This window comes from Ruegeria sp. THAF57 (genome assembly GCF_903914075.1).
GTDB lineage: Bacteria > Pseudomonadota > Alphaproteobacteria > Rhodobacterales > Rhodobacteraceae > Ruegeria.
On sequence record NZ_CAIWNQ010000002.1, the window covers coordinates 504,933 to 560,705 of the forward strand.

Here is a 55,773-nt window from a genome sequence, read left to right on the forward strand (position 1 = left end):
CTTTCTGTTTGGAGCGCGGGATGTGTGGTTCGTGGTCGGTATCCCGATCTATTTCTACGCGGTCCTGTCCGACGGGACCGAAGAAGGAAATCGCGCGGCCTTTTTCATGATCGGCACGTTCATGGCCGTCTGGGTTATCCTGTACGGAGCGGTTCAGGCCAGCGCACCCAAAATCCTGCACGCATCCGAGCGGACCGAGGGCGACCTGATCCGGGCCGCCCGCAATTGGGCTTTGGCCCTGTTCTGTGTCCCAGCTGCATTAACGGTCGCTGTTCTGATGTCGTCGGGGCCTGAGGCATGGTTGACCGTGACACTGGTTCTTGGATTGCTCGTGTTCGGGGCGATTTTCGCAATCAATTCCTCATTACATTCCTACCTGATCCTTGCCTTTACCAAGTCCGAGCGGGTCACGATGGATGTCGGTTTTTATTACATGGCTAATGCGACGGGCCGTCTGCTGGGCACCGTCCTATCCGGCCTGACCTATCAGATCGGCGGCCTTCCACTGGTGCTGGGAACTGCTGCTATTATGGTAGCCTTGGCGGCACTGACCGCAAGCAAGCTCACCGATCAGACGAACGAGGCGTACTCATGAGCATTTTCGAACGCTACCTAACCATATGGGTCGCCCTTGCAATGATCGCAGGCGTTTTGATCGGATTGGTGGCCCCCGGGCTGGTGACGTTGGTCGCATCGGCCGAGGTGGCCAGTGTCAATCTTGTGGTGGCCGTACTGATTTGGGCCATGGTTTATCCGATGATGGTCAGCGTCGATTTCGGCGCTGTCGCAGGGGTCGCCCGTCAGCCGAAGGGCCTTATTGTCACGCTAGTGGTCAACTGGCTGATCAAGCCGTTCACAATGGCTTTTCTGGCTGTCTTGTTCTTTGACCACGTATTCGCGCCGTGGATCAAACCGGAAGACGCCGCGCAATACACCGCTGGTCTGATCCTGCTAGGCGCGGCCCCCTGTACGGCGATGGTATTTGTCTGGTCTCAGCTTACCAAAGGGGACGCAACCTATACACTTGTGCAGGTCTCGGTGAACGACCTGATTATGGTCGTGGCCTTTGCCCCGATCGTCGCGTTCCTGTTGGGGGTCACCGATATCTCAGTCCCGTGGCAGACCTTGGTTCTGGCAACGGTTCTCTACGTGGTGCTGCCCCTGATTGCTGGTCTGCTCACACGGCGCAAACTGGGCTCGCAGGAGGCTATTGATGCGTTCTCGGCGCGGGTAAAGCCGTGGTCCGTGCTGGGCCTGATCACCACGGTGGTCATCCTGTTCGGTCTGCAGGGGCAAACCATTCTGGCCAAGCCGCTGGTGATTGTGCTGATCGCCGTGCCCATTCTGATCCAAAGCTACGGCATATTCGCACTGGCCTATGGTGCAGCCTATGCGTTGAAGGTGCCCCATCGCATCGCCGCACCCTGCGCCATGATCGGCACATCCAACTTCTTTGAACTGGCCGTCGCCGTCGCGATTAGCCTGTTCGGGCTGAACTCGGGCGCGGCGCTTGCAACCGTTGTGGGTGTTCTGGTTGAGGTACCGGTGATGCTGTCACTCGTGGCTTTTGCAAACCGCACGCGCAACCGGTTTTCTGATCCGGCGGCCCCGCACAAGGCATGACCGTGCTTAGAGCACCGAAACGAAAAACGGTTTGAGGTCGTCACCCGCTTCCAACGACGCAAGAACAGCCGCAGCCGTATCCAAAGACTCGCGGATCGTGACGTCCATATCCAGATAGCGATAGGTTCCCAACCGCCCAACAAAGGTCACGTTCGCGGTCTTATTAGCCAGTTCGACATATTCGCCAAGCAGCGCTTTTTCCTTCACCTGCCGGATCGGGTAATAAGGAATGTCGCCCGGCTGGGCCGCGCGCGAATACTCACGATAACAGACCGACCTGTCATGTGTTTCCCAGGGGGCAAAGTGCTTGTGCTCGGTGATCCGCGTATAGGGGACGTCTTCTTCGCCGTAATTCATAACGGCACAGCCTTGATAATCCCCGTCATAGGTAAAGCGTTCGAAATCCAGGGTCCTGTATCCAAGGCGTCCAAGTTCGTAATCGAAATAGCCATCCAGCGGCCCCGAATAGAAGACGTGGTTAAACCCTTCGGCCATGTTGCGGTCAAAGGTCGTGTTCAGTTTGACGGTGATCGAGGGGTGATCAAGGATACCCGAAATCATGTCGGTATAGCCGTTTTCCGGCATTCCCTGAAACTGATGGAAAAAGTAATTGTCGTCGTAGTTGAACCGCACCGGCAGGCGTTTAAGGATCGACGCAGGCAGCTCGGACGGGTGACACCCCCACTGTTTGATCGTGTATCCTTTGAAGAACGCCTCATAGAGTTCACGCCCGACGAACCGCATGGCCTGCTCCTCAAAGCTCTGCGGATCAGTGATCGAGGTGTCGGCCTGCTCTTCGGTGATAAAGCTATGCGCTTCGTCCGGGCGCATCGTCTTGGCAAAGAACTGGTTGATTGTGTGCAGGTTGACCGGCAGCGAAAAGACCTGCCCCCGAGAGGTCGTCTTTACACGGTTCTTGTAGGGCAGGAAATTTGCGTACCGATTGACGTAGGACCAGACCTCTTCGTCGTCGGTGTGAAAGATATGGGGGCCGTAGACATGGACCATGACGCCGGTATCAGCGTCGCGCTGGGTATGACAGTTGCCGCCGATATGGTCGCGGCTGTCGACAACTGTGATTTCGTGCCCTGCTTCGGCCAGTGCTCGGCCTATCACGGCACCGGACAGCCCAGCACCAACCATCAGGAAACGACTTGCTTTCATTTCAATGCCTTCGTCTTCAAGTTTATCGTCGTCATATCCAGCGGCTTGATCAACTGCCGCCGTGCGATCTTGAGGACACCAGACCGCGCCTCGCCCGCATTGCGGAAACTCGATAGTTTTGACAACCACGCCCGGCACATGAGCCATCCCAGTTGAAGCCGACCTGAAACAGGCTGTCCGCCTGTCAGTATCCCGGCAAAAATAACAGGTACGGTACGACGGGACAGATCGAACATTTCTTTCAGGACGGCTTCTTCTTCTTCCGAACTGAGATTGCCGGTCTCGGCCATGGCAGCTTTCAGGTTCTTGCCGACCGGACGGGTATGGTGCATCGCGATTTCATCCAGAATCGCGGTTCGGAAGGCCCCGGCTTCGGCCCAGCGGCACCAGATGTAATCCAGCCCGTAGCCGCTCATGGTGTTTTCGAACAGCGGCAACGCCTTTTTCAGAATGTCCCGATGCATACATGGGGCCATGATCTCAATGTAATTGGTGTAACGCAGAACAAAGCCGGGGCACTGGCTAAACACAAAATGGGAAAAATAGCTGTCCGGGCTGAGAGATGGCTGTGCGATACGCAGTCCATAGCCGCCCATAGCGTCGAACAGCGCGTTCACCATTGACGCGCTTATGTCCAGATCATCATCCGGCAGCCAGTAATAGTCGTATTGGTCCAGATTGCGGTTCGAAAGCGTCTTGAACAGCCCGTCCCATTTACCGCCTTTGACCAAAACCGCTTCGACGCCGGGTTCGGGCGTAAATTCCGCATATGCCTCGTCCGAAAAGTAGCTGATCAATAGATCGTAGTTTCGGTCCTCATAGGGGATGTCCAGCCACCGGTGGTGAAGTGAGTTGCTGCCCGCACGGACAACCACAAGGCTATTCTTCATACGTGGGACCGGACCTGCTGTTCGGGGCGAAGCAAAGGACCCAGCCCGTCAATCATGTCCGGGTTCAGTGGGTGGCTCAACCGGCCATGCGTAAACTTGGCCTGATAGACAAGATTGCGGACAAATCTTTCGACCGCCGAACCCGGCTTGGTCTTGCGACGGGCAGTTTCGATATTGCTGTCATGGGAATCTCGCTCGGCAATCATCTGCTTGCCCAAGGTCAGTATCGGGACTTTATGTTCCCAATAGAATTTCAAGTCGATATCGACAGGTCGCGCGATCGGAGCATCAACCTGTAGCAATCTGGCAGCCGCGCGCCGCCCAAGGATATAACCGGTGGTTCTGGGCGGCAGAATGTCAGACAGAACTAGGTTCTGATCGGCAAATTCCTTGATGATCTGCGCGTTCTTGCCCGGAACGCCGTCCAGTTTGATCATGACGTCCTCAAAGCACTCGGGACATTCGGCAAGCGCGTTCAAAAAGGATCGTGGGTCACGGATGAAAGTGGCATCGTCTTCCAGAACAAGGCCCACACAATCGCTGGATTCAGCGATGTGCTGCCAGATCTGGCGGTGCCCAAGCGTACAGGCCACCTCATTTCGACTAAGGGGGCGCTTGAACTTGGCGCGGTTCATTTCTTCATCATAAATGAGTTTCAGGTCTGACCGGCCCAGCTGTTCGCCCGCGATCGCATCCGAAAACTCATGACTCAATCCAAAGCGGGCCAGTTCTGCTTCGCAGAAACGTCGCCGCTCTACATCTTTTGGCAGGCTAAGGATAACGGCAGTGATCGACACGACTTTAATACCATCTTAATATTCCGCGTTCCTAATACTAACATTTAAGCAGTAGAAAAGCGAAAGAACGAGCGTTTTTTTCGAAAGCTACGCTAAAAACCCACAGCGGCAAAAAACCGCGCAACTACAAGTACCTATCCAGAACGCCAGAAATTCAAATTTGCGCCCGCAAACCTTGCGACCAGGCATGGGTACAGGCAAGCGACGAAAAACAAAGGGAAAATGGGCAGTTCGCGGCAAAAACACACGCGCGAGGAATTATAAATTATCATTTTTTTTCAAATACTTAAAATTTGCCGCGAATCACTCAAAACACCCCATCTTTCAAACGCCCTTGCACTGCTTTATCGGATGCTGACAACAAAAACGTCTTTTCTTTTCATCAATGACTCTTGCCGACAACTTTCCTGACACCTATCTGGCTGGGGCTATCGCCAAACAGTCAGACCAAACCGTTGGGTCAATTCATTTCATCTGCCCTTTAGAGAAGAACGGTTATAGGTTATCTGAGCGAGCGCACAGTTTCACGATCTGGAGAACGCAATGATTAAGCGCGCCTGGGACAAATGGCGGTCAGGCTATATGGGCCGCCTCATCAGCGAGAGCTTCTTTGCGCAAGGTAGACTATACGCCGTCGCGATTGTTGCGATGATTGCCGTGGCGGTGACGACCGCCGGATCCGCCTACATGATGGAATACATCGTTGATGCGATGACCAGCCCCGAGATGCGCGGCTGGGCGCACTTGATCGCGCTGGGCGTCATTGGCCTGTTCCTGGTCAAAGCCGTCGCTTCTTACATTCAGGCGGTCTATCTGGCCCGCGCCGGGAACCGGATCGTGGCCGTTCAGCAGGAAAAGGTATATCGCAAACTGCTCAGGCACGGCGTTTCCTTCTTTTCCAAAAATGAATCGTCAAACCTGTTGATGCGGACAACCCAAGGGGCGCAGGCCGCGCGAAAGCTGATCGACGTCCTTGTCACGGGCTTTGTCCGCGACACCCTGACGCTGGTCGGGCTTGTCATCGTAATGGTGTATCAGCAGCCGGTTTTGTCGGTGATGTTCTTTATCGTCGGCCCCATCGCGTTGATGGGCGTTCGCTACCTGTTGAAAAGCGTCCGGTCGATCATGCAGGCTGAGTTCAAGTCCCTGGCCGAGATCATCCGCGTTCTGCAGGAGACATCCGCCGGGATCAAAGTGATCAAGGTGTTTTCGCTTGAGGACAAGATGATCAACCGGATGGATACCGCCATCCACAAGGTTGAGCAGCGTTCCAACGACATTGCGCGGCTTCAGTCCATCGCCAGCCCGTTGATGGAGTTTCTTGCGGGTTTGGCCGTCGCTGGTGTTCTGATCGTCAGCACAATCGGACTTGCCGGAACCGAGCAGCCAACCGCCGGTCAGCTCATGTCGTTTATCACCGCTTTGCTTATGGCCTATGAGCCCGCAAAACGGCTGTCCAAAATGCGTGTCCAGATCGAAACTGCAATGGTCGGTGTCGGCTTGTTGTTCAGCCTGTTGGATCAGGAAGACACGATGCAGGAAAGCCCTGATGCCAAAGACCTTCTTGACGGCCCGGGTGAGATCGCGTTGCGCAACGTGACCTTTGGGTATCAGGGGTCGATGCCGGTGATCGACGACTTGAGCCTGACGTTCGAGGCACGCAAGACCACCGCGCTGGTGGGCCAGTCCGGCGGCGGCAAGTCAACGCTGTTTGGCCTGATCATGCGCTTCTATGACCCTGACGAAGGCAGTGTGGAAATCGACGGGCAGGACTTGCGAAATGTCAGCTTCTCATCGTTGCGACGCAAGATTTCCTATGTTGGTCAGGACACCTTCCTGTTTTCCACCTCGATCATGGAGAACCTTCGCTGCTCGGCGCCGGATGCAACTGATGAAGAGGTCATCGCGGCAGCGAAAGCCGCCCATGCGCATGACTTTATCAGCGAGTTGCCCAAAGGCTACGATACTCCCGTCGGTGAAAACGGCACCTTCCTATCAGGTGGCCAGAAGCAACGGGTCGCGATCGCTCGTGCGATCCTGCGCAAAGCCGAGATTCTGCTGCTGGACGAGGCGACAAGCGCGCTGGATGCAAAATCCGAGTCGTTGGTCAAAGAAGCACTGGATGCATTGACCAAGGACGTCACGGTGATCGTGATCGCACACCGGCTGTCGACGATTCTGGAGGCCGACAAGATCATGGTTGTTCAGGACGGCGCTGTCGTCGAACAAGGCAACCTTGATGAGCTGCTGCACAAAAACGGCAGTTTCCGCAGCTTGTTTGATGAGCAATTCAAGAAACGGGAACCAAAAGCCGAAGTGGCGGAATAAACCCGTTTGGCGCTGTGGATGCGATGGACCGTCCGCTAAGGTAAGCTGCGCGACCGGTTTGGCCACGTCCCAATCAGACCACTGTCAAAGGTCGAGTCCTGCCGGGGCCACCTGTTGGCCCCGGAATTTCGTGATGCCGCCGGATAAGGTCACGCGGCGACGTTGATTACCATCTTTCCGAAATTGCCCCCCTGCAGCAATTGGTTCAGAGCTTGGGGCGCGTTTTCGAGACCGTCGACCATGTGTTCCTTGTATTTGATTGACCCGTCTTCGATCCAACCTGTCATGTCGCGGGTGAATTCCTGATAAACTGACGGCGGGAAACTATCGAAGATGATAAAACCCTGCATTTTGACCTTTAGCCGTAGCAGAGTTCCCATGATCGCAGGACCCATATCCGGGCCTTCGGGCAGGCCGGTCAGGTTGTACCAGGCAACGATGCCGCACACCGGAATGCGCGCAAACGGGTTCAGCAGGGGCAACACGGCGTACAGGACTTTGCCGGCCACGTTCTCAAAATACACGTCGATTCCGTCTGGACACGCCGCGGCGAGCTGGGCTGCAAAATCATCGGCGTTATGATCAATGCAGGCGTCAAAACCAAGGTTTTCGACCACATGAGCGCATTTCTCAGCCCCGCCAGCAACACCGACAACCCGACACCCCTTAAGCTTGGCGATCTGCCCAACCGTTGCACCCACTGGCCCCGCAGCAGCGGCAACAACAACGGTTTCACCCGGTTTCGGCTCACCTATTTTCAGAAGACCTGCATAGGCCGTGTATCCGGGCATACCCAGAATGCCCAAGGCCCAGGACGGGTTCTGCGGCGTCTTGCCCAGATTGATGACCTGGGTTCCGTCAGAAATCGCGTAGTCCTGCCAACCGCTGCCGGACAGAACGTAATCCCCCGCTTCATACCCCGCCAGATTGGACGCAACCACCTGCCCCACAACCTGCGCTGTCATGACGCCGCCAATGGCAACCGGTTCCGCGTATGATTTGGCATCGTTCATCCGGCCGCGCATGTAGGGATCAAGCGACAGATAGACCGTGCGGATTAGCATTTCGTTTTCACCGGGCGTTGGCACCTCCGTGGTTTCCATCCGCAGCGTGTTTTCGTCCGGCAAACCTACGGGACGTTCGTTCAGAACGATCCGGCGATTGGTATCTGCTGATTGTGGCATCTTTTTCTCCCTTTGATATTGGTTATTGGGTCAAGCGGCATAAGCGTTGTCTGATTTTGACAGCAAAGTCAGATCAAGCGGCCTTTTTGGGCTGGCTCCGGCAAGGATGAGTGTTCCAGCCAGAATCCCAAGGTTTTTGACAAAATTCTGAACCTCATGCTGGCCTTTGACACCTTCAAAATTCCAAAAGTCATGCAGGCAAAAGTTCACCAAAAGGATATAGGCAACAAGGCCAAAACTGGCCGCGCGAACAAAACGATTGAACAGTAGAAAAAGCGCACCTGCAATGTTGGCAACTCCGGCCACCACCAGCAGCGGCACTGGCGCGGGGACGTTATGCTGCTGCATCAGCGCAACATGCATATCAAATGCAGCGAACTTCATCAGCCCGGGGATGAGGAAATAGACGGCCAGAAGGCATCGACCAAGTGATATGCTCATGATGTAGCGGCTTCCTAAATTACGTAATTGCAATTTTTGCTAAGGTTTCCTGCCTGAATCGAAAAGACGGGGCTGCTGATCGCCGCCCCATCCTTTGATCACGAATTCACGGCTGCGATCAGTTTTTCAGCAGCGCCTTCAGAAGAGGCCGGGTTCTGACCAGTGATCAGCAAGCCGTCCTGTAGAACATAGGGCGCCCAATCATCACCACAGGAATACTCGCCCCCATTGCCTTTGAGCATGTCCTCAACCAGGAATGGGACGATCTCGGTCAGTTCAACTGCTTCCTCTTCCGTGTTGGTGAAACCCGTAACCTTTTTACCGGCAACCAGCGGATTGCCGTCACCGTCCTTCACGTGTTTCAGAACACCCGGCGCATGGCAGACCAGCGACACCGGTTTTCCAGCCGCATGGAATGCTTCGATCAAGGCAATCGACTGTGCGTCTTCGGCCAAATCCCACAACGGACCGTGCCCACCCGGATAAAATACCGCATCAAATGTGTCATGTGCGACAGCAGCCAATTTAACGGTGTCTGCCAGTTGCGCCGTGGCATCGGCATCAGCTTCGAACCTACGGGTCGCATCTGTCTGGAAACCTTCTTCGGCGCTTTTGGGATCAAGCGGAGGTTGACCACCCAGCGGAGATGCCAAGGTGATTTCCGCGCCCGCATCTTTGAAGACGTAGTAAGGCGCAGCCAGCTCTTCGAGCCAGAAACCGGTTTTCAGTCCGGTTTCACCGAGTTTGTCATGCGAGGTCAGTACCATCAGGATTTTCATGTTCTGCTTTCCAAGTTGGGTCAATTCAGTTGGATCGTGCATTCCACCTGCACCGCGAGCGGGGGTACGCCCATGCGATCATCGCGGTACAGAGGACTTGGGCGACTCATCTACGCCAAACTAGACCGGTCGTCTAGTAATTAATTTATTAACTACTTGGCCAAAAATACTAGACTTTTGCCAAGAATCTCAATTCTTGGTCGACCTATTGTACGTTCACGGCTGGAGTATTAGACTATACGTCTATCACGGAAACAGACCTGAACCGGGTAAGAAGGCGGGGCAGATGAATACGCGATCTAACATTGTAACCGCTGGCCAATCCCTGATCGGTCAAAAGGGTTTCAGCGCCGTTGGCCTTGCAGAAATCCTAAAAGCTGCAGGTGTACCGAAAGGCTCGTTCTATCATTTCTTCGAATCCAAGGATGCGTTTGGCGTGGTATTGCTGAACGAGTATTTTGAATCCTACCATGCAAATCTGGATCATCTCTTTGCGAAACAAGGACTTACAGCGGCTGAGATGTTGATGCTGTATTTCTCGAACTGGCGCGAAAATCAGGGCCTTGAGGATTGCGAAAGCCGGTGCCTGGCTGTGAAGCTTGGCGCGGAGGTATCGGATTTCTCTGAACCGATGCGACGCGCATTAAAAAATGGAACAGACGGTATCATCTCCCGCCTGGCAACTGTCGTCCAAGCGGGCGTGTCAGATGGGTCCCTTCGCGTGTCTCAGACCCCAACTGCTGTGGCAGCCAGTCTGTATTACTTGTGGTTGGGGGCCAGCATCATGGTCAAGATATCCAAATCGCATGACCCATTTGAAATTGTGCTGACGAACACACGGCAAACTCTGGGTATAGGTGTGTCTAACTAGGGGTCTGCGCACAGTTTTGGGTCTGAGGGCGGCTTTCCTTTCTGCGGACGAACCTGACCTAAGGGTGCTTGCCAAGAGCGGCTAAGCACAACGCTGCAAGCCCACAAGCCATTGCAAAACTGGCGACCCCGGCAGGATTCGAACCTGCAACCTGCCCCTTAGGAGGGGGCTGCTCTATCCAGTTGAGCCACGGGGCCGCGCAAGGCTCTCTCTACCTGTGTTTTTTCTGGTTGTCATGGCCTTTGCACAACAGTTGTAAATTGCGCGCTGTTCACGCTACCATTCCAAAAAACAACAACGCAGGTACCCCAGTGACGACAGATACAAAACGCCCGCTTACCCTTCGTGATGTCTCTGAGGCGTCCGGTGTATCCGAGATGACGGTCAGTCGGGTATTGCGAAACCGGGGGGATGTGTCTGACGCCACCCGAACCCGGGTCTTGGCCGCTGCAAAAGAACTGGGCTATGTGCCGAACAAAATCGCGGGGGCATTGGCATCAAGCCGGGTCAATCTGGTGGCTGTCATAATTCCATCGCTGTCCAACATGGTCTTCCCGGAAGTTCTGACAGGGATCAATCAGGTGTTGGAAGATACCGAGTTGCAACCCGTGGTCGGCGTCACCGATTACCTACCGGAAAAAGAAGAAAAGGTTTTGTACGAGATGCTCTCTTGGCGGCCCTCAGGCGTGATCATCGCCGGGTTGGAGCACACGGACGCGGCCCGCGCCATGCTGGATTCTGCGGGCATTCCAGTGGTCGAAGTCATGGACACCGACGGTAAACCGGTGGACGCGATGGTCGGGATTTCGCACCGTCGGGCCGGGCGCGAGATGGCGCAGGCGATCCTCAAGGCTGGCTATGAACATATCGGGTTCATGGGCACCAAAATGCCGCTGGATCACCGGGCGCGGAAGCGGTTCGAAGGGTTCACCGAAGTGCTGGGCAAGCACGGCATCGAAATCGAGGATCGAGAGTTCTACTCTGGTGGCTCGGCACTGGCCAAGGGGCGCGAGATGACGCAAGCCATGCTGGAACGCTCACCTGAATTGGATTTCCTGTATTATTCCAACGATATGATTGGCGCAGGTGGCCTGCTTTACCTACTGGATCAAGGCATTGATGTGCCCGGCCAGATCGGCTTGGCTGGGTTCAATAATGTCGAGCTTTTGCAAGGTCTGCCGCGCAAGCTGGCCACGATGGATGCCTGCCGGTTGGAGATCGGGCGCAAAGCGGCCGAGATCATCGCCACGCAACTTGCCGATCCGAACGCCGAGGTCGACACCCGCGTGACCTTGACACCCAAGATCAGCTATGGCGACACGTTGAAACGACGCTGACCTTATGGCGCTTCGTCAACTGGACAACCGAACAGCGCGGGCCGTGTTCATGGATCGGCACGCCCTTCTTGAGCCGCCGACAGGCAGCGCCAAGGGGACCGCTCTTCTGGACCTGATTCAGCGGTTGGGGTTTGTGCAACTGGACAGCATCAACACGGTGGCTCGCGCTCATGACATGATCCTGTTTTCACGCAGGCCCAGCTATCGCCCAAAGAATCTGAAACACCTGTACGAACGCGACAGGGCATTGTTTGAACACTGGACCCATGACGCCGCAGTTATCCCCATGGAGTATTACCGGCATTGGCACCTCAGGTTTCAACGAGACGCGGATATGTTGAAATCCCGTTGGAAGAACTGGCGCCGGGACGGGTTCGAGCAGCGGTTTGAAACTGTCTTGCAGCATATCCGTGACCACGGGCCAGTGTCGTCGTCAGACGTCGGCAAGGACGAAAAGAAAGGATCGGGCGGCTGGTGGGACTGGCACCCATCCAAAACCGCGTTGGAGTTCCTGTGGCGGTCCGGGGCGTTGACTGTGATTGGGCGACAGGGATTTCAGAAACGCTATGACCTGACAGAACGTGTGATCGACGACCATCTTTGCCCTGGAAAGCTGCAGGTTGACCCGGAAGAAACTGTTGATTGGTTGTGCAATGCGGCGATGGACCGGTTGGGGTTTGCAACCTCGGGCGAGCTGGCCGCGTTCTGGGACACGGTAAGCACCACAGAAACCCGGGAATGGTGTAAACAGGCTCTAATAAAAGGAGAGCTGGAAGAAATCGAAGTCACCTGTGCCGATGGCCGGATGCGTAAGATGCTGTCGCGGCCCGGTTCGGTAAGCACTGGTCACTTGAACAAACCGCCGGGCCGTATCCGAGTGCTTAGTCCGTTCGACCCCATGCTTCGCGATCGTAACCGGGCGGAAAAGCTGTTTGGGTTTCACTACAGGATCGAAGTGTTCGTACCTGCCCCAAAACGAACCTACGGCTATTACGTGTTTCCACTGTTGGAAGGTGACCGAATGATCGGTCGCATCGACATGAAGGCCCACCGCGACGACGGTGCATTGCGAGTCAGCGCTGTGTGGCCGGAACGGTCCGTCCGTTGGTCTGCGGCACGGACAGGTCGGTTGGAATCCGAGCTCGACCGGGTGCGCAGATTGACCGATCTTGACCGCGTAGAGTTTGCGGAAAACTGGCTAAAGGACCCTGTTTAGGGTCTATTCTGCCGCAGAGAGGGTCAAGCTTATGGGTTGCAAGCCGTCAATCGTACCCTCCAGCCTGTCACCGGCTTGCACCGGCCCAACGCCCGCCGGAGTGCCCGTCATGATCAGATCACCGGGGCGCAGATGGTAATAGCCTGAAAGATGGCTGATGATTTCGTCGATCTTCCAGATCAGCTCGTGCAGCGTTGCGTCCTGACGTACATCGCCATTCACGCTTAGAACGATACGCTTGTCGTCATCCGGCGACCAATCCGCAGCGGATGTCAGGGGGCCAAAGACTGCTCCGTTCTCAAGGTCTTTGCCCAGATCCCAGGGCCGCTGCTTGTTCCGCTCTTTTATCTGCAGGTCCCGGCGGGTCATGTCCAATGCGCAGCCATAGGCATACACGGCGTCTGCGGCCTCAACTCGGGACGCACGAAAGACGGGTTTACCGATCGCCACGGCCAGCTCCATCTCATGATGAAAGTTGTCTGTCCCCGGCGGGAATGGCACTGTGGCACCGGACAAAACCGCATTGGCTGCGGATTTCGTGAAATAGAACGGCGCTTCGCGATCAACTTCGTGGCCCATCTCGGCCGCATGCGCCGCATAATTCCGTCCAACACAGAAAACGCGGCCCAACGGGTAAGGGGTCGAAAGCCCCTCGACCGGGATTTCAAGCGGTTTTGGTAGCGAAAACGGCATAGCGACCCCTTTATCTGGCAACAACAGCGCATCTTAGAGGACAAACCCCTGGGGACAAGCAGGTGAACCGTCTGTTGAAATGGTATCCTAACTTCAGAGCCCCGAGAATGGGCTAAAGATCATGCAGTTCGTTCAACAGGTCCAGCAATGCCTCGTGCCGCTTTTGGCCTAGTTGGTCTTTGATTTCTTCGGCAAGACGTATCATCACTTCGATATTGTCCTGAATTATCCGCTCACCCTGCGCCGTGACTTCGACAATCTGACGGCGCTTATCGCCGGGATTTACCCTGCGCCGGATCAAACCCTTAGCTTCCAGTTTTTGCAGTATCCGCGTGAGGCTGGGCAACAAAAGACAGGCGCGCTCGGCGATACGTGTCGGCTCCTGCGGGCCTTCTTCTTGCAAGACACGCAGGACGCGCCATTGCTGTTCAGTCACGCCAGCATCTGACAGCATTTTGCGAATGGGGCCCATGACACGCTCCCGCGCCCGCAGCAATGCTATGGGCAATGAGCGTGACGTAAGTGGAAAGTCATTGGGCATAAGGAATCTTGGACGAAATCTCATCAGACTGCAACTCAGCCGAAGTCTATTAAATACGCCTTATTCAGAGACTGATTCAGATTATTGATGAGCGCTGACGCGATGGGGACAGCGCGAACCGTTGCGAACGGTGATCTGTCCTTCGCTTTTGGGCTGGTCAAACTCGGAACCACTGGGAATGATGCTCTCAAGGTTCGATCACCGCACTTGCCACATCACTGATGAAAAGGTTCCAACATGCCCGCCCCTACAAACACCTTTAAGCAGGATTTGCAAAATGGCGACAGATTGATCGGCTGTTGGAGCAGCTTTGCCGAGGCCGTCACGGCCGAAATCATGGGCACTGCCGGGTTCGACTGGCTGGTGATTGACGGAGAACATGCGCCAAACGACATCCGGTCTGTGCGCGATCAGCTCATGGCGTTGTCATCCAGTCCCACCCATCCCGTTGTCCGGGTGCCCGTGGGCGACACAGCATTAATCAAGATGGTCCTAGACGCCGGGGCGCAGACCATTCTTGTTCCCATGGTTGAATCCGCACAACAGGCGCAGGAACTGGTGCGTGCCTGCCGCTATCCGCCACAGGGCGTGCGGGGGGTCGGGGCCATGGCGTCGCGCGCGACGATGTATGGAACGACCACCGATTACATCCAGACTGCGGACGCCCAGATTTGCCTGCTGGTTCAGGTTGAAAATCGCGCTGGAATCGACGCTCTGGACGAGATTCTGAAGGTTGAGGGCGTCGACGGCGTGTTTATCGGACCTGCGGATTTGTCCACGGATATGGGCCATCAGGGTGACAGTACCGCACCCGAAGTACGCGCCGTGATTGCCGATGCCATGACGCGGATCAGGGCTGCGGGCAAGGCTCCGGGCATTCTGGGCACAACGGACGAGGCCAGCCAAGCCTATCTGGATATGGGCGCGCAGTTTCTGGCAGTTGGCATTGATGTCATGTTACTGACCCGGGCCGCACGCGCATTGGCTGCGCAATGGAAAGGAAAATAACGCATCAGCCCTGCATGGCGGCTGCCGCTTGCGCATAGCCGCCGGATGCGCCGTCAATAAAATGAACATGGTCGTCGCGCGTGGCCGAGGGGACAAAACAGGTCATCATCGCCTCATCCTGCGCATGCAGACCATAGCGAATCTTTCCCTGTCCACGGGCCTGTTCAAGCATTATCCGGATCTGCAACAGTGTCGCCTCGTCGCAATCCAGTGTCATCTTCAATCCGTCGTCGAACTTCCTGTAATCCGCGTTACGGCTGACCATCTGCTGATAGTGTTCGGGCTGGAAGTCACCCAGGGGTCGGCCGGCCTTAAACAAGAGGTAAATCAGCAGATTTTGAGCCAGCAAACCAAGTTTTTGCAAAGTGAGATTGCGACCCCGTCGCGACACATGCGCGTCTATATCCAACCCCGGCGGAGGCCAGTTCATTGGCGGGCCGTTCACCGGCACAGGATGACCCGCCCGCTCTAATCCTTCTGAGGCGACCAGAACGGACTGCGCCAGATCCGCAAAATCGCTCTCGGTCGCGTGCGCGGTCGGCTCGATCACCAAAGACACGATCTGACCATGGGCCGCCCTGATATTTGACCAGCGACAGGACAGGCCGGTCAGATCCGGTTGCGCCCCCGGTTCCGCGACAGGCACAGCAAACGCACCCGCTTTCATCTGCGCCTCGGCCCAGGCCAACCCACCGCCCGAGAACATAGCATAGTCCACGCCATCGGACGGCGCGTAGCGGGCGACACGCAAATCTCGATCCGACGCCCGGATTTCGGCAACGGGCATCAACGCGGCGCGCAAAGATATTCCGAATTCTTCCTCGGCCCAGCGCCGCAAGGCAGCCAGCGTGGAACGGGCGTCGTCAGCCGCACTTGCGGGGACGGCAAATCCTGCGCCGTCGCCGCCAAACACATAGGGGAAGTCGCTGCCCTTCATGGCGTTGATCATGGCTGAGATGACCGCAGCGCCGACCATATTCACGGTCTTGTAGCGGCCTTTGGCAATTTCACCCGTTGAATCAACAATATCCGCCACCCCGACGACCCAATCGTCAGGGAGGGCTGAAAACTGCACGGGGTCGGCAAGCCGGGCAAAGTCGCGCAGTAAAGTAAGACTGTCATAAAACGCGGCCTGAGCGTCTTTCATAATCGCCTCGATCAGAAATCACCTTTCAGTGTAGTGCGATTGCGGTTGCTGTCCCGTGAAATCGTCACGACACACGTGCTTGTGTGCGGCGATTGTACGTGCCAATCAGGGCCAGTCAGCCGTTGGGGAAGAGGGTCGATACATGAAGGCAGGTCTGGTGGTGTTGTGTCTGGGCTATGTGCTCAGCCAATTTTTTCGTGCTTTCCTTGCCGTTCTCAGTGTCGATCTTGGCCGCGACATAGGGGCCACGCCAGAGGATCTGGCCTTTGCCTCGGGCCTTTGGTTTCTGATCTTTGCTGCCATGCAGCTTCCAGTGGGTTGGGCGCTGGATCGGGTCGGACCGCGCCTGACGGCCGCCGCGCTATTGCTGATCGGAGGTGCCGGTGGGGCTGCATTGTTCGCAATCGCCTCTACGCCTTTCCACGTTGCCATCGCGATGGGGCTGATCGGGGTTGGCTGTTCACCGGTCCTGATGGCGTCTTATTACATCTTCGCGCGTGAGTTCCCCCCGGCGCGTTTTGCGACGCTGGCCGCGCTGATGCTGGGTGTCGGGTCAGTGGGCAATCTGGTGGCCTCATATCCCACCGCACTTGCCGTCGAATTGATGGGTTGGCGCGCAACCATGTGGGTGCTGGCGTTGTTCTCGGGCGCGATTGCGCTGGGTATTCTGGCCACCGTGCATGACCCCAAACGGGTTGAGACAGACCACAAGGGTTCAGTTCTGGACCTGCTGAAACAGCCCGCTTTGTGGGCGATCCTGCCTTTGATGCTGGTGGCCTACGCGCCTTCGGCGGCCACGCGCGGGCTTTGGGCCGGACCTTACCTGAGCGACATCTTCGACCTCAGCACCACGCAAATTGGTACAGCAACGCTGATCATGGGTGCCGCAATGATTGCCGGGACCTTCACTTATGGGCCGCTCGACCGGATTTTAGGCACACGAAAATGGGTGATCTTTGGCGGTAATGCGCTGGGGGTGATCGCTTTGTCACTGCTTTGCCTGTGGATCGACAACAGCGTCTGGGTGTCCATCGTATTGATTTCGGTCATCGGCTTCATGGGGGCCAGCTTTCCGGTCATCATGGCGCATGGCCGCGCCTTTGTACCGCCACATCTTGTGGGCCGAGGCGTAACCCTGCTGAACCTGTTCGGGATCGGTGGTGTCGGCTTTGCGCAGTTCGTCACCGGACGTATCCATGCCGCCACAGTGGACATCAGCCCAAGCGCACCCTACACAGCAATATTCGGCTTTTTCGCGGCCACGCTTGCCATTGGCTGCGTGATCTATCTATTCAGCCGGGACAGCGTCGACTGACGCTGAAACCGTCAGGAGCAACCATGTCCGACCCGCGCGTTATCGCCCCCAATCTGAAACGCAGGCTTTCAGGCGTAACGGCGACGATTGCGCGGCTGGTGCCGCTGCAGGCGCAATGGATCGATATCGCCGCCACCGGCCCCGGCCTGCCGGCTGACATCCCGCATATCCCGCTGGGCCGTCTGCCTTTTCTGTCGCGCAAAACCCTGCGGGTCTGGCACGCGCGCCGCAATACCGAGATGCTGTTGGGCCTGTTCCTGCGCAACATCCTGCGGCTGCGGCTGAGGCTGCTGTTCACTAGCGCCTCGCAGCGCAGCCATTCGGGCTATACCAAATGGCTGATCGGCAAGATGGATGCCGTGGTCGCCACCTCGCGAAAGACCGCCGGATATCTGGAGCGCGACGCGCAGGTCATCATGCACGGCATCAACCTGCAAGATTTCACCCCGCCCGAGGATAAGGCGGCTATTCGTGCCCGCCTGGGTCTGCCGGGTGGTCTGTTGCTGGGCTGCTATGGCCGCATCCGTCACCAGAAAGGCACCGACGCTTTTGTCGATGCGATGATCGAGCTGTGTGGTCAGTTCGATGACGCCCACGGCATCGTCATGGGTCGCGCCACGGAAAAGCACACCGCTTTTCTGGCCGAGCTGAAAGACAAGGTCGCGGCAGCGGGCCTGTCCGACCGCATCCTGTTCATGCCCGAAGTCACCGTCGACCAGATCGCCGAATGGTATCAGGTGTTGGACCTGTTCATCGCTCCGCAGCGGTGGGAAGGGTTCGGCCTCACCCCATTGGAAGCGATGGCCTGCGGTGTGCCAGTTGTCGCCACTGACGTCGGTGCGTTCTCGGAAATCGTCACCGACCCAAGCCTTGGCGGTATCATCCCGCCGGGCGACATCCCCGCCATGGTTGAAGCCAGCGCGCAAATGCTGGAGAACCGCGATTCCCTCGCCAAATCCGGCCTCGCCGCCCGTGCCCATGTCGAACAGAATTTCGACATCAACGGCGAGGCAAAGACCCTTGTTGCCCTCTATGAACGGCTTCTGACCGAAAACTGAGGCGATGCGCCGCGTCAAATCGGTGTCATTGGGTGAAATATGCCCCGAAAACTCTTTTTTCTTTGCTGCAACGCGGCTATGAACGCGCGTCCTTAACTTTGGAGACATGAAATGGGCTATCGCGTCGTTGTCGCCGGCGCCACGGGTAACGTGGGCCGCGAAATGCTGAACATTCTGGCGGAACGCCAGTTCCCCGTCGATGAACTTGCTGTTCTGGCAAGCCGTCGTTCGCTGGGTACTGAAGTAAGCTTTGGCGACAAGACACTGACCACCCAGGACATCGACACCTTCGACTTCACCGGCTGGGACATGGCGCTGTTTGCCATCGGCTCGGACGCAACCAAGGTCTATGCGCCCAAGGCGGCTGCGGCGGGTTGCGTGGTGATCGACAACAGCTCGCTCTATCGCTACGACCCCGACATTCCGCTGATCGTGCCGGAATGTAACCCGCAGGCGATCCACGACTATAAAAACAAGAACATCATCGCCAACCCCAACTGCTCGACCGCACAGATGGTTGTCGCGCTGAAGCCTCTGCATGACCGCGCCAAGATCAAGCGCGTTGTCGTCTCGACCTATCAGTCGGTGTCGGGCGCGGGTAAAGACGGTATGGATGAGCTTTGGGATCAGACCAAGGCCATCTACAACCCCACCACCGAGGTTGAGCCGAAGAAGTTCCAAAAACAGATCGCCTTCAACGTGATTCCGCAGATCGACGTCTTCATGGAAGACGGCTCGACCAAGGAAGAGTGGAAGATGGTGGTCGAGACCAAAAAGATCGTCGACCCGTCGATCAAGGTCACAGCAACCTGCGTCCGCGTTCCGGTGTTCGTTGGCCATTCCGAGGCCGTGAATATCGAGTTCGAGGAATTCCTGGACGAGGATGAGGCCCGCGACATCCTGCGCGAGGCCCCAGGCATCATGGTGATCGACAAGCGCGAAGACGGCGGCTACGTCTCACCCATCGAATGCGCGGGCGATTTCGCCACGTTCATCAGCCGCATCCGTCAGGATTCGACCATCGAGAACGGCATCAACCTGTGGTGCGTTTCGGACAACCTACGCAAGGGCGCGGCCCTGAATGCTGTGCAGATCGCCGAACTCCTAGGCCGTGAGGTTCTGAAAAAGGGCTGAGGTCAATCAAAAAGCAAGGCTTTGGAAACCCCGCTGTTTTTGCAGCGGGGTTTTTTGTCGCCCGATTGAGCCTAGGCGTGAAACGATCTGCTCACAAAGCCTGCCCCTCTGCGTCAAAGAACTGCAATTTCTCGGGGGCAAAGTGCAGACCGATCTGCGCCCCGGCTTTGATTTCGGTATCTCCCCCAAGGCGGACGGTGACTTTTTCTTCGGTGCCGCAATCGACGATGATGAACATGTCGGCGCCAAGGTATTCGACAACTTCGACCACGCCATCGCTGTGGCCTGCGCCAGGCTCGACCACGCTGATATGTTCAGGGCGGATGCCCAGCCGTGTCGCCTCGCCCGTCCGATCAAAGGGACCGCTGCCGCCGTTTTCCAAGCGGAACTGATCCCCGGCCACGGTGCAGGGCAGGACGTTCATTTTCGGGCTGCCGATAAACTGCGCCACAAACAGGTTGGCCGGGCGTTCATACAGTTCGCGCGGGGTGCCGACCTGCGCGATCTTGCCGAACTCCAGCACCACGATACGGTCGGCCAATGTCATCGCCTCGACCTGATCGTGGGTCACGTAGATCATGGTCCGGTTCAGGCTTTGATGCAGCTTGGCAATCTCATAGCGCATTTCGACCCGAAGGGCGGCATCGAGGTTGGACAGGGGTTCGTCAAACAGGAACGCGGTCGGGTCGCGCACGATGGACCGACCGATGGCCACGCGCTGACGCTGTCCACCGGACAGATCCTTGGGACGACGCTCCAAGTAAGGCTCTAACTTGAGGACTTCAGCCGCTTTTCCGACACGCTCGGCGATATCGGCCTTGGACACACCCGCCACTTTCAACGAGAACCCCATATTCTCGGCCACCGTCAAATGGGGATACAGCGCGTAGGACTGAAACACCATCGTCAGCCCCCGTTTCGAGGGCGGGTGGTCGGTCACGTCCGCCCCGTTGATCAAAAGCCCCCCGCGCGAGATGTCCTCGAGCCCGCCGATCATGCGCAACAGCGTGGACTTGCCGCATCCCGAGGGGCCGACAAAGACGACAAACTCGCCTTCTTGAATCTGCAGGTCGATCCCTTTGATCACCTGCACCTCGCCGAACCATTTCTCGACGCTTTTGAGTTCGATGCTGCCCATCAGTTCCTCCCTGCCCAGTGCAGCCAAACGGCGGCGGTCCATGTGAATGAATTGCCACCTGCGGGACCTCCGGTGAGCGGATCAAAATACTCGGCAAAGCCATGTCCGGCGATCAGGCGCGCGGTTTTCAGGCGCAGGGCTTCGGCCTCGACCCCGTGGCCCATTTCAGCCAGTCCAAAGCCGGTCAGCATGTTCATGAACGCCCATGTTGGGCCGCGCCAGTATCGGCGTTCGTCGAATTTAGGCATGTGGGGGTCATAGCTGGGAATGGGGTGCGGCACCGTGGTCAGAACCGTCTTGACCCGTTCCAGCATTCGGGCCGATTCAATTCCCGCGTACCAGCACAAATAACTTGCGTTAGAGACACTTTCTGCCCATTCGCCAGTATGCGCATCCCTCGCATCAAACGCGCCCAGCCCCTCATTCCAAAGAGACCGCGCACCGGCCTCAAGCCGGTCAATATCGGCGCTGAGACCATCAGCCTCAAGCCCGAGATCATTGCTCACGGCCAGCAGATCGCGGGCAGCGCGCAGGGTGGTGAAGCTCATGGTCGGGTCGGCCACGCGGAACGGGTTCAGCTCCAGCAGCTTGGCCTGATCCCATCCCGCCTCACGGCCGATATTCACCAGTTTGATGTAGCGGTCGTAGTCGTATTTCGTCGGACGGTCGGCGCTGTTGACATGGCTGGTATCGCGGCGCTGATATTCACCCACGTCCGAGGCATCAATCGCCGCCATCGTATTGTCCCAGTCGGGGGCATTGTCTCGCCCGGCCTCCCACGGGTGGGTGGTGCAGACCGCGCCGTGATCGTCCAGCCGCCACGCCTTGATCCACCGGTGCCAGGCCAGCATCTTGGGGAACAGCGCCCGCATCCGTTCTTTTCCAGACACCGGGTCCATATCCAATACGCGCCGAGCCATTGTTGCCGCCAATGGGGGTTGAATGATCCCCGAAGAGGGGATCGGTCCCGTTCCGCCCCACACGTCCGGCCCCGGAAAATAGCCCGGATCGGGCTTGTGAAACAGGATATGCGGAACCATGCCATCCGCCCATTGACCCGAGAACAGCGTCTCAAGCTCAACCCATGCGCGGTTGATGTCGAACTCGGCAAAACCCAGCGCGGCAACCGCGCTGTCCCAGTTCCATTGGTAGGGATACAGGCCACTGGTGGGGATCGTGTAGCCGCCCCTGTCATTGGCAATCAGGATGTTGCGGGCCGATTCACTCGGCGTGGTGTAGTAGTTCATGTCAGTCATCCTTTGACCGAGCCTGCCGTCAGGCCCTTGGTCATGAAACGTTCAAGCCCCAGAAACAGGGCCATGATCGGAACGGTGGCAATCACCGCACCGGCCATAAGGTGTTGGCGGGGAATCTCCGAGGAGTTCAGCATCGTGACACCTCGGGTCAGGGTGAATTTCGACGGGTCGTCTAGCAGCATGAAGGCCAGCAGGAATTCATTCCACGCAATCATGAAGACATAAAGCGACACCGACGCCAGCGCTGGCAGGCTTAGCGGCAGGGTGATCTTCCAGATCACCGCCAGCCGCGACAGGCCATCCATCAGGCCGGCCTCTTCCACCTCGGTCGGAAGCCCGCGAAAATACCCTTGCAGCATATAAAGCGCGACCGGGATCGTGGTGACCGGGTAGATCATGACGATGCCCAGGATCGAGTTGCGCAGACCGGTCAGCGAGAAGGCGATATAGATCGGCAGCGCCAGAACGATCATCGGCACCATGTAAATCAGCAGGATCGAGCGTGAGAACGCCTTTTGCCCTTTGAACCGAAATCGCGCGACGGCATAGGCGCCGGGAACGCTGAACAACAGGGTGATGAACACCGTCAGGACCGACACATAGAACGAGGTCCACAGGTAAGTGCCGAAATTGAAGTCGCGGAACAGCTCGGAATAGCTGCGAAACAGCGCCCAGCCCTGCGACAGGTCGACTGAGAAATCCAAAGGGTTCTGCAACAGGGCCTGTTGCGATTTCAGGCTGGTCATCACCATGACATAAAAGGGGATGACGACGATAGCGGTGAAGAAGATGTAGCCAAACCCGGTGCAGAACCGGATCACGGCGTCTTCAAATTCGTGGCGGGTGAGCTCCCCAAAAGGCGTGTCCCGTAGGATCGCCGCCAGCGACAGATGCGTGACGATGGCCATGGCAAGAGCCGTGATCAGCACAGCCTGCAAAGACGTATCCGAACCGATCAGTACAGGCCCGAAGCCGGTCAGAGCGGACAAGCCCAACACGGACGAGATACCCAACCGCGCCGGTGCGCGATGTGCCGGAAACCGGACGTAGATCAGCCCGGCCACCGCGCCCCAGATCAAGCAGAGCAAGATCTGCGGACGAAACGCCGCCCCAGTCGAGAAGGACATTGTGATGGCGACCGTTGTGGCAATCACAACCAGCCAGATCGCGCCCAGAACCGGGCCGGTGATATATCCTTTGCGCATCACAGGCCCTCCTCTCGGCTAATGAAGCGAAAGAAGACAAAGCTGAAGGCGATCAGGCACATCAGGATCACAACGGCCACCGCTGCGCCTGCCCCAATATTGGAAATCGCGAATGCCTGTTCATAGACATTCACAGTCAGCGTGCGGGTGCCCGCATTGCCGCCGGTCAGCAGGAAGATGTCGTCGAACTTGTTGAACGTCCAGATAAAGCGCAGGAGGAACAGCACCGACAGGATGCCCAGTAGTTGCGGGATGCTCAGCAGCCAGAACTTCTGGAAGGGCGACGCCCCGTCCATATCCGCCGCCTCATACATGCTGGAGTCGATGGATTGCATCCGCGCCAAAATGAACAGGAAGGATAACGGAAAATAGCGCCAAATCTCAAACACAGTGACCATGATCAACGCCAAAGGCCGCTCGCCGAAGAAATTGATCGGCTCGCTGCTTAGCCCCATTTGCACCAGCAATGCATTGGCCGAGCCTGAGAACGGGTCAAACAGCGTAACCCATGTAAAGGCCACCGCGATCACCGGGGCGACGTAGGGAAACAGGTAAAGCCCCCGGATGATACCCTGACCTTTGAAACTTTTGTTCAGCAATAGAGCCGCAAACAGCCCCATCACCAAGGCTCCGATGGTGCCAAAAACCGTGTAGAACAGCGTGACCCATAGAACGCCCCAGAACTCATCCCCGTCAAAAACACGGGCATAGTTTTCAAGGCTAAACTCGAAATTGGTCAGAACGCTTGGGCCGCTGCCAGTGACGCCGGGTTCGGACCCTTCGATCGCGTCTTCAAAGGAGTCAGGGTCTCCGTCCACGGTGACCGGAATTCGAATGCGTTCGCGCTGACCTCCTTCCAGAGTGCCGAAATCACAGAACAAATCCGGCCCGTTCAGCACGCAAGGGGCCGAAACTTCGCCCGCCGTTACGCCATCGGGCAGCACATCAGTCACGGTCACGCCTTCTATTGCGATTTCCTGACTTGAATTGCGTACGCGGTATTCGATCCGCAGTTCCTCACCTGATCCGCGCAGGCTTTCGCGCACAACAGGCGCGGGAGGGCGCAGATCAGCCAAGGTAAACGGCTTGAAACTGATCCAGAAGATCGCCAGCAAGGGCAGGATCACCACAAGCGATACACTGATAACGGTCGGAGAAAGCAGCGCCCAGGCCAGACGCGCCTCGCGTTTGGCAAGCGCCCCGGTTCCGGTCGGTGGGGTGGCCGAAGACATGAGTGGACCTCAGAGGGTTAGGTGCAGCGGCGCGCACGCCGCTGCAGGTACCGGTCAAGCAGGGGTCTACTGAACCTTGGCAAGTTCTTCGTTCATCGCGGCCACGGCAGCGGCGGCGTCGATTTCATCGTCGATATATTGACGCACGATCCGGTTGATGACCTGAGAGTTGATCATCTTGGATGCCAACGAAAGCTGCCCTTCGGCCACGCCCCAACGCTGCGCTACATCCAGACCACCGACGATCTCGTCGATCATCGCCTGATCGTATAGCTCACCCAACGGGGCCTTGCGATCAACGCCCACGGGCAATTCCGCCCACGCTTCGGCAAAGGCCGTCGGGTTGTCGGCGTTACCGCGACGCACCGGGAACTTGCCTTCGGGCGCGATGGACAGAGTCTGGGTATAACCATCATCCATGGCGAATTTCACAAATTCCATCGCCGCGTCAGTATCGGCGTCATTGGTGATCCCGAAATACCGCACATCCCCCCATGCTGCGCCATCCGGGTTGGACGGACCAGAGAAGTTGGTGACAATCCCCGTCTTCGACGCCAAATCGCGCGAGGTCGGGTCATCCGTGATGGTGGGCGGTGCGCTGTCTCGCAGACCTGCCAGTTCATCCAGAATGAACGGCGACCAGATGATCATCGCGGCTTTGCCATCGAAATACAGCTCGCGCGATTGCTTCCAGAACAACTCGCCCGGAGGCGAGGCTTTGGAAATCGCCTTGTAAAAGTCCAGAACCTCGGTGGTTTTGGCCTCGTCCAGCGGCTGGAACCCGTCCGGTCCAACAGGCGAAACACCGTTGGCGAGGAAAACATGCTCCAGAACCTGGCTCATGAAGTTTTCATCAACCTTCGTGGCCGAGACAAATCCATACATCTCCGGCGGGTTGTGCAACTTGCCCAAAGCGGCCAGAACATTGGCATAGGAACTTGGGGCTTCCAGCCCAGCCTCGTCGAACAAGTCTTTGCGGTAGACGACCATCTGGGTCCAGCCATCAACCGGGACCGAGGCGGTTTCTCCGTTGAATGCCGCCATCGCCAGCGCACCGGGGGCGAATGTGTCCGCACCCAGTTCTTCAATCACCTCTGTTGCGGCCTCGGTATCCAGAATCCCCGCTTCGGCCCATGGCAGAGCGTATTGCAGCGTATGATAGACGACATCCGGCAGATCACCGGCAGCAAAGGCCGCGGTTGCGCGGGTGCCCAGATCGCTTTCTGTGACTGGGATCACTTCGACGGTCGTTCCGGTTTCAGCTTTGAACTGGTCGGCCATCTCCTGCTGCTTGGCCAGACGTTCCGGCTGTTCCTCGGTGGTCCAGAAGCGGATTGTATCCGCCTGCGCCGACAGCGCGCCAAGCATCACTGCCAGTGACGTGCCCAGCATCAGGCGGGACATCTTTGGTGTAAGTTTCATGTTCGGTCTCCCCGGTTTTGATTATTGTGGTTCTGTAATTTGCGCGCCATTTCCTGTGGCGTTCGTGTTGGCGGCCCGTCCGATCCACCTTCAACCAGGGTGGCTTCGGTCAGTTCGCGTAAACTTGCGGGGTCATCACCCCGGATTTGTTGGATCAGCAAGGTCGCCAATCGCTGTCCGGCCACATGTGAATCGACCGCAAAACTGGTCAGAGCCGGGCGCGCATATCGGGATTCGGGAATGCCGTCATAGCCAATGACGGATACGTCACGCCCGATCTCAAGCCCCAGATCCTGCGCGACCGGGTAAAAGCCCAAGGCCGCCAGATCGGTGGCAAAGACAATTGCTGTCGGGGGCTGTTCGACCTGCATCAAGGCCATGGCCTGCGCTGCGCCTTCATCCCGCGTTCTGGCGCCGTCCCGGATCAGGTCAGGGTCCAAGGGCAATCCGGCCTCGTGCAGACCTTCGGTATACCCATCGCGGCGTAGGTGGCTGTAGTTGAACTTGAGATCACTGCCGACATAACCGATGCGCGTATGTCCAAACCCGGCCAGCCGCAAAACTGCATTGCGCATCGCCGTTTCACCGGCGATATCGAACCAAGAGGTTTCCTCCCACGTGTTCGGCTGCCCATACCCGGTACGGCCATACAGGATGTGGGGGACCCCAAGGCTGCGCAAAAGGCCGATCCGGGCGTCCTTGACTGCGGTCCGGGGCAGAATGAAACCATCCGCTTTGCGTTCTTCAAACAATCTGCTGAGGACTTTCAGCGTGTCCCGTTCCGAGGTCGCGGTCGAAATCGTCATCGTCCAGTCAAGGTGACTGGCAGCCTCGCACGCACCAGCCAGAAAATCCTGCAGGAACGGGTTGTGACGATCAGGTTCGTCGCTGTTCAACACCATCGCAATCGCACGAACCTGCCCGGTGCGGATGGCCTGCGCATGGCTCAGAGGGCGATAGCCCAGCTTGCGTGCCGCCGTTTCCACCCTGGCGCGGGTCACAGCCGAAATATCAGAATACCCGTTGAGCGCCCGCGACACCGTGCTTTTAGACAAGCCCAGATGCGCGGCCAATTCATCAAGCTTGACGCGCCCAGAAACCGAGGGGCGATCTGCGGTGTCCCGCGGTCGATGTGAAAGATTCGCTGTCATTGATTGCAATTTTTTGTTCCGAAACCGGTTTCGGCAACGGAAAAGTTAAAAAAAGTGCAGAATGGCTATTTTTTTAGCTTCTTCATATTGGGAAAACGCCCTGCTGGACCGCCGCAAACGGACGAGCGCCTTTTATTTGACCAATCAGGATTGCGTTTGAAGTAATGTCCCAGGTGGTCGGACCACACAGTTTACGTATCGACCGGCCTGAATCGGTTCAGGCTGGGTGCGGGATGTTGGACAAAAAGGGCGCGGAATCGGAAACTTGATCCCACGCCCGTAGACTTTGTAGAAACCGTGGCGGTTCAGACGACGACGAATTTCTTCGCCTGCGGGTCATAACATTGCAGCCCGCCTTCACCGATATCGGTCCACAATCCATGCAAGCTGAGCGAGCCATCCTGCACCGCCGACGACACAAACGGGAAGGTCATCAGGTTTTCCAACGAGGCCACAACCGCCTGCCGTTCAAATTGACGCGCCTGCTCTGCCCCGTCTTCGACATCAGAAACAAGTTCGTATTTCGGCTTCAGGATATCCATCCAGCGGCCAACAAAGCTTTCTTTCGCTTCCAACTGCGGAGCTTGTCCCTTGCACATGTCAATGCATCCCTGAACCCCACCGCATTGCGAATGGCCCAGCACGATCAGATGCGCCACTTTCAGCGCGGTTACGGCATATTCGATTGCCGCACTTGTGCCATGGTGGTCACCGTCGGGGGCGTAAGGTGGAACAAGGTTGGCAATATTGCGGTGAATGAAGAACTCACCCTGATCAGCCCCGAAGATCGAAGTGACATGAACCCGACTGTCGCAGCACGAAATCACCATGGCGCGCGGACGCTGTCCCTCTGTGGCAAGACGGCGATACCAGACCTGATTCTCGGAATAAGTGGTGGCTTTCCAGCCATGATACCGTTTGACCAGATAATTCGGCAAAGGCTTGGCATGATCCATGTTCGTGTCCCTGATTTGTTCGCTGTGGGCTGCTCTAGCCCGAATTCGTGGAAAATTCGAGCAATTATCCCTCAGGAACGCAAGGTTTTGCAAAGAAGTTCTCGGTCAAAGTCGCGTCGTACCGTGGGGGTATAGTGAATTGGGGAATAAGTGGTGGAAAATATTATCACGCTTGAACACAAAGAAACTGTCCGACTGGACCCGGACCGGGTGAACGGGTTGTATCGGCAGCTTGGGGAAAAGAATGCACTGGACGTGTTGTGCCGCACGGTCGAGGAGCTGGCCGTTCGCCTGTCGAATTGCGAACGGTTCTGGCGGCAGCGCGATTGGACCGGGCTGCGAAAATGTTCGCGGTCTTTGGTGGCAATCGCTGACCAGATCGGCATGACAGCACTGGCTGGCGTCGCAGAAGACGTGGCCCGGAACGTGGATGCCGGCGATGCGGTCGCCACCGGCGCCACCCTGTCGCGCCTCATTCGCGTGGGTGAGAAATCCCTGACCGTGATCTGGGATCAGCAGGACCTTTCTGTCTGACGGGGGCTTGCAGATGGAACGTAGGCGGCTAGGCTGGGCGCAAATCGAACCAGCCGAGTTGCCCATGACCCTGACCTTTGCCTTGCCCTCAGACAATTCTGTCCCGCTGCACGTGATCGCCCAACCCGATCTGGAGGATTGGGTAAAGGATCAGCCTGATGCGGTGCAGAACTGGGTCACGAACAACGGGTTTACGGGGGCGATGGGCCAGACCTTGTTGCTTCCCGGAACCGACGACGCGCCGCTTTGCGCGTTGGCGGGGTATGGCAAACCCGCAGGCCGCGCCCGCAAGCGTTTTCCACTGGCGGCTGCGGCAGAGGCCCTGCCGAAAGGCACCTATCACATCGCTTCGGGCGTTCCCAAGGACTCTCTGGAAACCGAATGCTTTGGCTGGTTGATGACCGGGTACGCATTTGACCGCTATGCCAATCAGTCACCTGCCAAAGCCCGACTGGTTGCCCCCGACGGCATTGATGCCGCGCGCCTTGAGGTTTTGGCAAAGGCCGAAGCCCTGATCCGGGATTTGGTCAACACCCCCGCGTCAGACATGGGGCCGGAGCAGTTGCAGGCCACCTCCGAGGGCCTCGCGCAGGAATTCGGTGCGTCCTGTTCGGTGATCGCGGGCGATGCGCTGCTGGATCAGAACGTTCCGATGATCCACACGGTTGGCCGCGCTGCGGCGCAGGAGCCGCGGCTGATCGAGATGAACTGGGGCACAGCAGGGCCAAAGCTGACCTTGGTCGGTAAAGGTGTGTGTTTTGACACGGGCGGCTTGAACCTGAAACCCGGCGCGTCGATGGGGTTGATGAAGAAAGATATGGGCGGTGCCGCCAATGTTCTGGGGCTGGCCCGTATGATCATGGCGCTGAACCTGCCGCTGCAACTGCGGGTTCTGATCCCGGCTGTCGAGAATTCGGTGGCCGGAAACGCCTTTCGGCCCGGCGACATCCTGACCTCGCGCAAGGGCTTGACGGTCGAGATCAACAATACTGATGCCGAAGGTCGCCTTGTTCTGGCAGACGCGCTGGCGTTGGCGGACGAAGGGAAACCGGACCTCGTGATCTCGATGGCGACGCTGACCGGGGCTGCGCGGGTGGCCGTGGGAACCGATCTTGCACCCTATTTCACTGACAGTGACGACGCGGCAGACGCGCTGACCCGTGCGGCGCGCAAGGCCGCCGATCCGGTCTGGCGCATGCCGTTCCATGACCCGTATGAAGGGTTGATTGAGCCGGGCATCGCCGATCTGGACAACGCCCCGGCCGGCGGTTTTGGCGGTTCTATCACCGCCGCGCTGTTCCTACGTCGCTTTGTAGGCGACAGCCGTTACATGCATTTCGACATCTTCTCTTGGCAGCGTAGCAACGAGCCCGGCCGCAGCAAAGGCGGGTTTGGCCAAGGGCCCCGCGCCTTGTTGACGGCCTTGCCCGAGTTGCTAGACCTATGACGCGCCAACGCATCATCCAACCGGTGACCGACCTATTGCGCGAGCCGGATGGTCCGCGCGACCGACAGTTGCTTTTTGGTGACGCTGTCGAGCCCTTAGAACAGGCAAACGGCTGGAGTCGGGTCACCGCAGAAAAGGATGGTTATGTGGGCTGGGTCCGCTCGGAACAGCTTGGCCCGGACCTGAGCGCAACGCACTGGATCACGGCGCCAGCCACCCACGCCTATGCGCGGCCAGACATGAAAAGCGCCGACCGGACCTCTTTGAGTTTTGGTAGCAAGATTGCGGCCACGTCCGAGGAGAATGGCTTTCTGCATACCGAGCTTGGGTTCATCCCATCCGTTCACGCCAAACATGTAGGCGTTCCGCTGACCGATCCTGTTGCAGTGGCCGAACTTTTTCTGGGCACACCCTATCTTTGGGGCGGAAACAGCCGGTTCGGGCTGGATTGTTCAGGACTGGTTCAGGCCGGGCTGCTGGCCTGCGGACAACCCTGCCCCGGAGACAGTGGCGATCAGGAACGCGAAGTTGGTCATCTGCTGCCGCAGGCCACACCCCCTCAGCGCGGCGATCTTCTGTTTTGGAAAGGGCATGTGGCCTGGGTTTATTCTGAAGATATGCTACTGCACGCCAATGCTTTCCACATGGACGTGACGTTTGAGCCGATGAAACAGGCGATCACGCGCATTCTGGAACAGGGTGACGGGCCGGTGACAGCCCATAAGCGGCTCTAATCAAGTTTAACTGAACGGATCAGCTTACGCTCAAGCACGCGCAGCACCGTGCGCAGATCGTGGCCGCGTTTCAGGATTCGGCCATCCATGCCCACGACCGAATACATCCCTTGTTTCTGTCGAAGCCGGGGGTGTTTCTCGACCCGATAGATGGGATGTTCCGCAGTTCGGCGAAAGATCGAAAACACGGCCATGTCCCGCAAGTTGGAAATACCGTAATCGCGCCATTCTCCGGCGGCGACCATCCGGCCGTAGACGGACAGAATATGGGACATCTCATGCCGGTTAAACGCGACGGGCATCTGGGCCGAGTTTGCAGAGAACCGGCTGGGAGGCTGCATGTTCATACCCCAAGCCTTGCCGGAAAACGCGTCTGAATCAAGCCCGGCGACACCCGGGTGTGATATTTTTGGATCGCTCTAACGCCGCTGACCAACCTGTCGACAGATCAGGATGACCGGTAACAGCCCCACTGCCAGGATGACCAGAGAGGGGACCGCAGCCCCCTCGAGCCGTTCATCCGAGGCCAGCCGATAGGCCTGTACCGCCAGCGTATCAAAGTTGAATGGACGCATGATCAGGGTCGCGGGCAATTCTTTCATCACGTCCACAAACACAATCAGCAAAGCCGTCAGCAAGGACGGTGTCAGCATAGGTAGATGAACCCGGCGCAATGTTCCCAGCGGGGTTTCCCCCAAAGACCGCGAGGCCGCGTCCATGTTGGCGTGAACTGTGCTTTGCCCACCTTCATAGGCGCCAAGCGCAGCCGCCAGAAACCGCACCATATAAGCGGCGACCAGCAGCCAGATTGAGCCCGTCACCAGCAATCCCGTCGAAACATCAAAGGTCGCCCGCATCCACGCATCCAGTGCATTGTCGAAACTGGCAAACGGCACCATCAGGCCCACCGCAATGACACCTCCGGGCACCGCATAGCCCAACCGTGCCATGTACCCCGCGCCAGCCGACAACCGCCCAGGGCGCAACCGCTGAAAGAACCCGACGCTGATCGCGGCGCAAACCGTAATCACGGCAGCAGTACCCGCCAAAGCCAGCGAGTTCTGAATGAAGCCGATATAGCGGCGCGACAGCAGGTTCTGCTCTGACTCCAGCCCCATCTGAATCAAGATGATCACCGGCAGCAGGAAGCCCAGAAGAACCGGAATGGCGCACAGCGTAAAGCCCGCGACAGCCTGCCAGCCCTTTAACTGCGCCGAGGGCAATGAGGCATGACTTTTCCCTGCCTGATAGTATTTCGCCTTACCGCGCTGCATCCGTTCGGCCACGGCCATGACCAGCGCAAAACCCAGCAGGCACAGGGCCAACTGCGCGGCGGCAGCGCGGTCTCCAATGGAAAACCAGCTTGTGTAGATACCGGTGGCGAATGTTTGCACGCCAAAATAGGCGACAGTGCCGAAATCGGCGATGGTTTCCATGATCGCCAGCAGCACACCCCCCGCAATTGCCGGGCGCGCCATGGGTAAAGATACGTGCCAGAATGCCAGCCAAGGGCTTTTGCCTAACGCCCGCGCCGCAAGAAAAGCCGTGGCGCTTTGCTGAAGAAACGCGGCGCGCGCCAGCAGGTAAACATAAGGATAAAGCACGAGGATCAGCATCACCGCCGCACCCTCGGTCGAGCGTATCTCAGGGAACCAATAATCGCGCGGCCCCCAGCCGGTCACATCGCGCAGGGTGCTTTGGACAATGCCGGGGTGATCCAGAATGAACGTATAGGCATAGGCCAGCACATAAGCCGGAAAAGCCAGCGGCAAGACCAAAGCAATCTCAAGGAACCGAACGCCGGGAAAGCGTGTCATGGTCACAAGCCACGCAGCACCGACACCGATGGCAAACGTACCAAACGCCACCAGAACAACCAAAATCACCGTCGTAAGCGCATAGCCCGGCAAAACGGTTTGCAACAGGTGCGAGATCGTATCCGTTCCGCCCGTCACAGCCGCCAGAACAACGGCGAGCATCGGCAACAGGCATGCGGCCGCAACAAGACAGGCGACCGTGCCAACCAGCCGGGTGCCAAACGCGCCGTGGTTGCGCGTGCCATGCTCTGAAACTTCTATGTCGGCCATGATCCCGGCTTGTAACTGGCGAATGCGCAGAGTTGGCCATTAATCGACCAAAACGCTAAGAAACACCAGTCTACAGGGGAACAAATCTGCGGCACAAACTGCCGCAGACTTTATTCATAGACCCGCTGATCCTCGATCACCAAACCATCCTTGGGCAGTGAACCGGGTTCAACAACCTCGATCGCGCCTTTTAGCTTCAGCACTTCGATCACGGACTTGGCATAGGTCATGTCATCTCCGCTGGGGCTTTCAATCTGAACGGTCATTGTATCCATCTCGCCCTGACGGGCTGCGATGACACGAGCCTTTACGATCTCGGCGTGTTTGTCGACCAGCGCGGCCACCTGTTCAGGACGCACGAACATGCCCTTGATCTTGGTCGTCTGGTCGGCACGACCCATCCAGCCCTTGATCCGCGCATTTGTACGACCGCAGGGCGACTGGCCGGGCAGGATCGCCGACAGATCACCGGTCGCGAACCGGATCAACGGATAATCAGGGTTGAGAGAGGTTACGATCACCTCACCCACTTCACCCTCGGCCACAGGGGTGCCGGTGCCGGGGGTCACGATCTCGACGATGATGTGTTCGTCCAGAATCATCCCCTCCATCGCAGGGCTTTCGTAAGCGATATTGCCCAGATCGGCTGTGGCATAGCATTGCAGGCACGAAATCCCGCGATCCGCATATTCCTGACGCAAGGATGGGAACAGCGCGCCGCCGCCCACAGCAGCCGTAGCGAATTGCAGGTCCACACCCATCTCATCCGCTTTATCCAGTATGATCTTCAGATAGTCGGGCGTTCCGGCATAAGCGGTGCAACCCACATCACGCGCGGCGGTCACTTGCAGTTCGGTCTGGCCGGTGCCCGCGGGCAACACGGCGGCGCCCACGGCCCGCGCGCCGCTTTCAAATATCATGCCGGCAGGCGTCAGGTGATAGCCGAAACAGTTCTGCACGATATCGCCCGGCCCCACTCCTGCCGCGTGCAGGAATCGGCCCATGCGCCACCAATCGGTATCGGTGCTGCCCGGTTCGTAGATCGGACCCGGAGACTGAAACACATGATGGAAATGTCGCGCCGGAGTGACCGTGAACCCGCCGAACGGAGGGCGCTGAGCCTGTGCCTGCGCCAGTTCAGATTTGCGCAGAACCGGCAGTTTGACCAGATCTTCGATGGTTTTCACCGCATCGGTATCCACCCCGGCCAGATGAGCCTGAAACCCCGGCGCGGATTGGGCGCGTTCCAGCTGAACTCGCAACCCTTGCGCATGATCAGCTGCGCGCTGATCGGCTGATCGGGTCTCGAGTGCGTCGTAGTAAGTCATCGCCAGATCCTCCACCCGCTCACAACCACCTCTTGCGGCGGCGGTATGAGCGTACATCTCGGAAACTTTTTCGGCCGTCATCGGACATGCCCAGGTAGAACTCTTTCACGTCCGGGTTTTCACGCAGCTCATCAGCAGGACCGTCCATAACGACACGGCCCGATTCCAGAATGTACCCGTAATGTGCAAACCGCAGAGCGACGTTTGTATTCTGTTCGGCCAGCAGGAAGGACACGCCCTCTTTTTCGTTGAGATCCTTCACGATGCCGAAAATCTCTTCGACCAATTGCGGGGCCAGCCCCATCGAAGGCTCGTCCAGCAGGATCGTTTCCGGCCGCGACATCAACGCCCGGCCCATGGCAACCATCTGCTGCTCACCGCCCGAGGTATAGCCCGCTTGCGACCGGCGCCGTTCAGCCAGACGTGGGAAATAGGTGTAGACCAGATCAAGGTCTTTCTGGACCGCGGCTTTGCCGTCCTTGCGGGTATAAGCTCCGGTCAGAAGATTTTCCTCGACCGTGAGGTGTTCGAAACAGTGACGGCCCTCCATCACCTGAATCACGCCTTTTTCAACCAGATCCGCAGGGTCGCTTTCATGCACGCTTGCGCCGCGATACTTGATCGACCCTTTGGTGACTTCGCCCCGTTCCGAATGCAGCAAGTTCGACACCGCCTTGAGCGTCGTCGTCTTGCCCGCGCCATTACCACCGAGCAGAGCAGTAATACCGCCTTTGGGAACGGTCAGGCTGACACCCTTAAGTACGAGGATCACATGGTTGTAAATCACCTCGATATTGTTGACTTCAAGCAGGGTTTCCGCCTGCACGTCAGTGGTTTGAGCCGCATCCAGCATCAGCGCGTGTCCTCGTGCGAGTGTTGGGATCGGGACGGCAGTCTGCCGCCGCCCCGGATTTCAGTACGTCGGATCAGCAGCGCGATCCGATGTTGTTTTCCGACGCATAGGCGCTCGAGTCTTCGTCGATCAGCGGACCGATCACGTCGCCATCGGTTGCCTTGAACTCGGAAATCAGGCTCCAGGTTTTGTTGGCCGCATCCCACTGGGTCACACCAACCAGAGCGTCCCCGCCGTGGTTCTCACACGAAACCGAGAATGCCGGACCAAAACCAGGCAGACCCAGTTCGGTCATCTTGGCTTCGTTGATTTCCAGCGCCTCCATACCGTCGCGCATCATCGCAGGGGTGATGTCGGCAGTACCGTGGATTTCCTGCGCTTTCTTGGCTGCTTCAGCCGCCAGCATCGCGGCATAAAGACCACGGTTGTACAGAACCGTACCAACCTGATCACCCGCACCTGCAGCTTTACCCGTATCGACGACATGTGTCTTCAGATCGTCAAAGACCGGGAAATCCGTGCCCACGTTGTGGAAGGTCAGCGCCTTATAGCCGTTCGCAGCCTCGCCCGCTGGCAGCACGTCGTTTTCAGAACCGGACCACCAGATACCGATGAAGTTTTCCATCGGGTAACGGATGTTGGCAGCTTCCTGAACGGCAACCTGGTTCATAACACCCCAGCCCCACATCAGGACATAATCGGGGCGATCACGGCGGATTTGCAGCCACTGCGATTTCTGTTCCTGACCCGGATGGTCAACCGGCAGGGCGACAAGCTCAAAGCCATGCTTGGCCGAAAGTTCTTCCAACGTGCGGATCGGTTCCTTGCCATAGGCCGAGTTGTGGTAGACCAGTGCAATTTTCTTGCCGCTCAGGTCCCCGCCATTCTCTTCCAGCAGGTAGTTCACCGCACCCGAGGCACCATCCCAATAGTTTGCAGGATAGTTGAACGTGTGGCTGAACACATCGCCGTTCTTGGCGGACGTACGTCCATAGCCCATCGTGTGCATCGGAATGCCATCTGCCGTGGTCTTGGGGATCAGCTGATACGTGATACCGGTCGACAGCGGCTGATAGACAAGCGCACCTTCGCCCTTGGTCGATTCATAGCATTCCACACCTTTTTCGGTGTTATACCCTGTCTCGCATTCGATCACCTTCGCCGGAACGCCGCCGATCCCGCCGTCACGTTCGTTCAGCAGGGTAAAGTAATCCGCATACCCATCCGCAAACGGAATACCACCCGCCGCGTAAGGTCCGGTACGGTAGCTGAGTGACGGGAATACGAGATCGGCCATAACCGGTCCTGCCGCCATTACGGCGCCCAGCGCCACGGTTGCCAAATTCAATTTCATCGGGTTTCTCCTCCCTTGGTTGGTCCGATGTTGGGTTCGGGCTTTGCACCCGTTATCTGATTGGGCCTGCCCCTAGTGCGGGAACGGCCAGAGTCTGAGTTTCTCTTTGGCGACGCGCCACAACTGCGCTAGCCCATGTGGTTCTAGGATCAGGAACATGATGATCAGCCCACCGACGATCACCAGCTGCAAATGCGCCACGATATCCGTGGGCCAACCCAGCATATCCGCGCCAACCACTTTCAGGACCACCGGCAACAGCACAAGGAACGCCGCCCCCGCAAAGGACCCGAAGATAGAGCCCAATCCCCCGATAATGATCATGAACAGAACCAGGAATGACTTGGTAATGCCGAACACCTCGCCGACCTCAACCGCGCCGAGATAGACTGCAAAGAACAACGCGCCCGAGATGCCCACAAAGAATGAGCTGACGGCAAAGGCGGTCAGTTTCGCCTTGAGAGGGTTCACCCCGATGATCTCGGCCGCGATATCCATATCGCGGATCGCCATCCACGTACGCCCGGTAGTGCCGCGTGTCAGGTTGCGTGCGATCACGGCGCAGACGGTCAGAAAGATCAGGCAGAACAGATACGTGGCCCATGCCGGAGCATTCGGTCCAGTGATGATGATCCCGAACACATCGCGTTCCGGTGCGTTGATCTGACCCGAAGCCGAGTAGTTGTAGAACCACGGCACCCGGTTGAACAGCCACACAAGAAAGAACTGCGCGGCCAGTGTCGCCACGGCCAGATAGAACCCCTTGATCCGCAACGATGGAAGACCGAACAAAACGCCGACAATGGCCGTGATACCGCCTGCCAGTATGACATGGATAAACATGCTGACATCTGGAAAGGCCGTCATCAGCTTGTAGCAGGCATAAGCACCCACCGCCATGAAGCCGCCCGTACCAAGGCTGACCTGCCCGCAATACCCAACCAGAATGTTCAAGCCGATTGCCGCGATCGCGTAGATCAGGAACGGCAGCAAAAGCGCGTTTGCCCAGTAATCGTTGATGATGAACGGAATGATCCCGAACGCGACCGCCAGAACCACATAGTACCGATACCGGTCGAATTTGATCGGGAAAGTCTGGCTGTCATCCACATAGGAAACTTTGAAGTCTCCGGCTTCACGATAGAACATGTGTCACTTTCCCCATTGTTCCTGCGCCCGGTTCCGGGCTGCGGCGTCCAGTTGATTGGACCCTTTTGCGTATCCGCTCGCCTCTGACGCGCGCACCAGTTTCATGTAGGCCATGATGCCCGTGACCAGCCCGGCAAAGGCAAGGATCGCAGCGACAACCAGTTGGGTTGCGGTCAGATCGTCCGAGGTGACGGCGATATAGCCAAAAGCCCAGAACCCCGACCACGCGATCACATTGATGATGGCAATCATTTTCTGCATCGCTACACCCTCTCGATGATCTTCTCACCGAACAGCCCCTGCGGTCGGAATACGAGGAAGATCAGCGCCAGAACATAGGCGAACCAGTTCTCGGTCGCGCCACCGACCATCGGGCCGATGGCGAATTCAAACAGCTTTTCACCCACTCCGATGATCAGCCCGCCCACAATCGCTCCGGGGATCGAGGTAAAGCCGCCCAACATCAGCACCGGCAACGCCTTGAGCGCGATCAGCGACAGCGAGAACTGAACGCCCGACTTGGTGCCCCACATGATCCCGGCGACCAGCGCGACAAACCCCGCAACCGACCAGACCATGATCCAGATGAAGTTCAGCGAGATACCCACCGACAGTGCGGCCTGATGGTCATCCGCCACCGCTCGCATCGCCCGGCCCTGCTTGGTGTATTGGCTGAACACCACCAGCGCGGCCACCAGCAGCGCCGCAATCAAGGTTGCCACGATGTCGAGGTTGTCGATGAAGAAGCCATAGCCAAAGATATTAAACGTGGTCTCGTCGATCCACAGGTTGATGCCTTGTGGCAGGCCCACGTCCAGGGTCTTGATCTCGGACCCCCACATCAGGTCGGCCACGCCTTCAAGCAAATAGGCCAGACCGATGGTCGCCATGAACAGAATGATCGGTTCCTGACCAACCAGATGGCGCATGACGAACCGTTGCACCGCCCAGGCAAGAAACACCATCACCGCCATTGTCAAAAGGATCGCCAGCAATGCCGGGACATTCCACCCGAAATAGTGGATATGCGTCCCGAAGATCGCGTTGATCAGATGCGCGAACGGCACTTGCCCGTTCATGATCCCCACAAGGGTCATGGCCGCAAACAGGGCCATAACACCCTGAGCATAGTTGAAAATCCCCGAAGCCTTGTAGATCAGCACAAAGCCCAGTGCGACCAGCGCATACAGAACCCCGGCCATCAGGCCATTCAGGATGACCTCCATCGCGAAAATCAGCTGATCAGGCATGTGCGCCCCCTCTCATGTCTGTCAGTTGGTCAGTCATGGCTCACCCCCAGATAGGCGTCGATGACTTCCTGGTTGTTGCGCACCTCGTCCGGTGTGCCGTCCCCGATCTTCTTCCCGTAATCCATCACGACAACCCGGTCGCTCAGATCCATCACCACGCCCATGTCGTGTTCGATCAGGGCGATGGTGGTGCCGAACTCGTCATTCACATCCAGGATAAAGCGGCTCATGTCCTCTTTCTCCTCGACGTTCATACCCGCCATCGGTTCGTCCAACAGCAACAGCTTGGGTTCGGCCGCCAACGCACGGGCCAGCTCTACGCGCTTTTTCAACCCGTAAGGCAGGCGCGACACCGGAGTTTTCCGGATGTGCTGAATTTCAAGAAAGTCGATAATCTTCTCGACCGCTTCGCGGTTTTCGGTTTCTTCCGCTTCAGCCTTCCCTTTCCACAGTGCCTGCTGGAAAATGTTGGTCTTCATGTAACCCAGCCGCCCGGTCATGACGTTGTCCAGCACGCTCATGCCTTCGAACAGGGCTATGTTCTGGAAGGTCCGCGCAATCCCCTGCTGTGCCACCTCAAAAGGCCGCATCGGAGGGCGTTTGGCCCCGTGGAACCAAACCTCGCCCTCTTGCGGGACATAGAACCCCGAGATCACGTTCAGCATCGAGGACTTCCCTGCGCCGTTCGGACCGATAATGGCGCGGATCTCACCTTCGCGGATGTCGAACGAGATATCCTTGATCGCGACCACACCACCGAAACGCAGGGTGATATTCTTCATCTCCATCACCACGCCGCCGATCTTGCGGCCATCCTCGGTGACATATCCTTCGAAACTATCCAGCATCAGTCACTCCCTGACTTGCGCAATAACGGGACGGAGGGCGGGGCGACGACCGCAGGTCGAGCGGCGCTCGAACGGCCCTCATTCCGCCGCCACCTTGTGCTGTGCCGCCGGTACAACCGCTGCGTCGATGATTTGCAGCGTTGCACTGATCGACCCCTTGCGCCCGTCCTCATAGGTCACTTCCGTCGTGGTCGAGACATTGGGCGAGCCATCATAGAGGGCAGCAATAATGTCGTGGAACTTCTCCTCGACGAACCTACGGCGCACCTTGCGGGTTCGGGTCATCTCACCATCATCGGCGTCAAGTTCCTTGTGCAGAACCACAAAGCGATGCACCTGACAGCCCGACAACATCTCATCGGCCGCGACCGACTTGTTCACCTCTTCCACATGGGCCTTGATAGTCTCTAACACGCGGGGATGGCTGGTCAGTTCCTGATACGACGCATAGGCAACGTTGTTGCGTTCTGCCCAGTTACCCACCGCCATCAAGTCAATATTGATGAAGGCCACGCAACGATCCTTGCCGTTTCCAAACAGCACAACCTCAAGGATGTCAGGGTAGAACTTCAGCTTGTTCTCGACATATTTAGGCGCAAACATCGATCCGTCGGCCATCTTGCCCACATCCTTGGCGCGGTCGATAATCCGCAGATGGCCGCTGCTTTCCTCGATGAACCCGGCGTCCCCGGTCGCGACCCAGCCCTCGGCATCCTTGGTGGAGGCGGTCGAATCCGGATTGTTGTAGTATTCCACGAACACACCTGGCGAACGGTAGTGAATCTCGCCACTGTCATCGACCTTCAGCTCGACCGCGGGTGAGGGCACGCCAACCGTATCGGCGCGCACTTCGCCATCGGGCTGCTGGGTGATGAACACCGTGGCCTCGGTCTGGCCATAAAGCTGTTTGAGATTGATCCCCAACGAGCGGTAAAAGTCGAAAATCTCGGGCCCGATCGCCTCACCCGCCGTATAGCCCACACGGAACCGCCCATAGCCCAGCGTATCCTTGAGCGGGCCATAAACCAGCAAATTGCCCAGCGCGTATTTCATCTTGTCGCCAAAACTGACCGGCTTACCATCCAACAGCAGGCCACCGACTTTTTTGGCGTGGGCCATGAAATTATGGAACATCTTCCGCTTCAGGCTGCCCGCGTCCTCCATGCGAATCATCACATTGGTTAGCTGGGTCTCGAAAACGCGCGGCGGGGCAAAGAAATAGGTTGGCCCGATCTCGCGCAGGTCAGTCATCATCGTATCGGCACTTTCGGGGCAGTTCACACAGAAGCCGCACCAATAGGCCTGACCGATGGAAAAGATGAAATCACCCACCCAGGCCATCGGCAGGTAGGACAGTATGTCTTCGTTACGGGTCAGGTGGTCGAACTCAGAAGAATTCTTTGCGCTTTCGATCACGTTGCGGTTCGACAGCACCACGCCCTTGGGCTTTCCGGTCGTGCCCGAGGTATAAAGCATCACGCAGGTGTCGTCATAGGTGATCGCCGCGATCCGCTTGTCCAGCTCGGTGTCGAACCGCGCGTGTCCCGCGCTGCCTTCGGCCATAATGTCGTCCAGAGCGTTCATCTGGGAATGGTCGTATTTCCGCATCCCGCGCTTGTCGGTATAAAGGATGTGTTTGACCTGATGCAGGTTTTCCTGAATCTCGATGACCTTGTCGACCTGCTCCTGATCACCGCAGACAACGTATTTCGCGCCGCAATGTTCCAGCACATAGGCCATCTCTTCAGCGACCGAGTCCTGATACAGAGGCACCGGTACAGCACCCACCATCTGCGCGGCTACCATAGACCAGTAATGCGCCGGGCGGTTTCGCCCGATCACGGCGATATGGTCACCCTTTTCCACGCCGATTTCCAGAAATCCCAGCGCCAGTTTACGGATTTCAGCGGCGGCCTCGGCCCAGGACCAGCATTGCCAGATCCCGAATTCCTTTTCCCGGTAGGCCGGGGAATCCCCGAACTGCGTCGCATTGCGATGTAGCAGCGCCGGAAGAGAGGTCATCCCTTCAGCGCCCGACTGCGTCTGAGCCAATCTCTTTCTCCTCCCTATCCAACCCCTCCCTTGGGTCGGAAATGGCGGGTCCGGTTCAGACCCGGACACCACTGCCCCTACGACGGGACACGTGGACGATCAGCGGCAAGTTTTGCCTGATGTTTTCTCAATTCTTACGAATTGTAACAGGGGGTGCGGTACAGCGCTCAGACATATCTCTACCCTTGTCGCCGCAAGGCTGAAGAATGTGTCAGGAATTTCAAGATTATGTCGAATTTCCGAGCTAATTCCCACTTAACCAACTGAATAATTTAGGTCATTGGGAAATTATCAGGACACTTTATGAAACGCATTGTTCTTTCGAGTATCCTGTTAACTGCTGCTGCGGGCTGCGCTCCTGAACCCGTTCAAATGGCTGCTCCATTTCATTACAACGGGAATTACTACATGGCCGGAGACAATGCCTGTGCAAGGGTGACACAAGTCGCTAAAGGCAGGGTCATGTGCACAAACACGGCTGGTCAAAATACCGGATACCGGGATGCGATGAGCGACCAGCAGTTACAGATGTATAGGCACAATCAATTAATGGCACAGCAGAGACGCGCTCAGGCCGCTGCGGAACAGGCCGCTCTCATGCAGCAGATGCAACACGCCTCGAATTCCATCCAGTTATCAACGCCGCAGTATACGCCAATGCCTGCTCCGGTAGTGGCGCCAATCAGCATGCCCGGTAGCAATACTATTTCTTGTATCAGTGTTTCGGACGGCTTTTACACAAACTGCCGCTACTAAAATCACGTAGTTAAGAACCCGTACCGCTGTATGCAGTTCGTCTATCCTTGCGGGCCCGCTAAATTAGTTGGCCCGTGATACTGTGTTGGGAATCTACAACCAATCCCGCAAAATCGGGATCAGCGGCACATCCGCAGCTGGCATTGGGTAATTCCGCAACTCATTCGCACGCACCCATTTCAACGCCTGCCCTTCTTTCGACTGCGGTATCCCCTCCCACTTGCGGCAGGCAAAGAGCGGCATCAGCAAATGGAAGTCGTCATAGCTGTGGCTGGCAAAAGTCAGTGGCGCAAGGCACGAGGCCCAGGTGTTGATGCCCAGTTCTTCCTCCAACTCGCGGATCAGGGCGACCTCGGGGGTTTCGCCGGGTTCGACCTTGCCGCCGGGGAACTCCCACAGACCGGCCATGGATTTACCCTCCGGACGCTGCGCCAGCAGCACCCGGCCTTCAACGTCGATCAGGGCGACGGCCGACACCAAAACGGTCTTCATGAACGATAATCCGCGTTGATTTCGATATAGCCATGGGTCAGGTCGCAGGTCCAAACGGTCGATGCGCCCTCGCCCAGCCCCAGATCGACGGCGATCACCAGATCCTGACCTTTCATGTAGGCGGCGGCGTCTTCCTCGCGGTAATCGGGGCTGACCCAACCCTTCTCGGCCACAAGGATATCACCGAAAGAGATACTCAGACGGTCGCGGTCGGCGGCGGCACCGGATTTGCCGACAGCCATGACCACGCGGCCCCAGTTCGGGTCTTCACCCGCAATCGCCGTTTTCACCAGCGGTGAGTTCGCAATCGCCAGCCCATGCACCTTGGCATCCGCGTCCGAGGCCGCACCGGTCACACGGATTTCCACGAATTTCGTGGCCCCTTCCCCATCACGCACCACCTGCTGTGCAAGGTCCAGCATCACCGCCTCAAGCGCCTGCGCAAAACCCGCGTTGCCAGTGGCATCCACGCCCGAGGCCCCGGTTGCACACAACAATAGTGTATCCGAGGTCGAGGTATCGCTGTCCACCGTGATGCAGTTGAACGTGCGATCCGTCTGCGCGCCCAGCATCGCTTGCAGCGCCGATTGCTCGACCTGCGCGTCGGTGAAGATGTAAACCAACATCGTTGCCATATCCGGCGCGATCATGCCCGACCCCTTGGCAATCCCTGAAATAGAGACTGTTTTTCCGTCAATCTCGACCTGCGCCGAGGCCCCTTTGGGGAAGGTATCGGTGGTCATGATCGCCCGCGCGGCATCCTCGATCGCGTGTCGGCTGAGGCCCGATTTCAACGTTTCAAGCTGGGCGGTGATCTTGTCATGGGGCAGCGGTTCACCGATCACGCCGGTTGACGAGGTGAATACCCGTTCCACCGCAACACCAGTGGCCTTGGACACGGCCTGCGTCAGCTCGGTCACCGATGTCTGGCCGTAATGCCCAGTAAACGCATTGGCATTGCCTGAATTCACAAGAATCGCCGCCGGGCCATCGCTGACCCTGCCGATCTTGTCCTGACAATCCAACACTGGTGCAGCGCGGGTGGCCGAACGCGTGAACACCCCCGCCACCGAGGTACCGGGATCCAGCACCGCCAGCATCACATCGGTCCGGCCCTGATAGCGCACGCCCGCCTCAACCGTGGCAAAGCGCACCCCGTCAATCGCGGGCAATTCAGGAAACGCCGCCGGAGCCAGCGGCGAAACTTTGGTGATCGTCGCCACGGTCGCTTACTCCTGGATCAACTCAATCTGGCGAACGACGTCGGGGCTTACCCCTTCCAATTCGGGCCGCTCGATCTGTGCCGCCTCGGTCAATTCTTCGATACGGGCCTGAATCGCTTCGTTTTGAACCGTCTGTGTCAGTTCATCGCGAATAGCGTCCAGTTCTGGGGCTTCGGATTTGCGTTTGTCATTCAATGTCACGACGTGCCAGCCGAACTGGGTTTGCACTGGGTCGGAAACCTGACCTTGCTCCAGCTCCAGAACGGCGGCCTCAAACTCGGGCACCATCTGGCCTTTGCCGAACCATCCCAGTGAACCGCCATTGGGTCCCGACGGGCCTGTCGATTTCTCTTTGGCCAGTTCAGCAAAATCTGCGCCGTCATCAAGCTGTGTCTTGATTTCCTTTGCCTCGTCTTCCGTCGCCACAAGAATATGGCTGGCGTTGAACTCATCCTCGCCCTCAAACTGCGCATACTGCGCGTCGTAGGCGGATTGGATGGCTTCCTCGGTAACCGCATCCTCGACCAGCGCATTCACGGTCTGAACTGCCAGCAACGACCGGGTCTCATTCGCCAGTGCAAGGGCGTTCAATTTCGTCAGCGCCTCCTGCTGCTGTCCCAGCAATTGCTGCTGGACCAGTTGCTCGATGATGAAGTCGTACAGGACGTCGTCTTCGATCTGCTGATAGTTGGGCGGCAAGGTCGCAACAGTGGCGATGACGTGGCCCAAAGTGATCTCGTCCCCGTTCACACGGGCGACGACCGTACTGGCATCAGGCTGTGTTTCGGCGGCCAGCGGCAGGGCCATCGTGGCAGTCAGGGCCAGAGATGGCAGAAAAGTGAAGCCTTTGGGCATTGAATCATCCTATTTCTTTGCCACGACGGGGCGCAGCGTTGACACTCAGGAACCTGCCGCTTACATCGCTTTGAAGCCTTGGACAGGGCCGCCTTTCACCCCCCGTATCTATGGGTTGCGCGCAAGGTGGGCAAGCCTGTCGCAACCAAGACAAGAACAGATCCGCTGGAGTGAACATGCTGGGACTCGGAACGCTCGCCAAAAAGGTGTTCGGAACACCGAACGACCGCAAGATCAAGGCGACCCGCCCGCTGATCGAACAGATCAACGCGCTGGAGCCCGAGTTCGAGAAATTGTCCGATGAGGGTCTGATCGAAAAGACTGCCGAGCTGCGTAAACGCGCGCTGGACGGCGAGAGCCTGGATGCCCTTCTACCCGAAGCCTTTGCCAATGTCCGCGAAGGGGCCAAGCGCGCCTTGGGTCTGCGCGCGTTCGACGTGCAGTTGATGGGCGGGGTCTTCCTGCATCAGGGCAACATCTCGGAAATGAAAACGGGTGAGGGCAAGACGCTGGTCGCCACCTTCCCCGCTTATCTGAACGCGCTGACCGGCAAGGGCGTTCATGTTGTAACGGTGAACGAATACCTAGCCAAGCGCGACTCGGAATGGATGGGCAAGGTGTTCGGCGCTGTCGGCATGACCACTGGTGTTATCTGGTCGGGCCAGCCCGATGCCGAGAAAAAAGCCGCCTATGCCTGTGACGTGACCTACGCCACCAACAACGAACTGGGCTTTGACTATCTGCGCGACAATATGAAGGCCGACCTGGCCGAGATTTATCAGGTCCACCACAACTTTGCGATCGTGGACGAAGTTGACTCGATCCTGATTGACGAGGCTCGGACGCCGCTGATCATCTCGGGCCCGTCGCAGGACCGGTCCGAGCTTTATACCACGATTGATGCGCTGATCCCGTCCTTGCAGGACGACCACTTCTCGTTGGACGAAAAATCCCGCAGCGTGACCTTTACGGATGAGGGCAACGAGTTCCTCGAGCAGCAACTGATCGCCGGCGGACTGATCCCCGAAGGCCATTCACTGTATGATCCCGAAAGCACCACAGTTGTTCACCATGTGAATCAGGGCCTGCGCGCGCACAAGCTGTTCACGCGCGACAAGGATTACATCGTGCGTGATGGCAACGTGGTTCTGATCGACGAATTCACCGGCCGTATGATGCCGGGCCGCCGTCTGTCAGAAGGTCTGCATCAGGCCATCGAAGCCAAGGAAGGCGTGCCTATTCAGCCGGAGAACGTGACGCTGGCCAGCGTGACCTTCCAGAACTATTTCCGTCTGTATGACAAGCTGGGCGGCATGACCGGCACCGCGCTGACAGAGGCCGAAGAATTTCAGGAAATTTACGGTCTGGGCGTGGTCGAGGTTCCGACCAACAAGCCGATCGCCCGTGCGGATGAAGACGATCAGGTTTATCGCACCGCCGGTGAAAAATACGGCGCGATGATCCAGGAAACAAAGGAAGCGCAGGAACGCGGGCAACCCGTCCTTCTGGGCACCACCTCGATCGAAAAATCCGAACTTCTGAGCCAGATGCTGACCAAAGAAGGTGTCGAGCACAACGTCCTGAACGCGCGCCAGCACGAGCAAGAGGCGCAGATCGTCGCCGATGCAGGCCGGTTCGGCGCCGTCACCATCGCCACTAACATGGCGGGCCGCGGCACCGACATCCAGCTTGGCGGCAATGTCGAGATGAAGGTCCTGCAGGCGCTTGCTGAAAATCCCGAGGCCGACCCTGCCGAGCTTCGCTCTGCCGAGGAATCCCGCCACGCAGAAGAGAAAGATAAGGTTCTGGCTGCAGGTGGTCTTTATGTCATGGCGTCCGAACGCCACGAAAGCCGCCGCATCGACAACCAGCTGCGCGGCCGTTCCGGCCGACAGGGTGATCCGGGCCGCACCGTGTTCTACCTGAGCCTTGAGGATGACCTGATGCGCATCTTCGGATCGGAACGTCTGGATAAGGTCCTGCACACACTGGGCATGAAGGAAGGCGAGGCGATCATTCACCCTTGGGTGAACAAATCGCTGGAACGCGCGCAGTCCAAGGTCGAAGGGCGCAACTTCGACATGCGCAAGAACGTCCTGAAATTCGACGACGTCATGAACGACCAGCGTAAGGTGGTCTTTAGCCAGCGGCGCGAGATTATGTCGTCGGATGACCTGTCCGAAATCGTGTCTGACATGCGGGAACAGGTGATTGACGACCTGATCGACGAATACATGCCCCCGAAATCCTACGCCGATCAGTGGGACACCGAGGGTCTTCATGAGGCGGTCAAAGACAAGCTGACCATCGACGCCCCCGTGCAGGACTGGGCAGCCGAAGAAGGCGTAGATGACGAACTGGTGCGCGAACGCCTGGTCAATGCCTCGGACGAGATGATGGCCCAAAAGGCCGCAGCCTTTGGCCCCGAGAACATGCGCAACATCGAAAAGCAGGTGTTGCTGAACACAATCGACAGCAAGTGGCGCGAGCATCTGCTGACGCTGGAGCATCTGCGCTCGGTCGTGGGATTCCGCGGTTACGCCCAGCGCGACCCGCTGAACGAATACAAGAACGAAAGCTTCCAGTTGTTCGAAGGCATGTTGGACAGTCTGCGGGAAACTGTAACTCAGCAATTGTCGCGCGTCCGACCGCTGACCGACGAAGAACAGCGCGAGATGTTGGCGCAAATGCAGGCACAGCAGGCACAGGCACAACAAGCCGTCGATCAGGCGGTGGATCAGGCCGAAGCAGAGGCCGAGGCAGAAGCCTCGGGTGATGCGCGCCCTGGCTTTGTCGAAGATGATCCAAGCACATGGGGCAACCCGTCGCGCAACGACAGATGCCCCTGCGGATCAGGGAAAAAATTCAAGCATTGCCACGGTCGCCTGACCTGACGCCGACGTAATTCAGACACAATGACTCCGTTTCACGGCCACATATTGGCCGTGATTCATCTCCAGTATGCGACTCGCTCCTTCAACTGGGGAGGGTGTCTTGTTTGTAATTAAGAACTACGTGACCACCGGAGGCACGGTCGCCTGTGCCCTTGCGATCGGTTACCTGATGCAGAATGGATCACCTGCGCAGCCGAACGGCACGCAGACCGTTGTCAATGCGACCGCAATGACAGACCAGGCTTCGATCATCGCCGGGCTGGAGGATATTGTTCTGACCTCCTCGACTCCAGCCACGGACGCGACCCAAACCAGAAAATCCCTGCAACCCAACCGTTCAGCCCCCTCAGAACCGATGGATTGCAAACTCAGCGCGCGGGCCCGTGCGGTTCCTGGTGCAGCCGCCGCGCTGACTGTCAGGGCTCCCTGTCACCCCAATCATCGGGTTGAAGTGCTGCACAGTGGTCTGACCGTGACGCAGATGACCGACGAAAAAGGGCGGATGGAGCTGACGCTTCCAGCGTTGTCCGAATATGCAATCTTTCTGATCTCGGTGGACGATCAGAATGGCACGGTCGCTACCACGCATGTCCCGGACCTGAACCAATACAACCGGATTGCCCTTCAGTGGACGGGCAAGACCGATCTGCAAATCCATGCCCTTGAATTTGGGGCAAGCTATGGCGGCGCAGGTCATGTTTCCTCTGATCCGAATGCGCAGGGCGCGGGCAATGTCGTTACTCTTGGCCATTCCGGTTTGGAAAGCGCACGCAATGTCGAAGTGTATTCCTTTCCAGCCGCTCAGGTCAGCCAGTCAGGATCAATTGCCCTGACGGTCGAAGCCGAAGTGACAGACGCCAACTGCGACCGCGATCTGAGCGTGCAGTCCTTCGAATTGCGCTCGGATCGCCGGCTGACATCGCGCGAGATGACGCTCAACCTGCCGAATTGCACCCAAACGGGTGAGTTTCTTGTGTTGAATAATCTGATCGAAGACCTGACAATCGCCGCAAACTAAACGCAGGCAGGCTCGATCTTCTTATGACCTTTCTTCGTGTGGCGGTCGCTGCACTTATTTTGCTGACGCTATCCACAAACGTGTCCGCGCAGGACATCACCCTGACATCCCACGACGGCAAGGTTGAGGTTGTCGGCAATCTGCTTGGCTTTGATGGTGAATTCTATCGGGTGGACACCCCGTTCGGAACACTGACTGTCGATGGATCAGGCGTCACGTGTGATGGTCCGGCGTGTCCCAGTCTGACCGATTTCGTGGCAGAGGTGCGTTTCTCAGGATCGTCTGTGATGGCCGAAAAGGTTCTGCCGGCGCTGATCGCAGGTTTCGCCCGGCAAGAGGGGTTGCTGGCCACATCTCAAGAGTCCGGGTCTGGCAACCTCGTGATCGAGCTACAGAAAACGGGTCGGAATGCACCGCTGGGGCGGTTCTTTTTCAGAGCAAGCAACACAGGGCAGGGTTTTGTCGATCTGACCAACAATGAGACCGACATTGTTATGGCCCTGCGCGAAGTGCGCGATGATGAGCAAACCACGGCAGAGGCGGCCGGTCTGGGTGACTTGACCCATGTTCGCCGGTCGCGTGTCGTGGCATTGGACGCGCTGGTCCCGATCGTTGCAATGGATAATCCCGTGCGGCAGATTTCCCCCACCGATCTGGTTCGGGTTTTTGCCGGAGAGATTATGAACTGGGCCGAATTGGGGGGGCCGGATGCGCCGATCTCAACCCATTTGCCTAGTGCCGGGTCAGGACTGGCCCAAATTGCCGAGGACCAGTTGTTTGTGCCATCAGATGCCGCCCTGTCGGAAAACGTGGTTCGACATTATCATAGCGGTGCACTTGTACGGGAAGTGGCAAGAGACCCGTTCGCCGTCGGGCTTGCAAGCCAAGCTGAACTGGACACTGTCCGTGCGCTGCCATTGACCGGGGGGTGCGGTCATGCGCTTTCTGCCACGCGGCAGACTATCAAGACTGAGGATTATCCCCTTACTTCGCCCATGTTCCTGTATCTGCCCAACCGCCGCCTACCCCGGATCGCAAGACAGTTTCTGGCCTATACCCAAAGCGATGCGGCACAGTTTCAGATCCGAAACTCTGGTTTTGTCGATCAAGCCCCTGAAATGATGCAGATCGGGTTACAGGGGGATCGGCTGGCAAACGCCATAGCGTCAGGCGGCCCTGAGGTCGGGCTGGACGAATTGCAGCGCATGATCGAAACGCTGCGTCCCCTCTCACGCTTATCGCTGTCCTTTCGGTTTGAGGCGGGATCGTCCCGGCCTGACGCGCAATCGCGGTCCAACATACGGCAACTGGCACAACAGATTGAATCCGGGGCATTCGATGCGCGCATGCTGACCTTTGTCGGGTTCAGCGATGGCGACGGTCCCGCCGCAGGCAATGCACGTATCGCCCTGCTGCGCGCAAAAACGGTTCGCAATGCAGTGCTGGCAGCCGTTGAGACCACAGTGCCAGACAGTGTCGAACTGAATGTGGATGCATTTGGTGAAGCGATGCCAATGGCCTGCGATGACACGAATTGGGGCCGCAAAGTAAATCGCCGGGTCGAGGTCTGGGTCGAGTGACAGCTACAGATACCCTTGGGAGCGGAAACTCAGCTCATTTGATTTTCCGATGATCAGGTGATCGTGCAGCGTCAGCCCCAAGGCTGTGCACGCATCCTGAATTCGGTTTGTCATGTCGATGTCCGATTGCGACGGCGTCGGATCACCCGAGGGATGGTTATGCACAAGGATCAGGGCCGAGGCGTTTAACTCAAGCGCGCGTTTGGCGACCTCGCGCGGGTAGACTGGCACATGGTCCACCGTGCCCTTGGCTTGTTCCTCATCCGCGATCAGCACATTCTTGCGGTCCAGAAAGAACACCCGAAACTGTTCAGTCTCGCGGTGCGCCATGGTTGTGTGGCAATAGTCCAGCAAAGCATCCCAGCCGGAAATCACGTGCCGCTGCATCACCCGCGCCCGTGCCATCCGGTGGGCGCACGCTTCGAGTATCTTGAGGTCGGTGATCACCGTATCACCCACGCCTTTGATCTGCCGCAACCGCTCTTCTGGCGCAGTCAAAACGCGGTTGAAATCGCCGAATGTGTCCATGAGGGCACGCGCCAGGGGTTTAACATCCTGCCGAGGGATCGCGCGGAAAAGGACCAGTTCCAGCAGCTCGTAATCCGGCATGGCAGCCGAACCGCCAGCCATGAACCGTTCGCGCAGCCGCTTGCGGTGATCCTTGATATAAGACGGCAGCTTACCCGTCGGCAAAGGTTGCACCGGGGCTTCGTCAACGTCGAACAATGAGGGGGCTTCGGCAAAGGCATCCTGAGTCATACTCAAAGATTGGCTCAGAATCAGTTTCTGAATGGTTAACGCGCCTCACCCGCCATGCGCGCGGTGGCCCGTCGGACAATCAGGTGCAAAAGGATGGAAAATACCCCCAGCGTCAGCATCGCAGCAAACATCAGATCGGTTTTGGCGCGCCCATTGGCCAACAGCATCAGATAACCCAACCCTTGCGAGGACCCGACCCATTCGCCGATCACCGCCCCGATCGGAGCATAAACGGCCGCCAGCCGCATCCCCGAGGCCAGCGACGGCAGCGCAGCGGGTATACGAATGTGCCACAACACGGCGCGGGGGCTGGCCTGCATGGTGCGCGCAAGGTCCAGATACCCTTGTGGCGTCCGCATCAGCCCGTCAAAGAAGGAGGACGTGATCGGGAAGTAGATGATCAACACGGCCATGGCGACCTTGGACCACAATCCGTATCCCAGCCACAGGGTCAGCAAAGGTGCCAGCGCGAAAACCGGCAAAGCCTGCGTAAAGACCAGCATCGGCTGCACCAACACCCGCGCCGCGCGTGAATTGGCCAGTTGCAGGGCGGTCAGAACCCCCAAAACCGTCCCAAAGGCCAGCCCGATCACCACCTCAACCGCCGTGATCCAAGTGTGATCCGCGATAATCCATCGGTTCTGCCACCATGTCTCGGCAACCAATGCCGGGCCGGGCAGGATGAATTTAGGCAACCCGGTCAGGCTAACGATCGCCTGCCAAATAGCCAGCGCAAACACAGTTGCAGCAAGGGCCGACAGGATCTTCATGCCGCCTCTCTCAGCAGTCGCAACAAAGCACCCTGCGTTTCCAGCGTTTCCAGATCATCCACATGGCGCGGCGCAGGCGCGGCTGGCGGATCGCATGAGGTCAGCCCCTGCGGTGTCATCACCACAATGGATTGACCCAGCCGCGCGGCCTCGCCCGGATCGTGGGTCACCAAAAGAACGGTCCTGCCCTTCAGCGCATCGGCGGCAAGGTCCTGCATATCGGCTCGTGTACGCGCATCCAGGGCCGAGAACGGCTCATCCAGCAGAACGATGGGCCGATCCTCCATCAGGGTTCGCGCCAACGCGACCCGCTGGCGTTGCCCCCCGGACAGTTCCGACGGCTTCTTGGCCATGTGATCCTGAAGACGCATCCGTTCGATCAAACGGTCCCTGCGTTCGATATCGGGTGTCTCACCGCGCAGCCGTGCGCCGAGTGACACGTTCTGCGCAACTGTCGCCCACGGCAACAGCAGATCGTCCTGCGCCATATACGCGACGCGATCCGCTACGGTCTGATCATCGCTTGCGGTAATCTGACCCTCGAAATCCGCGCCCGTTTCTAGCCCTGCGATCAAGCGCAGGACTGTGGTCTTTCCAACACCCGACCCCCCCAGCAAACAGGTCCACTGTCCCGACCCAAGGGTCAGGCTAAGCGGCGCGAACAGCGGCGCTCCCTCAATGGTAGCCGTGCCGCTTATGGTCAGATCGGGTGCAGGGATCATGGTGTCAGGCCCATTTGCCAGAAATTGACCTCAAGTTCCGTGGCGGTTCGGAAGGTCTGGCACAGCCTGTCCCACCGGGGCGAAGTTTCAAAATCCGGTCCAATACGTCGTGTTAGAGCCTGATCCAACAAAGATCCTACCGCCTTGCATGCCTCTTGATAGTCCGGGCCTGCATAGGTGTTGATCCAATCGCGATAGGTCTCCGACGTGGCCTCGGACGCCAAACGCGCTCCGATCTCGCCATAGCCCATCACGCAAGGCGCTAGGGCCGCCAGCAGATCCAGCAAATCGCCGCTATAGCCCGCCTCGAGCACGAACCGCGTATAGGCCAGATTCTCTGCACGTTCAGGGGTGGCGAACAGTTCCTCGCCCGAGATGCCTTCGGCCTCGCAGATACCGATATGAAGCTGCATTTCCTCGGCCACCAGCGCGTTCACAGTGCCAACGGCGGTCAGCATCTCGGAATGGGTTTCCGATTTCACCACCGCCAAGGCCCAGGCACGGGAGAAGTGGATCAGAAACACATAGTCCTGACGCAGATAGTGCAGGAACGCTTCACGCGGTAGGCTTCCGTCCTTCAGCCCTTCGACAAAAGCGTGGCGGGTATAGTCCCGCCACTGCCCTTGCGCCGCCTCGCGCATCAGCGCGAAGGCCTTGCCGTACTCGCTCATTGCGCGGTCACGTCGATGGTGATGTCGCTGACCGGGTTGATGCTGTCGATCATGCCGCTGTCCTTGAGGAATTCCTCGAACCGGGCATAACGGCCAGCGTCAAAACCCGCCGGACGCAGGGCAAAACGGGGCAGAGTGTCGACCCATGCGCGTGCATTCAGCTCGTCCTGCAGCTCGGGCGACGTGGCGGCGAAAATTTCCCAGCTTTTTTCGGGGTTGTTGACGATGTACTGGGTGGCTTTCTCGGTCGCTGCCAGAAAACGGGCGATCATGTCGGTGTTCATCTTGTCGGGATTGGCGACATAGATCAGTTCATCATAGGGCGGAACGCCTTCTTCCTCGATATAGAAGCAACGGCCTGCGACGCCTTCGATATCCATCTGGTTCAGCTCAAAGTTACGGAACGCACCGATAACCGCGTCGACCTGACCGGTCATCAGCGACGGCGACAGCGAGAAGTTCACGTTGATCAACTCGATATCGTCCAGTGCGACGCCATGCGCGTTCAGCATCGCGGTCAGGATCGCCTCTTCCACGCCTGCGACCGAGAATCCGACCTTCTTGCCTTTGAGATCGGCAAGCGATTTGATCGGGCCGTCCTCAAGCACCAACAGACAGTTGAGCGGCGTCGCAACCAAAGTGCCCACCCGCTTGAGCGGCAGCCCCTCGTGGATCTGCAGATGCAGTTGCGGTTGATAAGACACGGCCAATTCCGCCTGACCCGCAGCAACCAGACGCGGAGGCGCAGACGGGTCCGCAGGCGGGACGATCTCGACCTTAAGCCCCTCATCCGCGAAATAGCCGTTTTCCTGTGCGACGATGATGGGGCCGTGATCAGGGTTGATGAACCAGTCCAGCAGCACGGTCATCTTGTCCTCGGCCCATGCCGGCGCGGCGGCCAACAGAGCGATGGCTGTGATCAGCTTTTTCATGTCTCGCGTTTCCTTCTGTTCACGAGGTTACGGCCGCGACGAGGACAATCTCGCCGGACCAATCCGGTTGTAATTCTTCGGCGGCGCGCCACGCGCGCAAACCTGTGGCGCAGCACAAAGCCAGTGTTTTCTTCTTGTTAGGCTCTGATTTCAGGACGCTGAGCGGCAGGCGCTGCGCATTTGGATGCACGGGCTTCGGTGCTTCTTCTTCGCTGCGCAGTTCTATGATCAAGTCGTCCCCGGTCAGTTCGCCCGGGGAGACAAATCTGAAATGCCAATCGGGCTCGGGCGCATTGTCAAAGCGAAACGTGGTACTGCGCAGGGTTCGCGCGTCGAACTGAACCATCTGACCCAACGGCGAGGGATCCAGCCCCAAAATCAGGTTCAGCGTCATCTGCGCCTGCATCGCACCGATCAATCCCACGACAGGACCCAAGACACCTGCCGATGCGCAGCTTGCCCCATTGTCCGGCGCATCCGGGAACACAGCGCGCAGCGACGGGACACCGCAGCAGAACCCACCGACATAACCCGACAGTCCCAGAACCGACGCGGTGATCAGTGGTTTTCCCGCGCCAAAACACGTGTCGGACAGGATATAGCTGGCGGCGTAACTGTCAGCACAATCCAGAACCACATCTGCCTGCGCCACCAAGTCGGCTGCGTTTTCGCTTGTTAGGGCCTGTTCATTCGCACTTACGTTGATCTCGCCATTCAACGCGCGGCACCGTTCAGCGGCGACCGCAGCTTTGGGTCGCCCGCAATCCGCTTCGGCAAACAACGTCTGGCGGTGCAGGTTTGACAGGGCAACTGTATCACCATCCACAATCGTGATCTGCCCGATACCGGCACCGGCAAGTAGGGGAAGAACCGGTGCCGCCAGACCTCCGGCGCCAATCACCAGAACCCGAGTGTCGGACAAGCGCGCCTGACCTTCGGTCCCGACTTCGGGCAACAGAGTTTGACGCGCGTAGCGACTCATCGTGTGACCTCGATCCATTGGTGCACGCGGGCTTCGGGGTCGTCGTTCAAGGTGATGTCGGTCACAACCGAAACGATATCCGCACCCGCCTGCAGAACGCCCTCGGCGCGTTCAACGCTCATCCCACCAATTCCGACAAGGGGAATGTCGCCCACCCGTGCCTTCCACTCTGTTACGCGCGGCAAACCCTGCTGTTCCCACTTCATCTTCTTCAGAATCGTCGGATAGACCGGGCCAAGCGCCACGTAGTCCGGGTTCATCGCCAGAACACGCTCCAGCTCATCATCGTCATGGGTGGACACACCCAGCTTCAACCCAGCCTTTCGTATGGTTTTCAGATCAGCGTCGTCCAAATCCTCCTGACCCAGATGAATCCAGTCACACCCCGCATCAATGGCGGCCTGCCAGTAGTCGTTCACCACCAGCACCGTGCCGTGTGCTCGGCAGAGGTCAAGTGACACAGAAATCTGTTCCCGCACCACCTCATCCGGTTGATCCTTGATCCGCAATTGGACCAGTTTGACGCCCAGCGGCAACATGCGGCGCAACCAGTCGGAGTGATCGAAAATTGGGTAAAAACGGTCCAGCGTCATGACA

At 57.9% G+C, this 55,773-nt stretch carries 54 protein-coding genes and 1 tRNA gene (2 of these 55 running past the window's edge); 17 read left to right on the plus strand and 38 right to left on the minus strand.

The genetic code is table 11. The features are described 5' to 3' along the window. Positions 1–595, plus strand: the final stretch of a protein-coding gene (gene arsJ / locus RUESEDTHA_RS06520) for an organoarsenical effux MFS transporter ArsJ (protein ID WP_180885431.1). 671 nt of this gene lie to the left of the window's left edge; 595 of the gene's 1,266 nt are visible here — the last part of the coding sequence; the start codon falls outside the window, past its left edge; the stop codon is at positions 593–595. After that, a complete protein-coding gene (gene arsB / locus RUESEDTHA_RS06525) occupies positions 592–1,623 on the plus strand; it encodes an ACR3 family arsenite efflux transporter (RefSeq protein ID WP_180885433.1) in 1,032 nt (343 codons plus the stop codon). Before arsJ ends, arsB begins: the two co-directional genes overlap by 4 nt. A 6-nt stretch (positions 1,624–1,629) precedes the next feature. On the opposite strand, the gene glf is transcribed toward arsB, so the two are convergent. The 3 genes from glf to RUESEDTHA_RS06540 are packed head-to-tail and all read right to left on the minus strand — an operon-like array spanning position 1,630 to position 4,474. After that, entirely contained in the window at positions 1,630–2,787 is a 1,158-nt protein-coding gene (glf, locus tag RUESEDTHA_RS06530) for a UDP-galactopyranose mutase (RefSeq protein ID WP_180885435.1), read from the minus strand. Beyond that, complete coding sequence (locus tag RUESEDTHA_RS06535) at positions 2,784–3,677, minus strand: hypothetical protein (protein WP_180885437.1); 894 nt, start codon at positions 3,675–3,677, stop codon at positions 2,784–2,786. The genes glf and RUESEDTHA_RS06535 overlap by 4 nt, the downstream gene beginning before the upstream one ends. Next, the gene (locus tag RUESEDTHA_RS06540; RefSeq protein ID WP_171123958.1) at positions 3,674–4,474 is read right to left on the minus strand and encodes a glycosyltransferase family 25 protein; all 801 of its coding nucleotides are present in this window, start codon (positions 4,472–4,474) and stop codon (positions 3,674–3,676) included. The genes RUESEDTHA_RS06535 and RUESEDTHA_RS06540 overlap by 4 nt, the downstream gene beginning before the upstream one ends. A 543-nt stretch (positions 4,475–5,017) precedes the next feature. Here RUESEDTHA_RS06540 and RUESEDTHA_RS06545 point away from each other — a divergent pair. Then, positions 5,018–6,802, plus strand: a complete 1,785-nt coding sequence (locus RUESEDTHA_RS06545; protein WP_180885439.1) for an ABC transporter ATP-binding protein — start codon at positions 5,018–5,020, stop codon at positions 6,800–6,802. 149 nt (positions 6,803–6,951) lie between these two features. On the opposite strand, the gene RUESEDTHA_RS06550 is transcribed toward RUESEDTHA_RS06545, so the two are convergent. The 3 genes from RUESEDTHA_RS06550 to RUESEDTHA_RS06560 all read right to left on the minus strand — a co-directional run bounded on the left by RUESEDTHA_RS06550 (position 6,952) and on the right by RUESEDTHA_RS06560 (position 9,206). Then, on the minus strand, positions 6,952–7,986 hold the full coding sequence (locus RUESEDTHA_RS06550; protein WP_180885441.1) for an NADP-dependent oxidoreductase: 1,035 nt from the start codon (positions 7,984–7,986) through the stop codon (positions 6,952–6,954). Between the two features lie 30 nt (positions 7,987–8,016). Then, on the minus strand, positions 8,017–8,427 hold the full coding sequence (locus tag RUESEDTHA_RS06555; RefSeq protein ID WP_180885443.1) for a DoxX family protein: 411 nt from the start codon (positions 8,425–8,427) through the stop codon (positions 8,017–8,019). A gap of 98 nt (positions 8,428–8,525) precedes the next feature. Then, positions 8,526–9,206, minus strand: a complete 681-nt coding sequence (locus RUESEDTHA_RS06560; protein ID WP_180885935.1) for a type 1 glutamine amidotransferase domain-containing protein — start codon at positions 9,204–9,206, stop codon at positions 8,526–8,528. A 286-nt stretch (positions 9,207–9,492) separates the two neighbouring features. Here RUESEDTHA_RS06560 and RUESEDTHA_RS06565 point away from each other — a divergent pair, with 286 nt between their 5' ends. Further along, positions 9,493–10,077 carry a TetR/AcrR family transcriptional regulator gene (locus tag RUESEDTHA_RS06565; RefSeq protein WP_180885444.1) on the plus strand — a complete coding sequence of 195 codons (585 nt, stop codon included), beginning with the start codon at positions 9,493–9,495 and terminating at the stop codon, positions 10,075–10,077. A 120-nt stretch (positions 10,078–10,197) separates the two neighbouring features. On the opposite strand, the gene RUESEDTHA_RS06570 is transcribed toward RUESEDTHA_RS06565, so the two are convergent. Then, positions 10,198–10,274: transfer RNA gene (locus tag RUESEDTHA_RS06570), tRNA-Arg, on the minus strand. 114 nt (positions 10,275–10,388) lie between these two features. Between RUESEDTHA_RS06570 and RUESEDTHA_RS06575 the strand changes: the two genes are divergently transcribed. Both RUESEDTHA_RS06575 and RUESEDTHA_RS06580 read left to right on the plus strand, forming a co-directional pair. Continuing rightward, positions 10,389–11,414, plus strand: coding sequence for a LacI family DNA-binding transcriptional regulator (locus tag RUESEDTHA_RS06575; RefSeq protein WP_171124211.1), 1,026 nt, complete (start codon positions 10,389–10,391; stop codon positions 11,412–11,414). A 4-nt stretch (positions 11,415–11,418) separates the two neighbouring features. Next, positions 11,419–12,630 (plus strand): winged helix-turn-helix domain-containing protein, encoded by a 1,212-nt coding sequence (locus tag RUESEDTHA_RS06580; protein ID WP_180885446.1) that lies wholly within the window; start codon positions 11,419–11,421, stop codon positions 12,628–12,630. 3 nt (positions 12,631–12,633) lie between these two features. On the opposite strand, the gene RUESEDTHA_RS06585 is transcribed toward RUESEDTHA_RS06580, so the two are convergent. Further along, positions 12,634–13,323, minus strand: coding sequence for a fumarylacetoacetate hydrolase family protein (locus RUESEDTHA_RS06585; RefSeq protein ID WP_180885448.1), 690 nt, complete (start codon positions 13,321–13,323; stop codon positions 12,634–12,636). Positions 13,324–13,435: 112 nt separating this feature from the next. Beyond that, positions 13,436–13,864, minus strand: coding sequence for a homoprotocatechuate degradation operon regulator HpaR (gene hpaR, locus RUESEDTHA_RS06590; RefSeq protein ID WP_171123943.1), 429 nt, complete (start codon positions 13,862–13,864; stop codon positions 13,436–13,438). Positions 13,865–14,101: 237 nt separating this feature from the next. Here hpaR and RUESEDTHA_RS06595 point away from each other — a divergent pair, with 237 nt between their 5' ends. Then, on the plus strand, positions 14,102–14,872 hold the full coding sequence (locus RUESEDTHA_RS06595; protein WP_180885450.1) for an HpcH/HpaI aldolase/citrate lyase family protein: 771 nt from the start codon (positions 14,102–14,104) through the stop codon (positions 14,870–14,872). A gap of 4 nt (positions 14,873–14,876) precedes the next feature. Here RUESEDTHA_RS06595 and RUESEDTHA_RS06600 read toward each other — a convergent pair whose 3' ends face one another. Continuing rightward, on the minus strand, positions 14,877–16,019 hold the full coding sequence (locus tag RUESEDTHA_RS06600; RefSeq protein ID WP_180885452.1) for a DUF3095 domain-containing protein: 1,143 nt from the start codon (positions 16,017–16,019) through the stop codon (positions 14,877–14,879). 142 nt (positions 16,020–16,161) lie between these two features. Here RUESEDTHA_RS06600 and RUESEDTHA_RS06605 point away from each other — a divergent pair, with 142 nt between their 5' ends. The 3 genes from RUESEDTHA_RS06605 (at position 16,162) to RUESEDTHA_RS06615 (ending at position 19,526) form a co-directional block, all read left to right on the plus strand. Next, on the plus strand, positions 16,162–17,334 hold the full coding sequence (locus RUESEDTHA_RS06605) for an MFS transporter (RefSeq protein ID WP_180885454.1): 1,173 nt from the start codon (positions 16,162–16,164) through the stop codon (positions 17,332–17,334). A gap of 23 nt (positions 17,335–17,357) precedes the next feature. Beyond that, on the plus strand, positions 17,358–18,392 hold the full coding sequence (locus RUESEDTHA_RS06610; RefSeq protein WP_180885455.1) for a glycosyltransferase family 4 protein: 1,035 nt from the start codon (positions 17,358–17,360) through the stop codon (positions 18,390–18,392). A gap of 111 nt (positions 18,393–18,503) precedes the next feature. Further along, the gene (locus tag RUESEDTHA_RS06615; RefSeq protein WP_180885457.1) at positions 18,504–19,526 is read left to right on the plus strand and encodes an aspartate-semialdehyde dehydrogenase; all 1,023 of its coding nucleotides are present in this window, start codon (positions 18,504–18,506) and stop codon (positions 19,524–19,526) included. 91 nt (positions 19,527–19,617) lie between these two features. Here the strand turns inward: RUESEDTHA_RS06615 and RUESEDTHA_RS06620 are convergent, their stop codons facing one another. The 7 genes from RUESEDTHA_RS06620 to RUESEDTHA_RS06650 all read right to left on the minus strand — a co-directional run bounded on the left by RUESEDTHA_RS06620 (position 19,618) and on the right by RUESEDTHA_RS06650 (position 27,886). Further along, entirely contained in the window at positions 19,618–20,664 is a 1,047-nt protein-coding gene (locus RUESEDTHA_RS06620) for an ABC transporter ATP-binding protein (RefSeq protein WP_180885459.1), read from the minus strand. Next, the gene (locus tag RUESEDTHA_RS06625; protein WP_370456765.1) at positions 20,664–21,911 is read right to left on the minus strand and encodes a hypothetical protein; all 1,248 of its coding nucleotides are present in this window, start codon (positions 21,909–21,911) and stop codon (positions 20,664–20,666) included. Before RUESEDTHA_RS06625 ends, RUESEDTHA_RS06620 begins: the two co-directional genes overlap by 1 nt. A gap of 5 nt (positions 21,912–21,916) precedes the next feature. After that, positions 21,917–23,125, minus strand: a complete 1,209-nt coding sequence (locus tag RUESEDTHA_RS06630) for a carbohydrate ABC transporter permease (protein ID WP_180885463.1) — start codon at positions 23,123–23,125, stop codon at positions 21,917–21,919. Beyond that, a complete protein-coding gene (locus tag RUESEDTHA_RS06635; RefSeq protein WP_180885465.1) occupies positions 23,125–24,357 on the minus strand; it encodes a carbohydrate ABC transporter permease in 1,233 nt (410 codons plus the stop codon). Before RUESEDTHA_RS06635 ends, RUESEDTHA_RS06630 begins: the two co-directional genes overlap by 1 nt. Before the next feature lie 66 nt (positions 24,358–24,423). Continuing rightward, positions 24,424–25,779: an ABC transporter substrate-binding protein gene (locus RUESEDTHA_RS06640; protein WP_180885467.1), complete on the minus strand. Its 1,356-nt coding sequence runs from the start codon at positions 25,777–25,779 to the stop codon at positions 24,424–24,426. After that, complete coding sequence (locus RUESEDTHA_RS06645; protein WP_180885469.1) at positions 25,776–26,930, minus strand: LacI family DNA-binding transcriptional regulator; 1,155 nt, start codon at positions 26,928–26,930, stop codon at positions 25,776–25,778. The genes RUESEDTHA_RS06640 and RUESEDTHA_RS06645 overlap by 4 nt, the downstream gene beginning before the upstream one ends. A gap of 305 nt (positions 26,931–27,235) precedes the next feature. Continuing rightward, positions 27,236–27,886, minus strand: a complete 651-nt coding sequence (locus RUESEDTHA_RS06650; protein WP_180885471.1) for a carbonic anhydrase — start codon at positions 27,884–27,886, stop codon at positions 27,236–27,238. Between the two features lie 150 nt (positions 27,887–28,036). On the opposite strand from RUESEDTHA_RS06650, the gene RUESEDTHA_RS06655 reads away from it, so the two are divergent. The 3 genes from RUESEDTHA_RS06655 to RUESEDTHA_RS06665 all read left to right on the plus strand — a co-directional run bounded on the left by RUESEDTHA_RS06655 (position 28,037) and on the right by RUESEDTHA_RS06665 (position 30,601). Continuing rightward, the gene (locus RUESEDTHA_RS06655) at positions 28,037–28,420 is read left to right on the plus strand and encodes a hypothetical protein (protein ID WP_180885474.1); all 384 of its coding nucleotides are present in this window, start codon (positions 28,037–28,039) and stop codon (positions 28,418–28,420) included. Between the two features lie 64 nt (positions 28,421–28,484). After that, on the plus strand, positions 28,485–29,867 hold the full coding sequence (locus RUESEDTHA_RS06660; protein WP_180885937.1) for a M17 family metallopeptidase: 1,383 nt from the start codon (positions 28,485–28,487) through the stop codon (positions 29,865–29,867). Further along, positions 29,864–30,601, plus strand: coding sequence for a C40 family peptidase (locus RUESEDTHA_RS06665; RefSeq protein ID WP_180885476.1), 738 nt, complete (start codon positions 29,864–29,866; stop codon positions 30,599–30,601). The genes RUESEDTHA_RS06660 and RUESEDTHA_RS06665 overlap by 4 nt, the downstream gene beginning before the upstream one ends. Here RUESEDTHA_RS06665 and RUESEDTHA_RS06670 read toward each other — a convergent pair. The 10 genes from RUESEDTHA_RS06670 to RUESEDTHA_RS06715 all read right to left on the minus strand — a co-directional run bounded on the left by RUESEDTHA_RS06670 (position 30,598) and on the right by RUESEDTHA_RS06715 (position 41,492). Beyond that, a complete protein-coding gene (locus tag RUESEDTHA_RS06670) occupies positions 30,598–30,948 on the minus strand; it encodes a DUF2794 domain-containing protein (RefSeq protein ID WP_180885478.1) in 351 nt (116 codons plus the stop codon). The genes RUESEDTHA_RS06665 and RUESEDTHA_RS06670 overlap by 4 nt on opposite strands. Before the next feature lie 72 nt (positions 30,949–31,020). Next, on the minus strand, positions 31,021–32,688 hold the full coding sequence (locus tag RUESEDTHA_RS06675; RefSeq protein WP_180885480.1) for an iron ABC transporter permease: 1,668 nt from the start codon (positions 32,686–32,688) through the stop codon (positions 31,021–31,023). A 110-nt stretch (positions 32,689–32,798) separates the two neighbouring features. Beyond that, a complete protein-coding gene (locus RUESEDTHA_RS06680) occupies positions 32,799–34,016 on the minus strand; it encodes a phenylacetate--CoA ligase family protein (RefSeq protein ID WP_180885482.1) in 1,218 nt (405 codons plus the stop codon). Positions 34,017–34,035: 19 nt separating this feature from the next. Continuing rightward, positions 34,036–34,869: an ABC transporter ATP-binding protein gene (locus tag RUESEDTHA_RS06685; RefSeq protein WP_180885484.1), complete on the minus strand. Its 834-nt coding sequence runs from the start codon at positions 34,867–34,869 to the stop codon at positions 34,036–34,038. A 73-nt stretch (positions 34,870–34,942) separates the two neighbouring features. Next, the gene (locus RUESEDTHA_RS06690; RefSeq protein ID WP_180885486.1) at positions 34,943–36,223 is read right to left on the minus strand and encodes an ABC transporter substrate-binding protein; all 1,281 of its coding nucleotides are present in this window, start codon (positions 36,221–36,223) and stop codon (positions 34,943–34,945) included. Between the two features lie 72 nt (positions 36,224–36,295). Beyond that, a complete protein-coding gene (locus RUESEDTHA_RS06695; protein ID WP_171123898.1) occupies positions 36,296–37,372 on the minus strand; it encodes a branched-chain amino acid ABC transporter permease in 1,077 nt (358 codons plus the stop codon). A 3-nt stretch (positions 37,373–37,375) separates the two neighbouring features. Beyond that, positions 37,376–37,633, minus strand: coding sequence for a hypothetical protein (locus RUESEDTHA_RS06700; protein WP_171123896.1), 258 nt, complete (start codon positions 37,631–37,633; stop codon positions 37,376–37,378). Positions 37,634–37,635: 2 nt separating this feature from the next. After that, complete coding sequence (locus RUESEDTHA_RS06705; protein WP_171124173.1) at positions 37,636–38,622, minus strand: branched-chain amino acid ABC transporter permease; 987 nt, start codon at positions 38,620–38,622, stop codon at positions 37,636–37,638. 29 nt (positions 38,623–38,651) lie between these two features. Next, positions 38,652–39,470: an ABC transporter ATP-binding protein gene (locus RUESEDTHA_RS06710; RefSeq protein ID WP_180885488.1), complete on the minus strand. Its 819-nt coding sequence runs from the start codon at positions 39,468–39,470 to the stop codon at positions 38,652–38,654. 78 nt (positions 39,471–39,548) lie between these two features. Further along, positions 39,549–41,492: an AMP-binding protein gene (locus RUESEDTHA_RS06715; RefSeq protein ID WP_180885939.1), complete on the minus strand. Its 1,944-nt coding sequence runs from the start codon at positions 41,490–41,492 to the stop codon at positions 39,549–39,551. A gap of 333 nt (positions 41,493–41,825) precedes the next feature. Between RUESEDTHA_RS06715 and RUESEDTHA_RS06720 the strand changes: the two genes are divergently transcribed. Then, on the plus strand, positions 41,826–42,278 hold the full coding sequence (locus tag RUESEDTHA_RS06720; protein WP_180885490.1) for a hypothetical protein: 453 nt from the start codon (positions 41,826–41,828) through the stop codon (positions 42,276–42,278). A 93-nt stretch (positions 42,279–42,371) separates the two neighbouring features. Here the strand turns inward: RUESEDTHA_RS06720 and mutT are convergent, their stop codons facing one another. Genes mutT through RUESEDTHA_RS06735 form a run of 3 tightly spaced genes read right to left on the minus strand, consistent with a single transcriptional unit; the run spans position 42,372 to position 44,848 of the window. Then, positions 42,372–42,770: an 8-oxo-dGTP diphosphatase MutT gene (mutT, locus tag RUESEDTHA_RS06725; protein ID WP_171123890.1), complete on the minus strand. Its 399-nt coding sequence runs from the start codon at positions 42,768–42,770 to the stop codon at positions 42,372–42,374. After that, on the minus strand, positions 42,767–43,993 hold the full coding sequence (gene argJ, locus RUESEDTHA_RS06730) for a bifunctional glutamate N-acetyltransferase/amino-acid acetyltransferase ArgJ (protein WP_180885491.1): 1,227 nt from the start codon (positions 43,991–43,993) through the stop codon (positions 42,767–42,769). The genes mutT and argJ overlap by 4 nt, the downstream gene beginning before the upstream one ends. A gap of 6 nt (positions 43,994–43,999) precedes the next feature. After that, complete coding sequence (locus tag RUESEDTHA_RS06735; RefSeq protein ID WP_180885493.1) at positions 44,000–44,848, minus strand: peptidylprolyl isomerase; 849 nt, start codon at positions 44,846–44,848, stop codon at positions 44,000–44,002. 176 nt (positions 44,849–45,024) lie between these two features. Between RUESEDTHA_RS06735 and secA the strand changes: the two genes are divergently transcribed. From secA to RUESEDTHA_RS06750, 3 genes are all read left to right on the plus strand, one after another. Further along, complete coding sequence (secA, locus tag RUESEDTHA_RS06740) at positions 45,025–47,742, plus strand: preprotein translocase subunit SecA (protein WP_180885496.1); 2,718 nt, start codon at positions 45,025–45,027, stop codon at positions 47,740–47,742. Positions 47,743–47,842: 100 nt separating this feature from the next. Next, on the plus strand, positions 47,843–48,760 hold the full coding sequence (locus tag RUESEDTHA_RS06745; RefSeq protein ID WP_180885498.1) for a hypothetical protein: 918 nt from the start codon (positions 47,843–47,845) through the stop codon (positions 48,758–48,760). Between the two features lie 23 nt (positions 48,761–48,783). Continuing rightward, a complete protein-coding gene (locus tag RUESEDTHA_RS06750) occupies positions 48,784–50,340 on the plus strand; it encodes a phosphate ABC transporter substrate-binding/OmpA family protein (protein WP_180885500.1) in 1,557 nt (518 codons plus the stop codon). 3 nt (positions 50,341–50,343) lie between these two features. Here RUESEDTHA_RS06750 and radC read toward each other — a convergent pair whose 3' ends face one another. The 8 genes in view from radC to RUESEDTHA_RS06790 are tightly spaced (at most 35 nt apart) and all read right to left on the minus strand, a layout consistent with a single transcriptional unit that may run on beyond the window. Further along, positions 50,344–51,099: a DNA repair protein RadC gene (radC, locus tag RUESEDTHA_RS06755; RefSeq protein ID WP_180885941.1), complete on the minus strand. Its 756-nt coding sequence runs from the start codon at positions 51,097–51,099 to the stop codon at positions 50,344–50,346. 35 nt (positions 51,100–51,134) lie between these two features. After that, entirely contained in the window at positions 51,135–51,869 is a 735-nt protein-coding gene (locus RUESEDTHA_RS06760) for an ABC transporter permease (RefSeq protein ID WP_180885502.1), read from the minus strand. Beyond that, positions 51,866–52,591, minus strand: coding sequence for an ABC transporter ATP-binding protein (locus tag RUESEDTHA_RS06765; protein WP_180885504.1), 726 nt, complete (start codon positions 52,589–52,591; stop codon positions 51,866–51,868). The genes RUESEDTHA_RS06760 and RUESEDTHA_RS06765 overlap by 4 nt, the downstream gene beginning before the upstream one ends. Further along, positions 52,588–53,262 (minus strand): thiaminase II, encoded by a 675-nt coding sequence (gene tenA / locus RUESEDTHA_RS06770; protein ID WP_180885506.1) that lies wholly within the window; start codon positions 53,260–53,262, stop codon positions 52,588–52,590. Before tenA ends, RUESEDTHA_RS06765 begins: the two co-directional genes overlap by 4 nt. Continuing rightward, positions 53,259–54,194, minus strand: a complete 936-nt coding sequence (locus tag RUESEDTHA_RS06775) for an ABC transporter substrate-binding protein (protein ID WP_180885508.1) — start codon at positions 54,192–54,194, stop codon at positions 53,259–53,261. The genes tenA and RUESEDTHA_RS06775 overlap by 4 nt, the downstream gene beginning before the upstream one ends. Before the next feature lie 19 nt (positions 54,195–54,213). Further along, the gene (locus RUESEDTHA_RS06780; RefSeq protein WP_180885510.1) at positions 54,214–55,176 is read right to left on the minus strand and encodes a HesA/MoeB/ThiF family protein; all 963 of its coding nucleotides are present in this window, start codon (positions 55,174–55,176) and stop codon (positions 54,214–54,216) included. Further along, entirely contained in the window at positions 55,173–55,769 is a 597-nt protein-coding gene (locus tag RUESEDTHA_RS06785) for a thiamine phosphate synthase (RefSeq protein ID WP_180885513.1), read from the minus strand. Before RUESEDTHA_RS06785 ends, RUESEDTHA_RS06780 begins: the two co-directional genes overlap by 4 nt. Then, on the minus strand, positions 55,766–55,773 hold the final stretch of the coding sequence (locus tag RUESEDTHA_RS06790; RefSeq protein ID WP_180885517.1) for a thiazole synthase. Its footprint extends 757 nt past the window's final position; the window shows 8 of its 765 coding nt (coding positions 758–765); the start codon falls outside the window, past its right edge — the gene reads right to left on this strand; the stop codon is at positions 55,766–55,768. Before RUESEDTHA_RS06790 ends, RUESEDTHA_RS06785 begins: the two co-directional genes overlap by 4 nt.

What these genes read in the sequence shown, in the direction of transcription:
- arsB (WP_180885433.1), top strand. Translation starts at nt 592, where the DNA reads ATGAGCATTTTCGAACGCTACCTAACCATATGGGTCGCCCTTGCAATG.
- glf (WP_180885435.1), bottom strand. Translation starts at nt 2,787, where the DNA reads ATGAAAGCAAGTCGTTTCCTGATGGTTGGTGCTGGGCTGTCCGGTGCC.
- RUESEDTHA_RS06535 (WP_180885437.1), bottom strand. Translation starts at nt 3,677, where the DNA reads ATGAAGAATAGCCTTGTGGTTGTCCGTGCGGGCAGCAACTCACTTCAC.
- RUESEDTHA_RS06545 (WP_180885439.1), top strand. Translation starts at nt 5,018, where the DNA reads ATGATTAAGCGCGCCTGGGACAAATGGCGGTCAGGCTATATGGGCCGC.
- RUESEDTHA_RS06550 (WP_180885441.1), bottom strand. Translation starts at nt 7,986, where the DNA reads ATGCCACAATCAGCAGATACCAATCGCCGGATCGTTCTGAACGAACGT.
- RUESEDTHA_RS06555 (WP_180885443.1), bottom strand. Translation starts at nt 8,427, where the DNA reads ATGAGCATATCACTTGGTCGATGCCTTCTGGCCGTCTATTTCCTCATC.
- RUESEDTHA_RS06560 (WP_180885935.1), bottom strand. Translation starts at nt 9,206, where the DNA reads ATGAAAATCCTGATGGTACTGACCTCGCATGACAAACTCGGTGAAACC.
- RUESEDTHA_RS06565 (WP_180885444.1), top strand. Translation starts at nt 9,493, where the DNA reads ATGAATACGCGATCTAACATTGTAACCGCTGGCCAATCCCTGATCGGT.
- RUESEDTHA_RS06580 (WP_180885446.1), top strand. Translation starts at nt 11,419, where the DNA reads ATGGCGCTTCGTCAACTGGACAACCGAACAGCGCGGGCCGTGTTCATG.
- RUESEDTHA_RS06585 (WP_180885448.1), bottom strand. Translation starts at nt 13,323, where the DNA reads ATGCCGTTTTCGCTACCAAAACCGCTTGAAATCCCGGTCGAGGGGCTT.
- hpaR (WP_171123943.1), bottom strand. Translation starts at nt 13,864, where the DNA reads ATGCCCAATGACTTTCCACTTACGTCACGCTCATTGCCCATAGCATTG.
- RUESEDTHA_RS06595 (WP_180885450.1), top strand. Translation starts at nt 14,102, where the DNA reads ATGCCCGCCCCTACAAACACCTTTAAGCAGGATTTGCAAAATGGCGAC.
- RUESEDTHA_RS06600 (WP_180885452.1), bottom strand. Translation starts at nt 16,019, where the DNA reads ATGAAAGACGCTCAGGCCGCGTTTTATGACAGTCTTACTTTACTGCGC.
- RUESEDTHA_RS06605 (WP_180885454.1), top strand. Translation starts at nt 16,162, where the DNA reads ATGAAGGCAGGTCTGGTGGTGTTGTGTCTGGGCTATGTGCTCAGCCAA.
- RUESEDTHA_RS06610 (WP_180885455.1), top strand. Translation starts at nt 17,358, where the DNA reads ATGTCCGACCCGCGCGTTATCGCCCCCAATCTGAAACGCAGGCTTTCA.
- RUESEDTHA_RS06615 (WP_180885457.1), top strand. Translation starts at nt 18,504, where the DNA reads ATGGGCTATCGCGTCGTTGTCGCCGGCGCCACGGGTAACGTGGGCCGC.
- RUESEDTHA_RS06620 (WP_180885459.1), bottom strand. Translation starts at nt 20,664, where the DNA reads ATGGGCAGCATCGAACTCAAAAGCGTCGAGAAATGGTTCGGCGAGGTG.
- RUESEDTHA_RS06625 (WP_370456765.1), bottom strand. Translation starts at nt 21,911, where the DNA reads ATGAACTACTACACCACGCCGAGTGAATCGGCCCGCAACATCCTGATT.
- RUESEDTHA_RS06630 (WP_180885463.1), bottom strand. Translation starts at nt 23,125, where the DNA reads ATGCGCAAAGGATATATCACCGGCCCGGTTCTGGGCGCGATCTGGCTG.
- RUESEDTHA_RS06635 (WP_180885465.1), bottom strand. Translation starts at nt 24,357, where the DNA reads ATGTCTTCGGCCACCCCACCGACCGGAACCGGGGCGCTTGCCAAACGC.
- RUESEDTHA_RS06640 (WP_180885467.1), bottom strand. Translation starts at nt 25,779, where the DNA reads ATGAAACTTACACCAAAGATGTCCCGCCTGATGCTGGGCACGTCACTG.
- RUESEDTHA_RS06645 (WP_180885469.1), bottom strand. Translation starts at nt 26,930, where the DNA reads ATGACAGCGAATCTTTCACATCGACCGCGGGACACCGCAGATCGCCCC.
- RUESEDTHA_RS06650 (WP_180885471.1), bottom strand. Translation starts at nt 27,886, where the DNA reads ATGGATCATGCCAAGCCTTTGCCGAATTATCTGGTCAAACGGTATCAT.
- RUESEDTHA_RS06660 (WP_180885937.1), top strand. Translation starts at nt 28,485, where the DNA reads ATGACCCTGACCTTTGCCTTGCCCTCAGACAATTCTGTCCCGCTGCAC.
- RUESEDTHA_RS06665 (WP_180885476.1), top strand. Translation starts at nt 29,864, where the DNA reads ATGACGCGCCAACGCATCATCCAACCGGTGACCGACCTATTGCGCGAG.
- RUESEDTHA_RS06670 (WP_180885478.1), bottom strand. Translation starts at nt 30,948, where the DNA reads ATGAACATGCAGCCTCCCAGCCGGTTCTCTGCAAACTCGGCCCAGATG.
- RUESEDTHA_RS06675 (WP_180885480.1), bottom strand. Translation starts at nt 32,688, where the DNA reads ATGGCCGACATAGAAGTTTCAGAGCATGGCACGCGCAACCACGGCGCG.
- RUESEDTHA_RS06680 (WP_180885482.1), bottom strand. Translation starts at nt 34,016, where the DNA reads ATGACTTACTACGACGCACTCGAGACCCGATCAGCCGATCAGCGCGCA.
- RUESEDTHA_RS06685 (WP_180885484.1), bottom strand. Translation starts at nt 34,869, where the DNA reads ATGCTGGATGCGGCTCAAACCACTGACGTGCAGGCGGAAACCCTGCTT.
- RUESEDTHA_RS06690 (WP_180885486.1), bottom strand. Translation starts at nt 36,223, where the DNA reads ATGAAATTGAATTTGGCAACCGTGGCGCTGGGCGCCGTAATGGCGGCA.
- RUESEDTHA_RS06695 (WP_171123898.1), bottom strand. Translation starts at nt 37,372, where the DNA reads ATGTTCTATCGTGAAGCCGGAGACTTCAAAGTTTCCTATGTGGATGAC.
- RUESEDTHA_RS06700 (WP_171123896.1), bottom strand. Translation starts at nt 37,633, where the DNA reads ATGCAGAAAATGATTGCCATCATCAATGTGATCGCGTGGTCGGGGTTC.
- RUESEDTHA_RS06705 (WP_171124173.1), bottom strand. Translation starts at nt 38,622, where the DNA reads ATGCCTGATCAGCTGATTTTCGCGATGGAGGTCATCCTGAATGGCCTG.
- RUESEDTHA_RS06710 (WP_180885488.1), bottom strand. Translation starts at nt 39,470, where the DNA reads ATGCTGGATAGTTTCGAAGGATATGTCACCGAGGATGGCCGCAAGATC.
- RUESEDTHA_RS06715 (WP_180885939.1), bottom strand. Translation starts at nt 41,492, where the DNA reads ATGACCTCTCTTCCGGCGCTGCTACATCGCAATGCGACGCAGTTCGGG.
- RUESEDTHA_RS06720 (WP_180885490.1), top strand. Translation starts at nt 41,826, where the DNA reads ATGAAACGCATTGTTCTTTCGAGTATCCTGTTAACTGCTGCTGCGGGC.
- mutT (WP_171123890.1), bottom strand. Translation starts at nt 42,770, where the DNA reads ATGAAGACCGTTTTGGTGTCGGCCGTCGCCCTGATCGACGTTGAAGGC.
- RUESEDTHA_RS06735 (WP_180885493.1), bottom strand. Translation starts at nt 44,848, where the DNA reads ATGCCCAAAGGCTTCACTTTTCTGCCATCTCTGGCCCTGACTGCCACG.
- secA (WP_180885496.1), top strand. Translation starts at nt 45,025, where the DNA reads ATGCTGGGACTCGGAACGCTCGCCAAAAAGGTGTTCGGAACACCGAAC.
- RUESEDTHA_RS06750 (WP_180885500.1), top strand. Translation starts at nt 48,784, where the DNA reads ATGACCTTTCTTCGTGTGGCGGTCGCTGCACTTATTTTGCTGACGCTA.
- radC (WP_180885941.1), bottom strand. Translation starts at nt 51,099, where the DNA reads ATGACTCAGGATGCCTTTGCCGAAGCCCCCTCATTGTTCGACGTTGAC.
- RUESEDTHA_RS06760 (WP_180885502.1), bottom strand. Translation starts at nt 51,869, where the DNA reads ATGAAGATCCTGTCGGCCCTTGCTGCAACTGTGTTTGCGCTGGCTATT.
- RUESEDTHA_RS06765 (WP_180885504.1), bottom strand. Translation starts at nt 52,591, where the DNA reads ATGATCCCTGCACCCGATCTGACCATAAGCGGCACGGCTACCATTGAG.
- tenA (WP_180885506.1), bottom strand. Translation starts at nt 53,262, where the DNA reads ATGAGCGAGTACGGCAAGGCCTTCGCGCTGATGCGCGAGGCGGCGCAA.
- RUESEDTHA_RS06775 (WP_180885508.1), bottom strand. Translation starts at nt 54,194, where the DNA reads ATGAAAAAGCTGATCACAGCCATCGCTCTGTTGGCCGCCGCGCCGGCA.
- RUESEDTHA_RS06780 (WP_180885510.1), bottom strand. Translation starts at nt 55,176, where the DNA reads ATGAGTCGCTACGCGCGTCAAACTCTGTTGCCCGAAGTCGGGACCGAA.
- RUESEDTHA_RS06785 (WP_180885513.1), bottom strand. Translation starts at nt 55,769, where the DNA reads ATGACGCTGGACCGTTTTTACCCAATTTTCGATCACTCCGACTGGTTG.